The sequence below is a fragment of the Ruegeria sp. CF3 genome (assembly GCF_056537365.1).
On sequence record NZ_JBQFRK010000010.1, the window covers coordinates 1 to 54,984 of the forward strand.

Below are 54,984 nucleotides of genomic sequence, written 5' to 3' on the forward strand. Positions count from 1 at the left end.
TCACCGTCGAGCTGATCGCGCCCATCGCGATGGAAGACGGCCTGCGCTTTGCGATCCGCGAAGGCGGCCGCACCGTCGGCGCCGGCGTCGTCTCGAAAATCATCGAGTAATTCGCGTAAGCGAATATACAAAGAAAGGGCGTCCCTCGGGGCGCCCTTTTTCGTTTTTGCCTAAGCCAACAGTAATGCTAACTTCTTTCGTATTGAGACATTGCAATTAGAAAGAGGTCATAAGATGCACTTTTGGGCGCGTTCAGTTTGTCTTGTCGCAGCGGTTGCTTTCTCATCTACCTCTGCGTCCTCACAACAGATTGCGGATCGGATCTATTTGGGCGGACCAATTGTAACGATGAACGATACGGCTCCGTCCGCCGAAGCTGTCGCAGTCAAAGACGGGCGCATTCTTGCGGTTGGTCCGCTGCCTGACTTGTCGGCGCATCAGGGTGAAGAAACTGAAACCTATGATCTGGAAGGGCGCGCGATGCTTCCGGGTTTCGTTGATAGCCACGGACATGTCGTCATGGGCGGTTTGCAGGCACTGTCAGCTAACCTTCTTGCGCCACCGGACGGAGATGTCATTGATATCGCCAGTCTGCAATCCACACTGACTGACTGGGCCGAAGAGAATGCGCAGGCCGTTGAACAGGTCCAAATGATCATTGGCTTTGGCTACGACAATGCTCAGTTGAAGGAACTCCGCCACCCGACACGACAGGAGTTGGACATGGTGTCTGAGGACTTGCCCGTTGTCATTATTCATCAGTCCGGGCACCTAGGCGTGGCAAACTCGAAAGCGCTGGAGTTGGCAGGTATCACAGCGGCGTCTGACGCACCTCCGGGCGGGGTGATCCAACGCGATGAAGCCGGTGAGCCAAATGGAGTTCTGGAAGAATACGCGTTCTTTTCTGTTCTCGTGCCGATGTTGGGGAATTTGGGTGAAGAAGGTCTTGCTGAATTTGCCCGAGCTGGAACCGAGCTTTGGGCAAAGTTTGGATATACGACTGGACAAGAAGGTCGATCTTCAGGTGAAATCGTCGAAGTTCTTAAGAAAGTTGCCGCCAAAGAAGCTCTTCCAATCGATGTAGTAGCCTTCCCGGATGTTCTTGAGTCGAGGGAGTATATCGGAGCAAACACCTCGGCGGATTATGACAACCGGGTTCGGGTAGGGGGCTGCAAGCTGACAATTGACGGTTCGCCGCAGGGCTTCACGGCTTTGCGGGATCGACCCTACTATGATCCGGTTGGAAACTATGCCGCGGGGTACGCAGGTTATGCCGCCATAACCATGGAACAACTCCAGGACGCTGTGAACTGGTGTTACGAGAATGATTTCCAGATCCTTGTGCATTCCAACGGCGAAGGAGCATCTGACATGCTGATTGCTGCGCTCGAAGAGGCGCAGATCAAGTATGGCGACCCTGACAACCGGCCCGTTCTGGTGCACGGTCAGTTTCTAAGAGAGGATCAGGTTGCCAGTTTTAAGCGCCTTGGTGTGTTTCCGTCGTTATTCCCGATGCATACGTTTTATTGGGGCGATTGGCACCGGGATCATACGGTCGGGCCGATAAACGCAGAAAATATTTCGCCTACAGGATGGCTGCACGAGCGTGGCATGAAGTTCGGCACGCATCACGATGCGCCGGTCGCCTTTCCGAACAGCATGCGTGTTCTCGCCGCGACGGTAACCCGCCGCACACGGTCTGGTGACATTTTGGGTCCCCATCAAAGAGTCGACGTTATGACCGCCTTGAAAGCCATGACAATCTGGCCCGCCTGGCAGCATTTTGAAGAAGACGAGAAGGGGTCTATCGAAGTTGGAAAAGTCGCGGACTTTGTGATTTTGTCGGACGATCCTACTGCCGTCGATCCGGAAACACTGGCGGAGCTTGAAGTGCGTGTAACGATTAAAGGCGACGAGGTGGTCTATGAAGCGGAAGGCGATGTCAGAGAGGGAAATCTGCAATTCTCGCCATTTTCAAATGACCCTGTGATTGCACACCTTTTCATGCACGCGGTCTATCAAGGCATGAAGGTTGAAGCCCCATGGCTTGTTAGGAACTAGCCTGTGGGTTTTGGGAACTGAGACGTCACCGAATTGGTTTTATCCGGCGACAGCTTTGGCTTCACCGTTGAGCTGATCGCGCCGATCGCGATGGAAGACGGTCTGCGCTTCGCGATCCGCGAAGGCGGTCGCACTGTCGGCGCCGGTGTTGTGTCGAAAGTCATCGAGTAATCACGGTAGGTCGGGGTTCAGCCCGGCACATCGGTGAGCCTAAGTAGGCCGCTCCAAAAGGGGCGGCCTTTATTACTTTTAGAGATTGAACACAGTCACTATTGAAACCACAATCTGGCAGTCTCTTTTTTAACCGACCAATCCTTTGAGAGAAGATGATTTGGACATGTCCAAAAAGCCGCGCTTTGCGATGTCAATTTTTTCAAGTTTAGTATTTTGGATTGGAACTTTAGCCCCGAACGTTTTGGTGTCCGCGCCATCCAGTGATGCGCAGGTATATAGCGCCTTAAAAAGCATGGGTTACTCAAACATTCTCATTGAAGGATGTAGTGTTTCGTTTTCGAGAGTGATTGTGCCAACCAAAAGCAACGACTACCTAACCAAGTATGATCGATACGTTAACCTTCGCACACTTGATTTCAGTGATGCGTATGAAATTAGCGTTAGGGAAACTGACAACGGATATCTGCACATCGCCGTGGTGCCTCTTAACAAAAACTATTATCAGCACGAAACTCAAATACTTAACTTCAGAAGTTGGGTAATACGCAATTATCCAAACTCGTATTGGCCATACACTGACACAGGAATTGAAATTCAATCAGCTGCAAAAATTGAAGCCAAATTATGGAACATACTGCCTCAGGTTAAGCTCTTGAATCGATGGACTAAGCATAGTGCGAAGGGTTCATTGACATTACTTCCGCCTGAATTTCGGATGACTTATTTTGAACGCAACAACGTAGTTGAGTTTATGGATGCAATTGTTGAACAAGCAAAATACTATCATTGCTCTAACCTTGATGACGAGGGCGACGCATAGGCAGAGCGTATGTGGGTGAGTCTCTTTCGCTCAGCTAGCAAATCGAGACTTCGTTGATCCGTCTCGTTGAACTCTATTCTGTCAGACTGACGATATCTGATTTCCCCCTTGCCAAATCCCACCAACCCCACTAATACGCGCGAGTTCTCATCAAGAACATCAAGGCGGGATGATTCCCGCCTTTTGGGTTCGAAGAGGGTTGGCGATGCGCGTCTGTCCTCCTCTCAACCTCAACGCCTAAAAAAGGCTGTTAATATGCAAAGCCAAAACATCCGTATTCGGCTGAAGGCATTTGACTATCGCGTTCTGGATGCCAGCACGCAAGAGATCGTCAACACTGCCAAGCGGACCGGCGCGAACGTGCGCGGCCCGATCCCGCTGCCGAACAAGATCGAGAAGTTCACGGTTCTCCGTGGCCCTCACGTTGACAAGAAATCCCGCGACCAGTTCGAGATCCGTACGCACAAGCGTCTCTTGGACATCGTTGATCCGACCCCCCAGACCGTTGACGCGCTGATGAAGCTCGACCTCGCTGCTGGTGTGGACGTCGAGATCAAGCTGCAGTCGTAAGATCGGAGGGTATAGATTATGCGCTCTGGTATTATCGCAAAAAAAGTTGGCATGACCCGCCTGTTCATGGAAGACGGCAAGCAGATCCCTGTGACCGTTCTCCACCTGGACAACCTGCAGGTCGTTGCACAGCGCACCGCTGACAAAGACGGCTACACTGCCGTTCAGCTGGGTGCCGGTGCCGCCAAGGCAAAACGCACCTCGAAGGCCATGCGCGGTCACTACGCCGCTGCAAAGGTCGAGCCCAAGCGTAAGCTGGCCGAGTTCCGCGTCTCCGAAGATGGCCTGATTGATGTGGGCGCCGAGATTTCGGCAGAACACTTCCTGGAAGGTCAGAAAGTTGACGTTTCGGGTACTTCGATCGGTAAAGGCTTTGCCGGTGCGATGAAGCGTTGGAACTTCGGTGGTCTGCGCGCCTCGCACGGTGTTTCGATCAGCCACCGTTCGCACGGTTCGACCGGTCAGTGTCAGGATCCGGGCAAGGTGTTCAAAGGCAAGAAGATGGCCGGTCACATGGGTGCTGCCCGTGTTACCACTCAGAACCTGGAGGTTGTCAAAACCGACGCCGACCGTGGTCTGGTCTTCATCAAAGGCGCCGTTCCCGGACCGAAATCGGGCTGGGTCACTGTCAAGGACGCCGTCAAGAAGAAAGCACCGGAAGGCCTGCCTTTCCCGGCTGCTGTGAAATCGGCTGCAACCGAAGCACCTGCGGAAGAAGCTCCCGCGGAAGGTGGTGAAGCATGAAACTTGATGTAATCAAACTGGACGGCGGCAAGGCCGGCAACATCGAGCTGGATGCAGACCTGTTCGGTCTCGAGCCGCGCGCGGACATCCTGCACCGTGTGGTCCGTTGGCAGCGCAACAACGCGCAAGCTGGCACCCACAAGGTCAAGACCCGCTCGGAAACCAGCTACTCGACCAAGAAGATCTATCGCCAGAAGGGCACCGGTGGCGCACGCCATGGTGACCGTAACGCGCCGATCTTCCGTGGTGGTGGCATCTACAAAGGCCCCGTCGTGCGTTCGCACGGCCACGACCTGCCCAAGAAGTTCCGCAAGCTTGGCCTGCGCCACGCTCTGTCGGCAAAAGCCAAGGCCGGTGAACTGGTTGTGATCGAAAACGCCGAAGCCGAAGGCAAGACCGCCGCTCTGGCCAAACAGGTTGCAAACCTGGGCTGGAAACGTGCTCTGGTCATCGACGGCGCGACCGTGAACGAAGGGTTCCTGAAAGCGTCCAAGAACATCGAAGGCCTGGATATCCTGCCGTCGATGGGCGCAAACGTCTATGACATCCTCAAGCGTGACACCCTGGTGCTCACCAAAGCGGCTGTCGAAGCACTGGAGGCTCGTCTGAAATGAGCGCGAAGGCAGAACACTACGACGTGATCCGCAAGCCGATCATCACTGAAAAGTCGACGATGGCGTCCGAAAACGGCGCGGTTGTCTTTGAAGTGGCGATCGACAGCAACAAGCCGCAAATCAAAGAGGCCGTTGAGGCTCTGTTTGGTGTAAAGGTCAAAGCGGTGAACACTACTGTGACCAAAGGCAAGGTCAAGCGGTTCCGCGGCCAGCTGGGCCGTCGGAAAGACGTCAAAAAAGCATATGTGACCCTGGAAGAGGGTAACACAATCGATGTGAGCACCGGTCTTTGATCCGACGCTTACTGCGACTATTCACGGCCCCGGCGGTTCAACCCGCCGGGGCCGATTTCGTTTCAGACCCTGAAACTGCCCGTGCGCAGGTGTTGGAGAAGATGCGGGCTTTCAGCGCCGAGCCCTATTTTCAGATCGCCGATGAAAAGCTGGGGCTTTTGTCGGTTTTCGACGATCTGAAATACGACCGGGCGGATGTGGACATGATCTCTCCGGCGATGCGCAATCATGTGGTCGATAAGCTTGGTCCGCTGGGGTTTCGCCAGACCTCGGGTACGGTGTTGGAACACGTCGAGGCCGAGATGCGTGTGCACATCCCCAAGTTCCACGCTCTCGGTGCGTCGCCCTTCGACATCACGCGCTATACTGAGAAACGTCCGCAGGATTACTGTCTCCTGACGCCCACACAGGTGGCCTGCCAGTACGTGGATCACTACGTGCTGGACGAAGCGGTGCAGCGGATCGAGGCGTTAATTACGAAGCACCCTATCAACCTGCTCAAACTGGCGGATTATCTGGAAGGGAAACCCAAGCACCGCGCATTTCGCGAGGTTTTGGGTCATATCAAACTCAAGCAACGTATCGCGGTAGAGTCTGAGCCGCTCTGCAGAAGGCGGTCGTTGGGGTAAGAGTTGCGTTGACTCATCAGAAACGCGTCAGAAGCACGTGCAACCCTGGAAGAGAGACCACACATCGATATATCCGGCGGTCCGTGATTGGACGCGTCTTTGGGGAGAGGTAAGTGGCGTGCTCATGGGGGTTGTTCTTACGCGGCGACACAAAAATTTGAGCACTAAACTCTCATATTTTGCACAATTCGCTTGCTATGTCGCGCGGGTAGTCTATCCGGCTTCCAACAAGCAAAAGACATGGCAGGCGCATGACCGAAACCTCTCTCTCGACCCGGGAAAACCCGGATAGAACTGCCGCGCGGGATTGGGTTTCGACGCTTGCCAAATACCGCGAACCTAATCAATGGCGCAGTTCCTTTGAGCTGGGTGTCAGCATTATCCCATTCTTTGTGCTTTGGGCGCTGTCCTGGATGGCATTATCCATCAGCTACTGGCTGGCATTTGCCATTGCGGTCCTGAATGCGGCCTTCCTGCTGCGCCTGTTTGCGATCCAACACGATTGCGGGCACGGGGCGTTCTTCAAGAACCGGACAGTCAGCGACTGGGTTGGACGGGTGATCGGGGTGCTGACCCTTACACCCTATGATGTCTGGCGCCGCACTCATTCTTACCATCACAACAGTTCGGGTAACTTGGACAAGCGGGGAATGGGGGATATCCACACGCTGACAGTGGCTGAGTACCAATCCAAGTCTCCCATGAACCGGTTCTGGTATCGCGTTTACCGCAATCCGGTCACACTGTTCGTACTTGGTCCCGGCTATTTGTTCCTGCTCCAAAACCGTCTGCCCTTGGGTTTAACTGGTAGCGCTCGGTTCTGGGTCAGCGCGATGGGTACCAATATAGCTATTCTGACCGCCCTTTTTGCTGTCTACTACTATGGCGGCTTGATGCCGGTCCTATTGATTTTTCTGCCCTCAACCCTGATTGCGGCAACTGCAGGAGTATGGCTGTTTTATGTTCAGCACCAATTCGAAGAAACGCATTGGGAATCGGACAAGGATTGGCAGTTGCACGAGGCGGCCCTGCACGGAAGCTCGCATTATATTCTGCCGCCGGTGCTACAGTGGTTCAGTGCCAATATCGGCATCCACCACGTGCACCATCTGTACAGCCGCATTCCGTTCTACCGCCTGACCGAAGTGCTGCGCGATCACGACGAGTTGGCAAACAGCAACAGGATGACCATTCGTGAGAGCATTGCCAACGCGCGGTTGCACCTGTGGGACGAAAAACACCGCCGCCTGTTGTCCTTCGCCGAGGTTCGCGCATTGTATCAGTGAGTGGCAAGTTACCTGAGTTCTTCCGGCCGAATAAGTAATACCCACTGATCGCGCGACTTGCGAAATTGAAACCTGGGGCAAATGTTGCGGTGACTTTTTCTTTGGTCTCCATAAGAATCTTGGGCCGCACCCTATAGACACCCATCCCCAACACTGCTACACGCTCCCAATCTTGCGGCCTCGGATTCGTTCCGGGGCCTCTGATATTTGTAACCGGGGACCTTCGGGGCCCTATACCCTTGGCACCTACGGGGGCCTATCACATAGCGGGGAAATCCCTCGCACTTGCTAAACGGAAGACAGAAAGCATGGCACTCAAGTCGTACAAGCCGACGACGCCGGGCCAGCGCGGGCTGGTGCTGATCGACCGTTCGGAGCTTTGGAAAGGACGTCCGGTCAAGTCTCTCACTGAGGGTTTGACCAAATCGGGCGGCCGGAACAACACCGGACGGATCACTTCACGCCGCCGCGGCGGTGGCGCAAAGCGTCTCTACCGGATCGTTGACTTCAAACGGAACAAATTTGATGTCGCGGCAACCGTCGAGCGGATCGAATATGACCCGAACCGGACCGCATTCATCGCACTGGTAAAATACGAAGACGGCGAGCAGGCATATATCCTGGCTCCGCAGCGTCTGGCTGTTGGTGACAAAGTCGTGGCATCCGCCAAGGCCGACATCAAGCCGGGCAACGCAATGCCGTTCTCGGGCATGCCCATTGGTACCATCGTCCACAACATCGAGATGAAGCCTGGCAAAGGCGGTCAGATCGCACGTGCGGCCGGTACTTACGCTCAGTTCGTTGGTCGCGATGGCGGCTACGCTCAGATCCGTCTGAGCTCGGGCGAGCTGCGCATGGTCCGTCAGGAATGCATGGCCACCGTTGGTGCCGTGTCCAACCCCGACAACAGCAACCAAAACCTCGGTAAAGCCGGTCGTATGCGCCACAAGGGCGTTCGTCCGTCGGTTCGTGGTGTTGCAATGAACCCGATCGACCACCCGCACGGTGGTGGTGAAGGTCGTACCTCGGGTGGCCGTACGCCGGTTACTCCGTGGGGTAAGGACACCAAGGGTAAGCGTACCCGCAACAAGAACAAAGCGTCCCAGAAGCTGATCATCCGCTCGCGGCACGCCAAGAAGAAGGGACGTTAATCTATGTCTCGCTCTGTTTGGAAGGGTCCTTTCGTCGATGCTTACGTGCTGAAAAAAGCCGAAGCAGCGCGCGAGTCGGGCCGCAACGAAGTCATCAAGATTTGGTCGCGTCGTTCCACCATTCTGCCCCAGTTCGTGGGTCTGACCTTTGGTGTGTACAACGGCCATAAGCATATCCCCGTCAACGTCTCGGAAGACATGATCGGTCAGAAGTTCGGTGAATACTCGCCGACTCGTACCTATTACGGTCACGCCGCTGACAAAAAAGCGAAGCGGAAGTAAGTCATGGGCAAGGAAAAGAACCCCCGCCGCGTGGCTGAAAACGAAGCAATGGCGAAAACGCGCATGCTCCGTACTAGCCCGCAGAAACTGAACCTGGTTGCGCAGATGATCCGTGGCAAGAAAGTTGAGAAGGCTCTGACTGACCTGACTTTCTCGAACAAGCGTGTCGCGCAGGACGTCAAGAAGTGCCTGCAGTCTGCAATCGCCAACGCCGAGAACAACCACAACCTGGATGTCGACGAACTGATCGTCGCCGAAGCCTGGGTTGGCAAGAACCTGGTCATGAAGCGCGGTCGTCCGCGTGCACGTGGCCGTTTCGGCAAGATCATGAAGCCGTTCTCGGAGATCACCATCAAGGTGCGTCAAGTTGAGGAGCAAGCCTAATGGGACATAAAGTCAATCCGATCGGCATGCGCCTTCAGGTCAACCGCACCTGGGACAGCCGCTGGTACGCCGACACCAAGGACTACGGTGATCTTCTGCTGGAAGACCTCAAGATCCGTGAGTTCATCAACAAAGAGTGCAAGCAGGCCGGTGTTGCCCGTGTGATCATCGAACGTCCGCACAAGAAGTGCCGCGTTACGATCCACACTGCACGTCCCGGTGTCATCATCGGCAAGAAAGGTGCAGACATTGAAGTTCTGCGCAAAAAGCTTGCTCGTATGACCGACAGCGAACTGCACCTGAACATCGTCGAAGTGCGCAAGCCCGAGCTTGACGCGCAGCTGGTTGCCGAGTCCATCGCTCAGCAGCTGGAACGTCGTGTTTCGTTCCGTCGCGCCATGAAGCGCTCGGTTCAGAACGCCATGCGCATGGGCGCCCTGGGTATCCGGGTGAACGTCGCTGGTCGTCTGGGCGGCGCCGAAATCGCACGGACCGAGTGGTACCGCGAAGGCCGCGTGCCTCTGCACACCCTGCGTGCCGACATCGATTACGCACATGCCGAAGCGATGACTCCTTACGGGATCATCGGGATCAAGGTCTGGATCTTCAAAGGTGAGATCATGGAGCACGATCCGCAGGCACGTGACCGTAAAGCACAGGAACTCCAGGACGGCCCTGCACCTCGTGGTGCTGGTGGCGGTCGTCGCTAAGGAGGGAAAGATATGCTTCAACCAAAGCGTACTAAATTCCGCAAGATGCACAAAGGCCGGATCAAGGGGCTCGCCAAAGGCGGTTCCGATCTGAACTTTGGCACCTACGGTCTGAAAGCACTGCAGCCCGAGCGCGTCACCGCGCGTCAGATCGAAGCTGCACGTCGTGCCATGACCCGTCACATGAAACGTCAAGGCCGCGTCTGGATCCGGATCTTCCCGGATACCCCCGTGACCTCGAAGCCAACCGAAGTCCGTATGGGTAAAGGTAAAGGCTCCGTTGACTTCTGGGCAGCGAAGGTAAAGCCCGGTCGTGTGATGTTCGAGATCGATGGCGTCAATGACGACATCGCCCGCGAGGCCCTGCGCCTGGCCGCGATGAAGCTGCCGATCAAGACCCGCGTTGTGGTCCGCGAAGACTGGTAAGCGATTGGGGCTATGGCCTCGCTCGTCACAAGATTTACCCTCGTCGGGAAACCGGCGGGGGTTTTCTTTTGGCTCGGCAGCCCGTGATTTCGTGGGTCCTGAAAAACGTCGACCTCCAGCCACCCCGCCTCTAGGCTAACTTGCAGGAATGGGAGGGCCCTATGGTTCAGCTGCGCAAAAAGATGCTCATTAAGGAAGTCATAACCACCGACCAGTTGGGCCAGCCTTGTGATCCGATCAGTCGGGTTGCAGCGCTGGCGGTGATGCAGAACCCTCTGGCCGGGCACTTCTCGGACGATCTTTCAGAGTTGTTCGAGATCGGCGCCATTCTGGGTTCGGAACTCGCCGCTGAGGCAGTTTCTCAGCTTGATGGGCCGCCGGTTTCGTACGGCAAAGCCGCGATTGTCGGCATGAACGGCGATCTTGAGCAGGGCGGGGCGGTGATCCACCCCAAACTCGGTGCGCCCATGCGCGCTGCGGTGGGCGGAGGTGAGGCGGTGATACCGTCCAACGCCAAGCTGGGCGCGCCGGGTTGCGCGATTGATCTTCCGCTGGGGCACAAGGACAATCCGTGGTCGTTCGATCATTTCGACACGATGACGCTGAACATCCCAGATGCGCCGAAACCGGATGAGATCGTGCTGTGCCTCGCCTATGCCGACGGAGGTCGCCCGATACCACGCTGTGGCAAAGGGCCCATCAAGACCTAAGCGGCTGGTCTTGCCGAGAGGGCTGGGGTATGCCCAGCCCATGGCACAGATTGAATCACTCTTCGTCACCCGTCTCTATCGCGCAAACTTGTCCGAATTCGATCCCAGGATCGACGCGGAGGAATTGGAAAGTTCATGCCTTGTTATTGCTGAAGATGATGAGGCCGGGCAGGACTGGTGTGAAGCGAACGCGTATCCCGGCTACACCAGTTATGCTTCGCTGACCGATTTGCCTTGGCGATTTCCGATATTTGCCGATCTTGTCAAAGTGCTGAATCAGCACGTCGCTGCTTTTGCCAAGGATTTGGAGTTTGATCTGGACGACCGCGCACTGAAGCTTGAGGATCTGTGGATCAATATCCTCCCTGAAGGCGGGATGCATGCCAGCCACCTGCATCCGCACAGCGTCATCTCAGGCACGACTTATGTGTCCATGCCCGAAGGGGCCAGTGCGTTGAAACTGGAAGACCCGCGGTCGGGCCGCATGATGGCCGCACCGACGCGGCTGAAGGGCGGGCGCCGGGAATTGCAGCCTTTCATCTATATGAAGCCGCAGGTAGGTGACATCCTGCTGTGGGAAAGCTGGCTGCGCCACGAAGTGCCGATGAACATGGCCGAGGACGAGCGGATTTCTGTTAGCTTCAACTATAAATGGGAGTGAAGCGTCTTAAAGCGTCAAGGTGAAAGCGCTCCAGTTACTTCGTCGGAGGATACTATGACCAAAACAGCTCTCGTCACAGGCGCGTCATCCGGAATTGGTCGGGAACTGGCACGTTATCATGCGTCGCGAGGCGGCAATCTGATCATCAGTGCGCGACGCGGAGATGCGTTAGATGCCCTCAGATCAGAGCTTGAGGCAGCCCACGATGTTACTGTCACTGCCATTCCGCTTGATCTGGGTGCTGTTGGAGGCGCGGAAAAACTTTATGAGGCCGTCAAGTGCAAAGACCTGACGGTCGACTACCTGATCAACAATGCTGGATTCGGAGGGCATGGGGCTTTTTTGGATCGCCGCCTTTCGGACGATCTGGATATGATCCGGCTGAACGTCGAAGCCCTTGTCTCTCTGTGTCATCTGTTCGGCAGGGATATGATCAGTGGCGGTGGCGGAAAGATACTGAATGTCAGTTCGACTGCGGCGCATATGCCGGGTCCATTGCAGGCGACCTATTTTGCCACCAAGGCCTATGTTTCGAGTTTCAGTCAGGCGCTCGCGGAGGAGCTGAAAGGTAAGGGCGTCACTGTGACGGCGCTGGAGCCGGGCTATGTCGTGACCGAATTTGCTGCTGCTGCAAATCTTGAGGGAACGAAGCTTGTTGCCCAAAAAGGGGCGACCGCTGAGGCCGTGGCCAAAGTCGGCTATGACGCCATGATCGATGGAAAGCTCACGGTGATCAACGATAAGTCGCTCGCGTTTGTGCTGGGTTGGGTCATGCCGCTGCTGCCGCGACGCGCGCGCCTGAAAATGGTTCGGAAAATGCAGGAGAAAGGTGCCTGAGCACTTGGCCGCGTTTGTCGGGATCCAGAAAGGTCGCAGTAGTCATCTGCTGCCCGGTTTCAGAGGGCGGCGGTAATTTGGAAACAGGTAGTTTCATCTGCCCGAACACGGTTTGAAACTTTCCCTTGCCACCCACCCCCCAAACCCTTATACGGCGGCATCCTGCGATCTCCCGGCGTTGTCGGGCGATTCGTATGTCTATCATTCATCCACCAGGTCAAAGGTGACCCTGTAAGGGGGCCTTCTGGTGTTTTGAGCAAAGGAAAAGGCGATGAACGCCCAAGAACTGCGTGACAAGACCCCGGACCAGCTCCGCGAGGAACTGGCCAACCTGAAGAAAGAAAGCTTTAACCTGCGCTTTCAACAGGCAACCGGTCAGCTGGAAAACACAGCCGGCATCAAAGCGGCCCGCCGCAACGCTGCCCGTGTCAAAACCATTCTGAACGAAAAGGCCGCTGCTGCGGCATCCGAGGAGTAATCAGATGCCCAAGCGTATCCTGCAAGGCACCGTGACCAGCGACGCCAACGAACAGACCGTAACCGTATCCGTCGAGCGCCGCTTTACGCATCCGGTTCTGAAGAAAACCATCCGTAAGTCCAAGAAATACAGGGCTCACGATGAAAAGAACGCCTTCAAGGTCGGCGACACCGTACGCATCATCGAATGCGCGCCGAAATCGAAGACGAAACGTTGGGAAGTTCTGGAAGCGTAAGCTTCCGGGATTTTTCCATTTGTCGAAACCCTGGGGGATTTAACGAGACCAGCCCCCACAGGTCGGGAGAAACCACATGATCCAGATGCAGACCAATCTGGATGTCGCTGACAACTCCGGCGCACGCCGAGTTCAGTGCATCAAGGTCCTGGGTGGTTCCAAGCGTAAATACGCCTCCGTCGGCGACATCATTGTCGTCTCGGTGAAGGAAGCCATCCCGCGCGGCCGCGTAAAGAAAGGTGACGTCCGTAAGGCCGTCGTCGTACGCACCGCCAAGGAAGTCCGTCGCGAAGACGGCACCGCGATCCGTTTCGATCGCAACGCCGCCGTCATCCTGAACAACAACAACGAGCCCGTAGGTACCCGTATCTTTGGCCCCGTTGTTCGTGAACTGCGCGGCAAGAACTTCATGAAAATCATCTCGCTGGCTCCGGAGGTGCTGTAATCATGGCTGCTAAACTCCGCAAAGGCGACAAGGTCGTCGTGCTGGCCGGCAAGGACAAGGGCAAAGAGGGAACTATCACCTCGGTTGACCCGAAAGCCGGTAAAGCTGTTGTCGATGGCATCAACATCGCCATCCGCCACACCCGTCAGTCGCAAACCTCGCAAGGTGGTCGCCTGCCTCAGGCAAACCCGATCGAGCTGTCGAACCTGGCACTGCTGGACAAAAACGGCAAAGCAACCCGCGTTGGCTTCCGCATGGAAGGCGACAAGAAAGTGCGCTTCGCCAAGACCACGGGGGACGTGATCGATGCTTGATACCGCAAACTATACCCCGCGTCTGAAAGCTCAGTACGCTGAAACAATCCGTGCCGCTCTGAAAGAAGAGTTCGGCTACAAGAACGACATGCAGCTGCCCAAGCTGGAAAAAATCGTTCTGAACATCGGTTGTGGTGCTGAGGCCGTCAAAGACTCGAAAAAAGCGAAAGCTGCTGTCGAGGATCTGACTGCGATTGCCGGCCAGAAGGCCGTTGCAACCAAGGCGAAGAAGTCGATCGCGGGTTTTCGCGTCCGTGAAGACATGCCGCTGGGTGCGAAAGTGACCCTGCGCGGCGACCGGATGTACGAATTCCTGGATCGTCTGATCACCATCGCGATGCCTCGCGTTCGTGACTTCCGCGGTGTGAAGCCGTCTTTCGATGGTCGTGGCAACTTTGCCATGGGCATGAAAGAGCACATCGTGTTCCCGGAAATCGACTTCGACAAGGTCGACGAGGTCTGGGGCCTGGATATCGTAATTGCCACCACAGCGAAAACCGACGCTGAAGCAAAGGCATTGTTGAAAGCATTCAACATGCCGTTCAACGCGTAAGCGCCGGGAGGATTGAGACATGGCTAAGAAAGCAATGATCGAACGCGAGAAGAAGCGCGAACGCCTGGTGGCCAAATATGCCGCAAAGCGTGCCGAGCTGAAAGAAATCGCGAATGACGAGAGCAAGCCGATGGAAGAGCGTTTCAAAGCGCGTCTGAAACTGGCGAAACTGCCGCGCAACAGCTCGGCTACCCGTCTGCACAACCGTTGTCAGCTGACCGGTCGTCCCCACGCTTACTACCGTAAGCTGAAGGTCAGCCGTATCGCGCTGCGCGAGCTGGGTTCTGCTGGTCAGATCCCCGGCATGGTGAAATCGAGCTGGTAAGGGAGACATAGATATGAATGATCCTATCGGCGATATGCTCACCCGTATCCGCAACGCGCAAATGCGCGGCAAGTCCACCGTTTCCACCCCGGCTTCCAAGCTGCGCGGCTGGGTTCTGGACGTGCTGGCGGACGAAGGTTACATCCGTGGCTACGAAGCGACGACCGGTGAAAACGGTCATCCGGCCATCGAAATCAGCCTGAAATACTACGAAGGCACCCCTGTTATTCGCGAACTCAAGCGGGTTTCCAAGCCTGGCCGTCGCGTCTACATGGGCGTCAATGACATCCCGCAGGTCCGTCAGGGTCTGGGCGTGTCGATTGTCAGCACTCCGAAAGGTGTGATGTCGGACGCAAACGCTCGCTCCAACAATGTTGGCGGCGAAGTGCTCTGCACCGTCTTCTAAGGAGGTCTGCAATGTCTCGTATTGGTAAAAAACCGGTCGAGCTGCCCAGCGGCGTTACCGCCTCTGTGTCGGGTCAGACCATCGAAGTGAAAGGTCCGAAAGGCACTCGTAGCTTCACCGCCACCGACGACGTTACGTTGTCGGTTGAAGACAACGTGGTCAAGATCGATCCCCGTGGCATGTCCAAGCGTGCGCGACAGCAGTGGGGCATGAGCCGCACCATGGTCGCTAATCTTGTTGAAGGCGTAACAAACGGCTTCAAAAAAGAGCTGGAGATCCAGGGTGTTGGTTACCGGGCTCAGATGCAGGGTAATACCCTGAAGCTGAACCTAGGCTACAGCCACGATGTTGATTTCACTGCTCCGGAAGGTGTCACCATCACCGCGCCGAAGCAGACCGAGATCGTTGTGGAAGGTATCGACCAGCAGCAGGTGGGCGAAGTCGCGGCCAAAATCCGCGAATGGCGCCGTCCCGAGCCGTACAAAGGCAAGGGCATCCGCTATAAGGGCGAGTTCATCTTCCGCAAGGAAGGCAAGAAGAAGTAAGGACGCAGACAATGGCAAACAGCAAAAGAACCCTGTTTCTGAAGCGCCGCCTGCGCGTTCGGAACAAACTTCGCAAGGTCAACGCGGGTCGTCCGCGTCTGTCAGTACACCGTTCGAACAAGAACATCTCTGTTCAGCTGATCGACGACGTACGTGGCGTGACCCTGGCCGCAGCCTCGACCCTGGAAAAGGATCTGGGCGTTGTGGGCAAGAACAACGTCGAAGCGGCCACCAAAGTGGGCGCGGCCATCGCCGAGCGTGCCAAAAAGGCGGGCGTCGAAGAGGCCTATTTCGATCGTGGCGGCTTCCTGTTCCACGGCAAGGTGAAGGCTCTGGCCGACGCTGCGCGTGAAGGTGGTCTGAAGATCTAAGACTTGCGGGCGGGTTTCGATCCGCCCCGATGATCCGGGGGCCTCGGCACTAGTCGGGGCTCACTTGGATTGAACAAACGGCGCCGAGAAGCGCCACATGAGAAAAGGGATGCCAAATGGCAGAACGTGAAAACCGTCGGGGCCGTGGCCGCGACCGTGAAGAAGCACCGGAATTTGCAGACCGTCTGGTCGCAATCAACCGCGTGTCGAAAACCGTAAAAGGTGGTAAGCGCTTTGGCTTCGCCGCTCTGGTGGTTGTCGGCGATCAGAAAGGCCGCGTCGGCTTTGGCAAAGGTAAAGCCAAAGAAGTACCTGAGGCCATCCGCAAGGCGACTGAACAAGCCAAGCGTCAGATGATCCGCGTGCAACTGCGCGAAGGTCGTACCCTGCACCACGACATCGAAGGCCGTCACGGCGCCGGTAAAGTGGTTATGCGTACCGCGCCTGAAGGTACCGGTATCATCGCCGGTGGTCCGATGCGTGCTGTGTTCGAAATGCTGGGCGTTAAGGACGTTGTTTCCAAGTCGCTGGGCTCGCAGAACCCGTACAACATGATCCGCGCCACCATCAACGGCCTGCAAAAAGAGCAGAGCCCGCGTTCGGTTGCCGCACGTCGCGGTAAAAAGGTCGCCGACATCCTGCCCAAGCGGGACGAAGCACCGGCTGCCGCCGAAGCAGAAGCGTAAGGAGAGCGAACAATGGCAAAAACCATCGTCGTCAAGCAGATCGGCTCCCCGATCCGCCGCCCCGCCGAACAGCGCGCAACCCTGATCGGCCTGGGCCTGAACAAGATGAACCGCACCCGCGAGCTGGAGGACACTCCTTCGGTCCGCGGCATGGTCAACAAGATCCCGCATCTGGTTGAGATCATCGAAGAGCGCGGCTAAGCGCAGTCTTTTTTTTGAGAATTGAAAGGCCCTCGAAAACTCGGGGGCCTTTTTTCGTGTTTGCGATTATGTTTGTCTGCTGCGAGCCCAACGCAGCTATAAAACATGAGCGCGTTTGCGGTGAAGTGTTACCCCTCCGGAGTGTACCAAATGGGCGAAGTATAAGCCCGTTCTTGTGTGGATGTAGGTACTTCTTCAGGTAGTTCGTCGCCGAACCGAATAGCTTCGTAAACCGTCCATCGCGGCGTGGGAATTTCCAGCACGCGTGCGTAGTAAAAGGCTTTTTGTCCCGGATCAAACTCGGGATCAGACCAGACGGTTATCAATTCCGGCGATCCGATTGAATTCGTGAACGTGCCGGTTTCGACGTCCACGGTATTGCCGACAGGCGGTAGCTTGCCATCGGCACCGATATCCCGATCGCCGGACCAGACGACATCAAAAACCTTTTCTTGTGTCTCACCGGCTTCTGTTAGCCAGCCCTTGACTATCTGAATACGATCCAGATTACCCGAGTACGGATCCTTGAGTGCAGCGACGAGAAAATTCGGCGCAAAGGCATCACCGGGCGCTTCCGGTAGATCTGCCCCCATCGGTACGCCTTTGCCATACCCAATCTCCGCAGGAAGCCGCGATTGAGCATCGTATTCTTCGAAATCCCATCCCCCGAAGAAACGTACCGTGATCCGACTACCCGTTGTACCATATACTTCCTTGCGTTCCATCGCGTCGAAAATAGATGCTCGCGTATTTTCCTTGGCCCAAACCGCCGCATAACCAGAGGCAGCCATCTGCCAGCCCAGAATTCTGGTCGCTTCAAACTCGCCGACAACATGCTGCCAGCGCCCAGGCTCAGGTTCCACGCCTGAGTGCTTACCAAAAAAGTTGTCTTCCTGGGCTGTCGCCAAGGCCGTGTGACTGTCTGTGGATCCCACGACACCGAACTTGTAAGGGTTGGTCCCAAGCTGCGTCTCAAGCTTCAATCCATTTTTTAAAGCCTCGCGAGCATACTCGTACTGCAACATCCAGTCTTCTTTGGGGACAGGGCCAAGGTTTGCGACGTCCCATGTTTCGTAATCTGCAAACTCGTCATTTGGGCTCAGGAACGGGTGGGCCTCGCCGTCGCCTTTGATCTGAGTAATCTCATACAGTGGCTCCCATTTGGCGCGTCTTTCCGCGTAATCTCCTGTGAGCGGTTCGCCGGTATCGGGGTTTGTCTCGACAGGAAACATCAAACCATTGGAAACATTTCCGTTGTGCGCCAATGCAAGGACGCGCCCGCCTGTCGTTTCTTCGTATCTTTCCATCCAATCCCACAGATCTTCAGGATTGAAAGTCTCGGCAGTCGTAAACGGCAACATTTGCCGCGCCCGAATTTTGTCGTCCCTATAGATGACATTACGGTGCAAGTTGTTACCACCCTCTGTCGACGTCCATTCGTAGCCGATAAACGCTGTGAACGATCCCGGTTGATCATAGGCATCTGCAGTTTCCGTAAAGTCATCCCAAACCGACTGTACAAAACGACGGTCCGCAATAGCCTCCGGCAAAGCTTCACCGGTAATTCCGGCGAAAGTTTCGATAACCTCCATTGTCGCTCCAAGGGCCACATTGCCTCCTTGGTTCAACCTGTCGTTCCAATCGCGTAAAGTTGGGTCGCCCATCAAAGTTGCGTTCCCCGCGACGATCTCGTTCATCGCCCCCATCGCGTCTGAATGGTCTGAAACAACGAGCCAATCGAGCGGGCGAGACAACTTCGCCCGTAGGCCATGAGAAGTAGTTACTTCTTCTCCACGTGCAAACCGAAACGCGTCTGAAGGCGAAAGAAGTACACCAAACGCACGCGCGTCAAGTGAGAGCGATGTATGCAAGTGGGTGTCGCCCCAAAGAGGTCTAGTTGGAAAGTCACGTCCCGCATAAGGCGAAAACGCATCTGATGCAGGGGCATGCATGTCGGCCTCCGAGATGGTCATTTCACCAACTTGCCTACCCTCGGTGGTTTCTTGTGCCCACGCAGAGGTAGATGACATACAAAGCCAAATAAATAAGGTCGCACTGAAAGGAATTTTCATGGCTATATTCCCTGCTAATCAGACTATAGCTTATGCGACCATTCTCATATGCTTGCTGTCAACCTCGTTTTTGTTTCCGCGAGGAGCATCTGTGCTTGATTGAATTTGTGTGTAACTACCCGAATCCGTCGCCGCAGCTTAGCCTCGTATACCGCGAAATCAAACAGCGGCTTTGCCTGCTGAGCGGACACTCGGTGCATTCAGAGTAGCAGGTGGACCCTGTATTGCCATTCACAAAACGCATACCGGCTAGACCGAAACACGCGTTGTTAGCGTTATCGTCTGTGCCTATCTCACGCCTGTCCAATGAAGGAACAAATCAAGTGACATCGGGGAATGCGCCCCGACATTCTAAAGGATCAAAGATATGGCACATACAGCTACACTGACACATGGCGGCTTCAATCTGAGCGCCCGTATTGCGAACCTGTTTGAGCGCGTGAAAGAAAACCGCGCCCGGGCGACGGAATATAACCGCACCTATACCGAGCTTCAGCGCCTGACTAACCGCGAACTGGATGATATCGGTATTCGTCGCTGCGATATCGCGGATATCGCGCGCGAACACGCCTACTGTGGGTAACACCCCAACCACTCACCGTTGAAGAGGCGCCTATACGGCGCCTCTTTTGGTATTGGGGATGTGATTGAACAATGCTTGCAACCGAGGCCGCAACGCTGTAGAGCGCTCCGGTGGATTTCCGTCCACAAGAATCAAAATCAAGAAATGCCGTGTTTGGCCCATCACGCTTCGGGGGTCACATCCGGCTTAGGAGAAGCGAAATGAAACTGAACGAATTGCGCGACAATCCCGGCGCCGCACCGAAACGCACCCGCGTTGGCCGTGGCCCCGGTTCCGGCAAAGGTAAAATGGGTGGCCGTGGTATCAAAGGCCAGAAATCCCGTTCGGGTGTGGCCATCAATGGCTACGAAGGCGGCCAGATGCCGCTGTACCAGCGCCTGCCCAAGCGTGGCTTCAACAAGCCGAACCGCAAGGAATTCGCCGTTATCAATCTGGGCCTGATCCAGAAATTCGTCGACGCCGGCAAGCTGGACGCCAAAGCTGCGATCACCGAGGACGCGCTGGTTGCATCCGGTCTGGTCCGTCGCAAGCTGGACGGTATCCGCGTTCTGGCGAAAGGCGAGATCAGCGCCAAAGTGAACCTGGAAGTCACCGGTGCTTCGAAAGCTGCTGTTGAAGCGGTTGAGAAAGCGGGCGGCTCACTTACGGTCACAAAAGCTGCTGCGGCAGAGTAAGCGCTTGTGAGCGGGCCAAGACCCGCTTACATAGACCTCAGAGTTTTCCAAGACGCCGCCCGAGCCGGAAAACGGTTCCGGGCGGTGTTTTCATAAGAGAGACCGATTTATGGTATCAGCAGCAGAACAAATGGCAGCCAACACAAGCTGGGCTGCTTTGGGCAAAGCCACCGATCTGCGCAACCGCATCCTGTTCACGCTGGGTTTGTTGATCGTCTATCGTCTGGGCACCTTCATTCCGGTTCCAGGTATCGACGGGCAAGCCCTGCGTGAGTTCATGGAGCAAGCGGGGCAGGGCATCGGCGGCATGGTTTCGATGTTCACCGGCGGGGCGCTGGGGCGGATGGGTATCTTTGCCCTCGGCATCATGCCCTATATCTCGGCCTCGATCATCGTGCAGCTGCTGACATCGATGGTTCCCGCGCTCGAACAGCTCAAGAAAGAGGGCGAGCAAGGGCGCAAGAAGATCAACCAATACACCCGTTTCGGTACCGTGGCTCTGGCCACCGTTCAGGCTTATGGTCTGGCGGTTTCGTTGGAATCGGGCGATCTTGCGACCGATCCGGGCATGTTCTTCCGTATGTCGACCATGATCACTTTGGTCGGCGGCACCATGTTCCTGATGTGGCTGGGCGAGCAGATCACCGCGCGCGGCATCGGTAACGGTATCTCTCTAATCATCTTCGTTGGCATTATTGCCGAGGTTCCCGCCGCTCTGGCGCAGTTCTTCGCTTCGGGCCGCAGCGGTGCGATCAGCCCCGCCGTGATCGTGGGTGTGATCATCATGGTCATCGCCGTGATCACCTTTGTGGTGTTCATGGAGCGGGCCCTGCGCAAGATCCATATCCAATACCCGCGCCGTCAGGCTGGTATGAAAGTCTACGAAGGCGGCTCCAGCCACCTGCCGGTCAAGGTGAACCCGGCGGGTGTGATCCCTGCGATCTTTGCAAGCTCGCTGCTGTTGCTGCCGGTAACGATCTCGACCTTCTCGTCGGGCGCCACAAATGGCCCGGTGATGTCGTGGCTGCTGGCCAACTTCGGCCCCGGACAGCCGCTTTATCTGCTGTTCTTCGCTTCGATGATCGTGTTCTTCGCCTATTTCTACACGTTCAACGTGTCGTTCAAGCCGGACGATGTGGCGGACAACCTGAAAAAGCAGAACGGTTTTGTACCGGGTATCCGTCCGGGCAAGAAAACCGCCGAGTATCTGGAATACGTGGTCAACCGCGTGCTGGTTCTGGGTTCGGCCTATCTGGCGGCCGTTTGTCTGCTGCCTGAAATCCTGCGGGGCCAGTTTGCTATCCCGTTCTATTTCGGCGGCACCTCGGTTCTGATTATCGTCTCTGTGACCATGGACACGATCCAACAAGTCCAGAGCCACCTGCTGGCGCATCAATACGAAGGGCTGATTGAAAAGTCCCAGCTGCGCGGCAAAGGCAAGAAACGCGGCAGAAAGGGAGCTGCTCGTCGATGAACATCATTCTTCTCGGCCCCCCGGGGGCAGGCAAAGGAACGCAGGCGCGTCACCTGGTTGAAACCCGCGGTATGGTGCAACTCAGCACCGGAGACATGCTGCGCGAGGCGAAAACCTCGGGCACGGAAATGGGCCAGAAGGTTGCTGCGATCATGGACGCGGGCAAGCTGGTCACCGATGAGATCGTGATCGGCTTGATCGAAGAGAAACTGACCACCGAAAAAGGCGCCGGTTTCATCTTTGACGGCTTCCCCCGGACGCTGGCGCAGGCCGACGCGTTGTCGGCTCTGCTGACCAAGCTGGGCCAGTCGCTGCATACGGTGATCGAGATGCGTGTGGACGATGACGCGCTGGTGGACCGGATCACGGCGCGGTCAACCTGCGGCGGATGTGGTGAGGTCTATAACGACAACACCAAGCCGATTCCTGCGGATGGCAAATGCACCAATTGCGGCAAGGAAAATGACTTTGTCCGTCGCGCCGACGACAACGAAGACAGCCTGCGCACGCGGTTGATGGAATACTATAAAAAGACCTCTCCGCTGATTGGTTACTACTACGCCAAAGGCGATCTGCGTCCGGTGAACGGGCTGGCGGATATCAAGGAAGTTACGGCGTCGATTGAAGCTGTTTTGGGGTGATGCAGTCGACGACTGTTCCGGTTCCTGAAGATCTTGAAGAAGCATTCGAAAGATATGGAGAGCTTATAAAGGCGGAAAGCACTACGTTCAGGCAACGAACCTTGCCTGCTATTTGTGTGTTTACGGCTATCTTTATGTTTGGTCCGATACTCGGTTTCTTTCCACCGCTCAAATCGACAATATCGGTTGCCATCTTATTTTCTCTTCCATTCCTTGCTTTTAGATTTTTTGGAGGGAAACTCAGTGCAGAGCGTGAAGAGATACAGTGTAAATTTTCGGATCAAGGCCTCCGGATTTGCCACGATATGTCGCATCGGGTCGATGTGGTGAGGGAATGAAATTCCAACCTCACTTTGTATGGCTTGACGATCCTCTTAAAAGTCTCTACGCACCCCCATCCCTAAAGGGAATCAAGACCGCATGCGGGATTCGTCCCAATTGCCCCGACCACCTCGAATAATACTGGACCCTCTGGCGTCACTGCCACGGTCAAGTGTTGTGAAAAAAGGTTCCGGAGTTACGGAACCGCAACAAAAAGGAAAGTGACACGTGGCACGTATTGCCGGCGTAAACATCCCGACTGCAAAGCGGGTACCAATCGCCCTCACATATATCACCGGTATCGGAAACACCTCGGCCAAAGCGATCTGCGAAGCCGTAGGCATCGAAGCGCACCGTCGCGTCAATGAACTGTCCGACGCCGAAGTTCTGGCCATCCGCGAGCACATCGATGCAAACTTCACCGTCGAAGGTGACCTGCGTCGTGAAGTTCAGATGAACGTCAAGCGCCTGATGGACCTGGGCTGCTATCGCGGTCTGCGTCACCGCCGCAACCTGCCGGTTCGCGGTCAGCGTACCCACACCAATGCTCGTACCCGCAAAGGCCCCGCAAAGGCCATTGCCGGTAAGAAGAAATAAGGGAGGGTCTGACCGATGGCACGTGATAAGACTCGCGTTAAGCGCAAAGAGCGTAAGAACATCGCATCGGGCGTTGCCCATGTGAACTCGACCTTCAACAACACCAAGATCCTGATCTCGGACGTACAGGGCAACGCCATCTCGTGGTCGTCTGCCGGTACCATGGGCTTCAAGGGATCGCGGAAATCGACCCCCTACGCCGCTCAGATGGCTGCAGAAGATGCAGGCAAAAAGGCGCAGGAACATGGCGTCAAGACGCTGGAAGTCGAAGTTCAGGGCCCCGGTTCGGGTCGTGAATCGGCTCTGCGTGCGCTGGCTGCAGTGGGCTTCAACATCACGTCGATCCGCGACGTGACCCCGATCGCTCACAACGGCTGCCGTCCGCCGAAGCGTCGTCGCGTCTAAGCGATTTTGAATTAGGCTGGGGCTGTGTTTTTGCACGGCCCCAGCACGTCATTTTGAACCTCGGGCGTCTGCACCTTGTTGGTCATGGGGCGCGGACAGGAATGGAGGGATTACATGATCCATAAGAATTGGGCAGAATTGATCAAGCCGACCCAGCTTGACGGCAAGCCGGGCAACGATCCCGCACGTCAGGCAACCCTGGTTGCAGAACCGCTGGAACGTGGCTTTGGTCTGACCCTGGGCAACGCGCTGCGTCGCGTTCTGATGAGCTCGCTGCAAGGCGCGGCCATCACCAGCGTTCAGATCGACAACGTCTTGCACGAGTTCAGCTCGGTTGCCGGTGTACGTGAAGACGTCACCGACATCATCCTGAACCTCAAAGGCGTATCCCTGCGCATGGAAGTCGAAGGGCCCAAGCGCCTGTCGATCAATGCCAAAGGCCCCGCAGTTGTCACCGCTGGCGACATCAGCGAAAGCGCTGGCATCGAGGTTCTGAACCGCGATCACGTCATCTGCCACCTGGATGATGGCGCTGACCTGTTCATGGAACTGACCGTCAACACCGGCAAAGGTTACGTTTCGGCTGAGAAGAACAAGCCCGAAGACGCACCCATCGGCCTGATCCCGATCGACGCGATCTATTCGCCGGTCAAAAAGGTTGCCTATGACGTTCAGCCGACCCGTGAAGGTCAGGTTCTGGACTATGACAAGCTGACCCTGAAGATCGACACCGACGGTTCGATCACGCCGGAAGACGCGCTGGCATTTGCCGCACGCATCCTGCAGGATCAGCTGTCAATCTTCGTCAATTTCGACGAGCCGGAATCGGCTGGCCGCCAGGACGAAGACGATGGTCTGGAGTTCAACCCGCTGCTGCTGAAGAAAGTGGACGAGCTAGAACTGTCGGTCCGTTCGGCAAACTGCCTGAAGAACGACAACATCGTTTACATCGGCGATCTGATCCAGAAGACCGAAGCCGAGATGCTGCGCACTCCGAACTTCGGCCGCAAGTCGCTGAACGAGATCAAGGAAGTGCTATCCGGCATGGGTCTGCACCTCGGCATGGATGTCGAGGACTGGCCGCCCGACAACATCGAAGATCTGGCCAAGAAATTCGAAGACGCGTTCTAAGCGCGTCTTCACAAATGCCCGGGCTGCCGGGGACCATATGGGCACTTCCGCCCCAAGGAGAGCCGGTGACACGCATCGCCGGCCAGACAAAGCAAAACGCGAAAGAAGGAACTAGAAAATGCGTCACGCACGTGGTTACCGCCGCCTGAACCGTACTCATGAGCACCGCAAAGCTCTGTTTGCAAACATGGCTGGCTCGCTCATCGAGCATGAGCAAATCAAAACAACTCTGCCCAAGGCAAAAGAACTGCGCCCGATCGTTGAAAAACTGATCACTCTGGGCAAGCGCGGCGACCTGCACGCCCGCCGTCAGGCCGCAGCACAGCTGAAAGAAGACAAAGACGTCGCCAAGCTGTTCGAAGTTCTGGGCCCTCGTTACGCCGAGCGTCAGGGCGGTTATGTCCGTATCCTAAAAGCAGGCTTCCGCTATGGTGACATGGCACCGATGGCGATCATCGAATTCGTTGACCGCGACATCGACGCCAAAGGCGCGGCCGACAAAGCTCGTGTTGCCGCCGAAGAGGCCGCAGACGAAGAATAAGCCTTGGCTATATCTGAGTTTCAGCCCCCGCGTCGCAGACGCGGGGGTTTTCCTTTGCTCTGTGTGAAAATTCAAGTCGGCCAAAATTTAATTGCTTTCGGCTTTCAGAATACCATCCGCTGACGCTCCCGCGGACAAATTGGCGTCAGAGAAATCCTCTGTCTCTGGCAGTTCCAGATGAAGAGACGAGGTGTGATCGATTTCGATCTTTCCCAGGGTCAATGTATAATCAAGTACGTGCCCACCGGTGGTCCGGTCGTCAGAGATGAAATGCAAGTGGTAACCCGGCACGCCAATCCCGACTGCGTAGTCAGGGCAGCGGAACCCGAGAATAGTTCCCTCCACGTTTTCCAATTCAAACTCGGCCTGCGTTTTGACCACTTCCAGCAAAGGTTTGTATGGCCGTTCCTGTTTCAACACGTTTCGATACCTAATGTGTTTGATCAATCCGGTGAAACGAACCGCGTAAAACAGGTTCTTTGCATCGGCGATGTCATCCAAACCCTCCTCGAAATCGGATTTGTTAATCGGAGAATCCAACGCAAGCGAAATCGTCGGTTCAAAGTCAATGACGGCTGCGTATGGTGTCAGCGCGCCGTTATCCGCAATTGTCGCTTTGCCTTCCCCATCCAGGCGATAAGCGACACCATCCAGCACCACCATTTCTCCGTCCAGGGCGTTGAAAGTACCGAGACCGAAATCTCCGTGTTCCAGCAGCTGACTTATGGAAACAGTCCCGTCATAGACGCCCTGCATGACGGCGCTCAGTAGTGAGGCCTGGTAATACACGTGGGCGTGCTCTTCCCGCACAAAGCTCTTATTTTGATGATGAGAGGCAAGGGCCGTTGCAAAGGTCAATTCCCGGTCTCTGTGCATGGTCATTCCCTCTGATTGGATTCAGCGCCAAGTCCAACACATAGCACAACTCCCTGTGAAACTTTTGCAACGCTTTGCGAAGCCATAATGCTCAAGCAGGATATTTGTGCGAATAGCTCAAAAGAAAGCGGTAGGTCCTCGGCATTGTCGAAGGCAGCGGGTTATGTCGCTTGCAATCTTTGCATCGGCCCCGCATATCCGGTTGGCGATATTGCCGGAGGGCCGATGATGCTAAGACTATTGTGTTCCCTAGTATTGCTGATGGGCGCAATACCGGCAGCCGCAGAGACGCAGGTACCAAAAAGCCAGACCGAAATCAGCCTCGGGTTCGCCCCTGTCGTAAAGCAGGCTGCCCCGGCGGTTGTGAACATCTACGCCAAGATTGTGCGCGAAGGGCGGGCAAATCCGCTGTTTTCTGACCCGTTCTTTCAGGACTTCTTTGGCCGTGGATTTGGGACGCCACGCCCCCGTGTGCAGAATTCGCTCGGCTCTGGCGTGATCCTCACTGGTGATGGGTATGTGGTGTCAAACTACCACGTTGTGGGGATGGCATCGGAAATTCAGGTCGTGACTACCGACCGTCGTGAATTCACTGCCGAAGTCGTTCTGGGTGACAAAGAAAGCGATATTGCAATCTTGCGGTTGGAAGAGGCAAACGGTCTGCCGTTCCTGCAGATGCGCGATTCCGATCAGGTTGAAGTAGGAGAGCTGACGCTGGCGATTGGCAACCCCTTCGGCGTTGGCCAAACTGTTTCGTCAGGTATTATTTCAGGGCTGGCGCGCACAGGAACCGCAACCGGAAACGCAAGAGGGTACTTCATTCAAACCGATGCGGCGATCAACCCGGGCAATTCCGGTGGCGCGCTGATCGATGTGAATGGTGATCTGATTGGTATCAATACTTCAATCCTGACCCGCTCGGGCGGGTCGAACGGTATCGGCTTTGCCATTCCGGCCAATTTGGTAGCCGAATTCCTGCGGCAGGCGCAGTCTGGAAACGAAAGCTTCGTAAGTCCTTGGGCAGGAATGGCCGGTCAACACATGAGCGCGGACATAGCCGAGTCTCTGGGTATGGCCATCCCTCTCGGTGTGGTGATTTCTGACTTGCATGAACTGAGTCCGCTGGCAGAAGCGGGTCTGCGGGTCGGTGACGTTGTCACTCATGTCGACGGAGACGAGGTGAATTCTCCGGCCGAGATGAAATTTCGCATGGCTGTTGCCGGAGTAGGTGGAAAGTCGGTCCTGACTCGGCTGCGGGGCGAAGACCGCTCGGATATTGAAGTGGCGCTGATCAAACCGCCTGAAACGCCTGCGGCGGATGAGACTACGCTGGACGAGGATACGGTCATGCCAGGTCTGATCGTTTCGGGCGTAAATCCGGCGGTGATCGTAAAGCTTGGCTTGTCGCTGTCGCAGACCGGCGTCGTGGTGGTTGATCCGAGCCGCTATGGCGGCCGCGCAGGATTGCGTGTGGGCGATGTCGTAAAAGGTATCAACGGAACCAGAACCGAGACACCGGAGGATATCGTTCAGGCCCTGACCGATCCAGGTCGCCGGGTACAGATGGAGATTGAGCGGGGAAGCCGGTTAATCTCATTGCGGTTTCGGTTGTGATCCGTGAGTGATTTGTTCGATACCGGTTCTGCGGAACCAACCGCGTCGCCGCACCGGCCGCTTGCGGATCGCTTGCGCCCACAATCCCTGTCTGAGGTGATCGGGCAAGAGCAGGTTTTGGGACTAGATGCGCCATTGGGGGTGATGCTCGCGTCAGGTAGCCTGTCCAGCCTGATCTTCTGGGGCCCGCCGGGTGTAGGAAAGACAACCATCGCCCGGTTGCTGGCGCAGGAGACCGATCTGCATTTCGTACAGATCAGCGCGATTTTTACCGGTGTGCCGGATCTGAAGAAGGTATTTGAGGCTGCTAAAATCCGTCGTCAGAACGGGCAGGGCACCTTATTATTTGTTGACGAAATCCACCGTTTCAATAAAGCGCAACAGGACGGGTTTCTGCCGCATATGGAGGACGGCACGATCCTCCTGGTTGGCGCGACGACCGAAAACCCTTCCTTCGAGCTAAACGCGGCGGTACTCAGCCGGTCTCAGGTGTTGGTTCTGGAACGCCTTAGCCTTGCTGATCTTGAGCGTTTGACACAACGCGCCGAGAAAGAGCTTGACCGCGCCTTGCCACTAACGTCTGCCGCCCGCGAGGCGCTGCAGGAGATGGCGGATGGCGACGGTCGCGCACTACTGAACCTGATTGAACAGGTAGCTGCTTGGAAAGTGGACGCCGATCTGGACCCGGATGCATTGTCGACGCGCCTGATGCGGCGGGCCGCAAAATACGACAAATCGGGGGATGAGCATTATAATCTGATCTCAGCCCTGCACAAATCGGTGCGTGGATCGGACCCTGACGCGGCGCTGTATTGGTTTGCGCGGATGCTGACCGGCGGCGAAGACCCGCGCTATCTGGCGCGGAGGATCACGCGGATGGCGGTTGAAGATATCGGTTTGGCCGATCCTCAGGCGCAATCGATCTGCCTGCACAGTTGGGAAACCTATGAACGGCTGGGCTCGCCCGAGGGCGAGTTGGCACTGGCGCAGGCGTTGGTGTATCTGGCTCTCGCTCCGAAATCGAACGGGGCCTATGTGGGGTATAAGGCGGCGATGCGGCTGGCCAAGCAATCGGGCAGTGAACCGCCACCCAAACATATCCTGAACGCTCCGACATCGCTGATGAAGGATCAGGGATATGGTGCAGGGTATGCCTATGACCACGATGCCGAAGATGGGTTCTCGGGTCAGAACTATTTCCCGGATGATATGAAGCGCCCGGTTCTCTATCAGCCGATAGAGCGTGGTTTTGAGCGCGAGCTGAAAAAACGGCTGGAATACTTCGCCAAGCTGAGAACGCAACGCAATCAGGGCTAGACTTGACTCTGCACCCGATGCGCGCGACAGACGCGCATGATTTCTAAGGCACTGAAACACGCACAATCCGGGCGGATCAGCCGTGCGGAACAAGGGGCAATGGCATGAGCGGCGTACAGGTGATCACCGTAGCAGAGGACGATGGCGACCAGAGGCTGGATCGTTGGCTGCGCCGCCTGTTTCCTCATGTCAGCCAGGGCCGGATCGAGAAGATGTGCCGCAAGGGTGAACTGCGCGTAGATGGCGGTCGGGTCAAGGCCTCGACGCGGCTAGAGGCCGGGCAGTCTGTGCGCGTGCCGCCGCTGCCAGACGCCGACCATAAGCCCGCTGTCGTAAAGCATCGTGTTTCGGACGCTGACGCAAAGATGATCCAGTCTTGCGTGATTTATAAAGACGATCACGTGCTGGCGCTGAACAAGCCGCATGGCTTGCCAGTTCAGGGTGGCAGCGGTCAAACCCGCCATGTGGACAGCCTGTCCGAAGCGTTGCGCTTTGGGTATGACGAGAACCCGCGCCTTGTGCATCGTTTGGATAAGGACACATCTGGCGTTCTGCTGATGGCCCGTACGCGCGAGGCCGCCAAAGGGCTGACGGCAGCCTTCCGGCACCGAAACACCGAAAAGATCTATTGGGCGCTGGTAGCTGGTGTTCCAACTCCGTACCTGGGCGAAATCAAGACCGGGCTGGTCAAGGCACCGGGGCATGGTAAGCATGGCGAAGGCGAGAAGATGATCGCTGTTCATCCGAGCGAGGTGAACGATACGCCCGGCGCAAAACGCGCGCATACGCTCTATGCAACGCTCTATCGCGTTGCAGGGCGAGCCGCCTGGGTTGCGATGGAGCCGGTGACTGGGCGAACTCATCAGCTGCGTGCGCATATGGCGGCGATCGGTCACCCGATCATTGGCGATGGGAAATATGGCGGCTCGGGGCAGGAAAACCTCGGCGATGGCTGGGGCGCGCAGTTGGGAGGTATCATCAGCAAAAAGCTGCACCTCCACGCCCGCAGCCTGTCCTTTGAACACCCGATGACCCGCAAACCCATCTCGCTTACGGCGCCTTTACCGGATCATATGAAACACAGCTGGGATACGCTGGGCTGGACCGAAGACCTCGCTGCAGATGATCCGTTTGAGGAGTTGCGATGAACGCCCCATTGCGGCTAGTCCTGTTTGATGTGGATGGCACTCTGGTCGATAGTCAGGGTGCCATTGTTTCGGCAATGACCGCCTGTTTTCAGGCGCAGTCACTGCCGGTCCCGGACCGTGACGCCATCCTGTCCATCGTCGGTTTATCTCTGCCCCATGCAATGGCGCGTCTGGCAGCAGATCAGTCCGAGCGGATACAAAGCGCATTGGTTGACGGATATAAGCAGGCCTATCACGCGCAAAGGTTGGAGCAGGGCGCCGCAAGCTCGCCGCTTTATCCCGGTGCGCGCCAAGTGATTGAGGCTCTTCACGCTCAGCCCGAGGTTCTTTTGGGAGTGGCCACAGGCAAATCTCAGCGCGGGCTTGATGCGCTGCTTGAAGGGCATGGGTTGCAGCAGCATTTCATTACTCGTCAGGTTGCAGATCACCACCCGTCCAAGCCGCACCCGTCGATGATAGAAACAGCTTTGGCTGAAACGGGCGTGCCGGCTGCGCAAGCCGTCATGGTGGGCGACACCAGCTTTGACATGGATATGGCCGCAGCCGCGCAGGTTGCCGGGATCGGTGTCAGCTGGGGTTATCACGATCGTCGGGTACTGACGGCTGCGACACATGTGATCGAAACATTCGAAGAATTGCCAGGCGCACTGGCCAAGATCTGGGGCTAAAGAGATGAGCGACTGGAAACCCAAACGCTTCTGGACGACAAGCACGGTCGTTGAGACCGACGTGGGCTATACGGTTGAACTGGATGGTCGACGGGTCAAAACGCCCGCCAAGGCTGCGCTGGACCTGCCTACGCGTGCCATGGCCGAGGCCGTTGCACGGGAATGGGATGCACAGGAAAAGGAAATCGATCCGACCACGATGCCATTCACCCGTTCGGCCAATGCGGCGATCGACAAGGTGCGGCACCAGCATGGTGAGGTTGCCGATATGCTGGCCGATTACGGCGACTCGGATCTGTTGTGTTATCGGGCGATCCATCCCGAAACGTTGCAGCAGCGGCAGTCCGAGGCCTGGGATCCTGCATTGGATTGGGCTGCGGACGTGCTGGGCGCGCGGTTGATCCCGCGTGCAGGGGTGGTGCATCAACCGCAAGCTGCCGAGGTGCTGCACGGCCTGCGTGACCGGGTGCATGGACTGAATGCGTTCCAGCTGGCGGCGTTTCATGACCTCGTCAGCCTGTCGGGATCATTGATTCTTGGTTTCGCGGCAGCCCAGAATTGGCGCAAACCGGACGAGATATGGCGCATTTCTCGACTGGACGAGCTTTGGCAGATCGAACAATGGGGCCACGACGATGAGGCACATGCCGCCGCCGAAGTGAAACGGGCCGCCTTTCTGCACGCAAAGCAGTTCTTTGACCTCTCGTTCTGAGACGGATTCTCGTCAAATCGTGAATTTGTGTCCGATTCTGCCCGAAAAGACCTATCGTTTTCCCTGATCCAGCCCTTGACGTTTGTTGATGAATACGCCCAAACTCGGGCCACTAAAGGGGAGACACCTTTTGGGTAACCTTTCTGGCGCCTATGCGCCGGATCGAACCGTTCCATTCAGGGATGGAAAATCAGGAAGAGGTAAAAATGAAAAAATCCGTAATTTTGGGCGTGGCAACCATTGCCGGCCTGGCTGCTGGCGCGGCTGCAGCGGGTACCGTTGACGACGTGAAAGCCCGCGGCAAGCTGAACTGCGGCGTTGCAACCGGCGTACCCGGCTTTGCCAGCCCCGATGCCAATGGTGAGTGGCAGGGTTTTGACGTGGCCGTATGCCGCGCGGTAGCCGCTGCCGTTCTGGACGACCCAAGCGCCGTTGAGTTCATCCCGACCACCGGTAAAACACGTTTCACCGCGCTGGCTTCGGGCGAGATTGACATGCTGGCCCGTAACACCACGTGGACCTTCAGCCGCGACGTCGACCTGAAGTTCGAATTCGTCGGCATCAACTACTACGATGGTCAGGGCTTCATGGTTCCCAAGGCACTGGGCGTCAGCTCGGCCAAGGAACTGGACGGTGCAACCGTTTGCATCCAGACCGGCACCACAACTGAGCTTAACCTGGCGGATTTCTTCCGCATCAACAACATGAGCTACGAGCCGGTTCCGATCGAAACCAACGCCGAAGCGCAGCAGCAGTATCTGGCTGGTGCCTGTGACGTTTACACTACCGACGCATCGGGTCTGGCTGCTACGCGCGCCACCTTTGAAAACGCAGGCGACCACGTGATCCTGCCCGAAATCATCTCGAAAGAGCCGCTGGGCCCGCTTGTCCGTCATGGCGATCACGAGTGGGGCGATGTGGTCCGCTGGACCCTGAACGCACTGATCGCAGCGGAAGAGCTGGGTGTAACCTCGGCGAACATCGACGAGATGTCCAGCGGTGCCACCGACAACCCAGAGGTAAACCGCCTGTTGGGTACCGAAGGTACGCTGGGTGAGATGCTGGGTCTGGACGCGAACTGGGCACAGCGCGCGATCAAAGTCGGCGGTAACTACGGCGAAGTGTTTGCCAAGAACATCGGCGAGGAAACCCCGATCGGTCTGGCACGCGGCCTGAACGCACAGTGGACCGATGGTGGCCTGCTGTACGCACCGCCTTTCCGCTAAGATCCACGGAAAAGGGCGCGGGGGAACCCGCGCCCTTTTTCCTTCCATAAGAAACACGCCCGGAACGATCTGAGCAGAGGCAAACTCTGCCAACATCCGGGATGCACGGGGATATACATAGGTCATGACGACACTCACTGACCCGCCGAAGGAGCACTTCCGGCTGTCCATGCTCCTTTATGATACGCGGTACCGATCTGCGACCATTCAGGTCATAGCGATGATCGGTTTCATGCTTCTGGCAGCCTGGATTATCAACAACACCATTCAGAACCTTGAAACGCTGGGCAGAACAGTCGGGTTCGACTTTTTTGCCGAACCGGCCAGCTATGACATCAACCAACGCCTGCTGGAATACGACTCGCGCGATACACATCTGCGCGCGGCGTTTATAGGCCTGCTAAACACTCTGGTTGTTGCAGTTCTGGGCTGTATCACAGCAACGATCATCGGTGTCATGGTCGGTGTTTTGCGCCTGTCGAATAACTGGCTGATCGCGCGGATCATGACAGTCTATGTCGAGATGTTCCGTAACGTTCCAGTGCTGCTTTGGATCGTGTTCGCCATGGCGATCCTGATTGAAAGCCTGCCAGCACCGCGCGCCTTCCGAGGTGAAAACCCAGAAGCCACGATGGATCTTTTTGGCACGGTCGCGGTCACAAATCGCGGTGTCTATATCCCCGAGTTTCTGTTCTCGCGCGGATTGGGCGATATCCACCTTTTCGGTACATCAAGCCTGCGCTTTGATGTTTCGCTTGACCTGATCGCCTTCCTGATCGTGTTTGGCGGCAGCATCTTTGCGATGCGCAAGGTTTCGGCCTGGGCCAATTCAACGCAAGAAAAGACTGGCGATCGCCCGACCATCTGGCACATCCAACTGGGCCTTTTGTTCGTGCCATCAGCCATCCTGCTGGGCGTTCTGGGTTTTCACCTGGGCTACCCTGAGCTGAAAGGCTTCAACTTCAGCGGCGGTACCCACCTTCGTAACTCGCTGATTGCCTTGTGGCTGGCCCTGTCGCTGTACACTGCGGCATTCATCGCCGAGATCGTGCGCGCCGGTATTCTGGCCATTTCCAAGGGTCAGACCGAGGCCGCATCCGCACTGGGCCTGCGCCCGGGCCGGACCATGCGTCTGGTGATCTTGCCGCAGGCGTTGCGGGTGATCATCCCGCCAATGATCTCGAACTATCTGAACCTGACCAAGAACTCGTCGCTGGCGATCGCGGTCGGATATATGGACATCACGGGTACGCTGGGTGGCATCACCATGAACCAAACCGGTCGCGAGCTGGAATGCGTTCTGCTGCTGATGCTGGTCTACCTGTCCATCTCGCTGAGCATTTCGGCGGTGATGAACTGGTACAACAACCGTGTCAAACTGGTGGAGCGGTAATATGAGTGATGTTTCATTTGTCCGCACGGAAATGTTGCCGGAACAGGCACCACCCGCCTCCGAGGTCGGTGTACTGGGCTGGATCAAGCATAACCTGTTTTCAAGCTGGCTGAACGCCATCCTGACGATCGTATCGCTGGTCTTCATCTACTATGTGCTCTCCAACATCCTGTCCTGGACGTTCGAATCCGTTTGGAACGCCAATTCCCTGTCGGAATGTCGTGAGATCATGATGGCCACCTGGGGCGATACGCATGGTCATGCCTGCTGGGGTGTGATCAAGGATCGTTGGCTACAGCTGCTATATGGGTTCTATCCGCCGTATCCGGCGCATCCGGATGCCACATGGTCGAACCCGCCTGAAACAGGGGCATGGCCGGCCTATTTCCGTCCGAACCTGACCTTCATCCTGTTGTTGGTTGCTATTGCGCCAGTGTTGTTCACTAAGGTGCCGCGTAAGCTGTTGATTGTAACGGCGGCTTATCCGTTCCTGCTGCCTTGGCTGATGTGGGGTGGGTCGATCTGGGGGCCGCTCATGGTCGCCGCCGGATTTGCCATCGGGTATTTCGCGTACAAGTTTGCGCTTCCGGTTGCCGGGTCTCTTGCCGCGATTATCCTTGCGATTGCGCTGCCCATACTATGGTGGCTGTTTGCTGCCGGTTCCGTGGCTGACGCAATCAATGCAATCATTCCGATCGGTATCGCGCCGGTGGAAAGCCGCGACTTTGGTGGCTTTATGCTAGCGATCCTGTTGGGTGTCGTGGCCATTGGTGTTTCGCTGCCTATCGGTATCGTGCTGGCGCTGGGTCGTCAGTCCGATCTGATGATCGTCAAATACCTGTGCGTGGGCTTTATCGAGTTCATTCGGGGCGTGCCGCTGATTACCCTGCTGTTTGTGGCATCGCTTTTGCTGAACCTGTTCCTGCCGCCGGGCACTAATTTTGACATCATCCTGCGGGTGATGATCATGATGACCCTGTTCTCGGCCGCCTATATGGCCGAGGTGATCCGGGGTGGTCTGGCTGCCCTGCCGCGTGGTCAGTACGAAGGCGCAGACAGTCTGGGCCTGAACTACTGGCAGGCGCAGCGGCTGATCATCATGCCACAGGCGCTGAAAATCTCGATCCCGGGCATCGTGAGCACGTTCATCGGTATCTTCAAGGATACGACTTTGGTCTCGATCATCGGTCTGTTCGACGTGATTGGCCTGACCAACGGCATCCGCGCCGATACCGCCTGGAACGGCGTCTACTGGGAACTGTTTGCCTTTATCGGCGTTCTGTTCTTCGTGGTTTGCTTCTCCATGTCCCGTTATTCCATGTACCTGGAGCGCAAGCTTCAGACTGGCCACCGTTAAGGAGTTCAACACATGTCTGAACTTGCAATTGAACGCGAAATCGACCGCTCCAAAATGCAGGTGAGCGACGAAATCGCCATCGAAATCACCAATATGAACAAGTGGTACGGGGCCTTCCACGTGCTGCGCGATATCAATCTGACCGTCAATCAGGGCGAGCGGATCGTGATCGCGGGGCCGTCGGGGTCGGGCAAGTCTACACTGATCCGCTGCCTGAACGCGCTGGAGGAACACCAGCAGGGCACGATCATTGTGGATGGGACCGAGCTGTCGAATGACCTGAAAAACATCGACAAGATCCGGTCTGAGGTTGGCATGGTGTTCCAGCACTTCAACCTGTTCCCGCACCTGACCATTCTGGAAAACTGCACGCTGGCCCCGATCTGGGTGCGCAAAACGCCCAAGAAAGAGGCCGAAGAGCGCGCGATGCACTTCCTGGAAAAGGTGAAGATCCCTGAGCAGGCCGACAAGTATCCCGGTCAGCTTTCGGGTGGCCAGCAGCAGCGTGTTGCGATTGCCCGCTCGCTCTGCATGATGCCGCGGATCATGTTGTTCGATGAGCCAACCTCGGCGCTGGACCCTGAGATGATCAAAGAGGTGCTCGACACCATGATCGAGCTGGCCGAGGAAGGCATGACCATGCTGTGTGTGACCCACGAGATGGGCTTTGCCCGCCAGGTCGCCAACCGCGTGATCTTTATGGATGCCGGTCAGATTGTGGAGCAGAACGAACCGGAAGAGTTCTTCAACAACCCACAGAGCGAACGGACCAAGTTGTTCCTCAGCCAGATACTGGGACACTAAATTCGGATAAGAAAACCAAGAAGGCGGGGTGTCGACCTCGCCTTTTTCTATTCCAGCAGCTCGCGTGGGATCGTGAAGCCCAGAACCTCACCCTGATGCCATTTGAGCGCATTCCAGTCGGGGATATCGAACCGGATTACAGTCGTTGCACAAGTCGGATAGTCGTAGAATCTCGAATGGTCGGGCTGGTTGCGTACCAGCCGATTTGCAAATGCAGCGATGCCGGGATTATGCCCCAGCATTAGTACGGTATTGCCGGTGGCTGTGGCCAATTCGGCGAACATCTCATCGGGGCCTGTCAGATACAAGGCGGGGGTAAAGCGGATTTCCGGGGTGCTCAGCCCCAACCTGTCCCACGTTTCGCGCGTGCGCTTGGCGCTTGAGCAGTTAACTTCATCCGGTAGCCAGCCATTGCTTTGCAGCCACGCCCCAATCGCGGGGGCCGATTTGCGTCCTCGATTGTTCAACGGGCGGTCGTGATCTTCGGCAAAGGGATCGCCCCAACTGGACTTGGCATGGCGCATTAGGATCAGTGTGCGGGTCATGATCGGTGAAATGCTTTCATGTGATGCGCAGATTGCTCTGGCTGGCGCTCTGCGCCGGCGCTGAGAGGGCAGGCGAGCCGGGCAAGGCAGCCTTTATTCATGCAGCTGTGTCCCGTCTTGGTATCGAGATGATCATGACAGGCTGCTACGTCATAGAAGCTATGGGTGTTCAATGCCCCAACCGGACAGGTTGTTGCACATGGCGCGGGGCATTCTGTGCAAGGTGACGATTGAGACACGGATGGAATTGAAAACTCATCCGCAAAATGCAACGCACCACGGAATGATATCATCATCCCTACCGTATCGTGCACCAGAGCCCCGACCGGACTGCTGAAGGTACGACCGGACTTAAGTGCCCAGTCAATGAAGGGTGCGTATGGTGGGCCGCCGAACGGATAGTAGGCGGTGCCCCTCATGTCCCGCGCAAGCTGGCCGATCACCCGTCTAGACCAGCGATCAACCGGGTCGGGTTGGCCATCCTGCCACTCAGCCGAGGCCTTCAGAGCAGGCCAGAATGCCCCCGCAGCCCCCAGAAGGATTAGGGTTCCGTCATCAAGTTGCTTTGCTTCACTGGGCCTTGGATGAAGTGCACCCATAACTATCAGCCCAACCTGAGTGGCTGCTCGTTCGACATTGGCGTAGGTCATCAGCGGCGGAAGGGCAGAGCCAGGCTCCAGCCCAGTTTTGTTGGTCGATCGTCCTGCCATTCCAATCCCACGCTCATTTGTTCGTGCCCGTCCCGAGGTTGTGCGATGTAAGTCCCCAGCATTCGGTCCCAGATAGACAGTGCAAAGCCATAATTGCTGTCATGCTCTGTTCGGAATACCGAATGATGTACGCGATGCATATCGGGTGTCACAAGAATCCTACGTACAACAGCGTCAACGGCAAGGGGGAGCTTCAAGTTTGAATGATTGAACAACGCTGTGCCATTAAGAAGGATCTCGAACAGGAACACAGCCAGGGCGCTGGCGCCGAGCAGATAGATTAGCCCGATTTTCAGGATCATGGACAACGCGATTTCAACCGGGTGAAAGCGGACTGCGGTAGTGACGTCCATGTCTCGGTCGGAGTGATGCACACGATGTAGCCGCCAAAGGATTGGCACCTTGTGGGTAATCAGATGCTGTAGCCAGATTGCAAAGTCCAGAATCAGCACACACAGAATAAGCTCAACCCACCCTGGCCAGGCGAGCCAATTAAAAACGCCCAATCCATTTTTCCCGGCATCAATGGCAGCGCCAACTGCCAATAAGGGCAACCCAATCGCCATAGTCCTGAGCAACAGTGTGTTCAAAACAGTGATTGATAGATTGGTTAGCCACCGATTTTTTCGCGGACAGGTTCGTAAGCGTTTTGGCGCAATTGTCTCTGCCGCCGCAAACAAAACAAACAGGATCAAAAACACGCTTAGGCGAAATAGGGGCTCGTTCTCCATACATTCACAATCGGGCATGTTAATGCCCGGTGCAAGAAGTTGAAGATCACTATGGCGTTAATCAGGACGGATCAAGGATCCGGCACCGTGTTCCGTAAACAGTTCGAGCAGCACCGCATTGGGCGCGCGCCCGTCCAGAATAACGACCGCCCGAACGCCATTATGCAGCGCGTCCAGCGCAGTTTCGGTTTTTGGAATCATCCCTCCCGCAATAGTGCCTTCACGCGTCATCTCACGAATCTGGCCGGCTTTGAGCTCGGTCACGACATCGCCCGCTGCGTTCTTGACGCCCGCTACATCGGTCAGCAGCAGCAGGCGGTCTGCCTTAAGAGCTGAGGCGATCGCCCCGGCTGCAGTGTCGCCATTCACATTGAAGGTTTCGCCATTCCGACCTGCGCCCAGCGGCGCGATCACAGGGATAACATCATGCGCAAACAGGTCATGCAGGACTTTGGGGTTCATCTCGGACGGTGTGCCGACAAACCCGAGCGAGGCGTCGGTCTGTTCGCACATCATCAAATGGGCATCCTTGCCCGACAGACCCACAGCCATGCCACCCTGCGCATTGATCGCCTGCACGATCCGCTTGTTCACAAGGCCCGACAGGACCATTTCGACCACTTCGACTGTGGCTTTGTCCGTCACGCGTTTACCGCCCACAAACTCGGACTGGATATCCAGTTTGTCGAGCATCGCATTGATCATTGGGCCACCGCCGTGCACGACGACCGGGTTTACGCCAACCTGACGCATAAGCACCACATCGCGCGCAAAGCTTTCCATGGCTTCGTCGCTGCCCATGGCGTGGCCACCTAGCTTGATGACGACAATCGCACCGTCGTATCGCTGCAGATAGGGCAGGGCGCTGTTCAATGTGGCGGCGGTGGCGATCCAATCCCGGTTCATATCTCGTGTCTTCATGGCTGATTGTCCCTCTGGGACCCTGTGTTAGGGCGTTTGGAGGATGGTGCCAAGACCGGATCGCGGAAACAGCCAATCTGAACGGGCCGTACCCGATGGGCGCGACCCGGCTTCCTTAGCTCATGACTTGGATATTGCTGAACAGCGTCACTCCAGATGCGCAATGATCGAACGCAGGGTCGGAATGCCGTCGCCCTTCTCGGATGAGGTCAACACGATCTCGGGGAAGGCCGCAGGATGTTTCGAAAGCGCGGCGCGCACCTGGTCCAGCACTTTTTCCCGGTCTTTTGCTTTGACCTTGTCGGCCTTTGTCAGAACGCATTGAAAGGTCACTGCGCTGGTATCCAGCAGCTTCATGATCTCGGCGTCCACAGGTTTCACCCCATGGCGCGAGTCGATCAGGACGAAGGCACGGCGCAGGGTCTGACGTCCACTCAGATACTGTTTCAGCAGACGTTGCCATTTTTCCACGACCTTCACCGGCGCGTTCGCATACCCGTACCCAGGCAGGTCGACCAAATAGAGTTCAGGCCCTTGCGTGAAAAAGTTGATTTCTTGAGTACGCCCCGGCGTGTTCGAGGCACGTGCTAACCCCTTGGTGCCCGTTAGCGCGTTGATCAAGCTGGATTTACCGACATTCGAACGCCCGGCGAAACATACCTCCAGCCGATCGGGGGCAGGCAGGCCATCCATGGCAACGACGCCTTTGACGAATTCGGATGGCCCGGCAAACAGCTTTCGACCGGTTTCCGTTGCGAATTCATCTGGCGTTTCAGCTAGTGGAAAGGGAAGTGGGGTCATAGAACCTGAACCTCGTCACCGGTGAGAATGGTGCCGCCTTCCAGAACTTCGGCATAAACGCCAAAATCCTGATGATCCCAGCTGCTCAGCGCACCCAGTGTGTCGGCATCCCGCTCACCCGTATCAGGGTTGGCGGCTGTCGCCAAACACCGCGTGATGCGTTCGCGCACATGAAAAACGGCCTCGCCGATCCGGATGTCGCGGCCAATCCAGTCGAGCTCATTCCACAGCGGCAGGCCATCGAACCAGATATTTCCGCGCCAGCGAGCGATAGAAAGATCCCTGCCTAGCTTCTGTTCGACCGCCCGATGCGACGACATGTTGCACAAACTGATCGAAGGAAAATCGCTGTCCGTCATGCCGCGATTAGCGGCGCGGACAATGCGGGCAGACGCAGCGCGATCTGCAGGCATCAGCGGTTTGACCCAGTCCAGAAAGGTATCCTGTTGCACGTCGGGCTCAAAGCTTAGATCGGGGCGATTGGGATGGCTCAGCGTGACCGAGTCGCCTTGCAGCTGCGCCGAGATTGCCATCAACTGAGGGGCCTTCGCGCCTCGGCTGAAATTGGCGCAGGGTGCCCATTCCGATCCATCCGCTTTCGACGCCTCATGTGCAACCGCCCAAACACGATCCCCGGGCATGGTATGCCCGGGGATCATGGTAATGCGATCAAGGCGTTCACGCCCGTGACTTTTGATCGGGTGCCGCCAAATGCTGGTGACCGAACCGCTCATTTGTCGTCCGTCTTTGGCGTTCGTTTGAAGCCTGATTTGATGTTGCCGAATACATCGGGCGTATAGCCCTGGCTCCGCATGATCAGGTATTGCTGGGTAAATGTGATCGTGTTGTTCGCGATCCAGTAGACCACCAAACCGCTGGCAAATCCGCCCAGCATGAACATGAAAACCCATGGCATCCAGGCAAAGATCATCGCCTGTGTTGCATCGGTCGGTGCCGGGTTCAGTTTCTGCTGCAGCCACATCGAGATACCCAGCAGCAGTGGCAGGATACCGATAAAGATCAGCGCCATGAAGCTTTCAGGCTGCGGTGCCGCCCAAGGCAGCCAACCAAAGAAGTTGAAGATTGAGGTCGGATCCGGAGCGCTGAGGTCCTGGAACGGGCCAAACCATGGGGCTTGACGCAGTTCGATGGTGACAAAAATCACCTTGTACAGCGAGAAGAAGATGGGGATCTGCATCAGGATCGGCAAACAGCCTGCGGCCGGGTTAACCTTTTCCTTCTTGTACAGCTCCATCATGCCTTGCTGCATCTTCTGGCGGTCATCCCCTGCGGCCTCTTTCAAGGCCTCCATCTGGGGCTGCAATTCCTTCATCTTGGCCATCGAAACGTAGGATTTGAACGCCAGCGGGAACAGGATCGCCTTGATGATCAGGGTCAGGCCGATGATGGACCAGCCCATGTTGCCGATCAGCAGGTTGATGTTGTGCAGCAGCCAGAAGATCGGCTTGGTCAGGAAGAAGAACCAGCCCCAGTCGATGCTGTCGATGAACTTCTGCACACCTTCGGCCTGGTATTCCCGAATGGCTTCCCATTCCTTGGCACCAGCGAACAGGCGTGTGGTCACTTTAGCAGTCTCACCCGGCGCTACGGTCAGCGTCGGCAGCACCGTTTCGGTTTGATAGATTTTGCGGCGCGAGTCATATTTTGCGGCTGCTTTGAAGGTCGAGCCCGGCTCTGGGATCAGCGTGGTCATCCAGTAGTGATCCGTGAAGCCGATCCAGCCATCTTCCTTGACCTGATAGACCTCGGCCTGCGCCCGTTCGTTCGGGTCGATGTCAAAATCGCGGACATCACCATAGTCAACTTCTGACAGCGTGCCGTCCGCCATGCCGATCACACCCTCATGCAGGATGAAGAAGTTTTTCAGGCCCGGAAGGTCGCCATCTTCACCAATACCGTGGCGTGCAAGAATGCCATAGGGGGCCATGCCCACCTCGGATTGGGTCGCGTTTTCAACCGATTGGGTAACTGTGAACATGTAGTCCTGGTCGACCGCGATGGTGCGGCGGAAAGTCAGGCCATTGCCATTGTCCCAGGCCAGCGTGATGGGGTTGTCTACGCCAAGCGTCTCACCCTCTTCCAATGTCCAGAGCGTGTTGGGGCCCGGGACATCCGCACCTGCAACTCCTGTACCCGGTGCCCAGCCGTAAAGGGCATAATAAGCCGATTCCGAACCAACCGGAGACAGCAGCTCAACAATAGGCGCGCCTTCTTCGATCGAGACTTTATAATCTTTCAGAAACAGCTCATCGATCCGCCCGCCGGACAGGGACAGGCTGCCTTTCAGACGGGGGGTGTCGATGTTGACGCGAGGGGCTTGTTCCTCTGGCAGCGTTTCCTCGGCGGTCGCTGTGGCTTCACCCACGGTGCTGGTCGCGCTGGGTGTTTGCACCTCGTCGCCTTCCAGAGCAGCAATTTCTGCAGCGTCCTGCGTCGTGGTTGATTCCGGCGGTGGGAACAGCACGAACCAGACAAGGATCACCAGAAAGCTGAGCGCGGTTGCAAGGATGAGATTTTTGTTCTGATCGTCCATCGGGGACAGCCACCTTGAGCAGTGAAACACACCCGGTGGGTTCAACAGAGTGCAGCCCCAAAGGTCAAGCGGAATCGCCCATCAAATCGCTCCGGCGCTGGATTTGGCGCACCGTAATTGCAGATTTCATCCCATTTTGCGACCGATCTTGGATGCACCCCTGATCTTGGCACGATGCGCCGCGATCCAATCCAGGGTCTGCTCAAATGGCATTGGCTCTGCAATTCCGAACCCCTGAACGTGGTTACTGCCCAATTGCGCCATCAGCGCGTGCTCGCCGGGCGTTTCCACGCCTTCGGCGAGCGTCTCGAGGTTCAGACGTTCAGCCATGGTCAGAATGGCGCTGACCAGTTGCTGCTGGCTGGGATCCTGATCGGATTTGGTGACAAACGTCCGATCAATTTTAATCCGCGAGACGTCAAACCGCTTGATAGAGGCGATTGAAGCATGTCCGGTGCCAAAGTCATCCAGGTCGATACAACATCCAAGCGCAGCCATGCCGGTTACATTCCGGGTGATCACGTCATCCGGCTTGCGAGAGAACACGGTTTCCAGAATCTCAACCGCCAGCCGATCCGGTGTCAAATCAAACTGATCCAACTCCCATTTCAGGCGGTCGATCAAGCCGGGATTGCGCAACTCATCGGATGAGAAATTGATACCGATCCGGGGCACAACGCATGCTGCAAGATCCCAAGCTTGCATCGCTTTAAAAGCATGGTGACGCATGATTTGGCCTAGCCGCTCCATCAGTTCGGCTTGCTCGGCGAAGGGCAGGAATACCTGCGGGCTGAGAACACCTTTTATTGGATGCTCCCACCTTGCCAAAGCCTCGAACCCTGTGATGTTCCCATTATCCGTTGAAACCTGAGGCTGAAACCAGGGCCGAATCTCTCCATTGTCCAATGCCGCCTCGAACTCTTTTCTCAAATTGGCTCGGACCAGGGATCGCCGACGGGTCGCGGTTGAATAGGCGCGTATGGTCGAGGGACCGCTTCTTTGCGCCTCGGACAGTGCAGCGGTGGCGGCGCCAATCCACTCATCAGCCTCGGCCTGTCGCAGGTCTGAATGCAGGCAAAACCCGATCGAGCAGGATTGGTAAACTCCTGTGCCATTCAACAAAAGCGGCTCTTCGACTGCGCTTTGGATGCGGCCGGACATTTGAATGCAAGCTTCCAGATCAAGATGTGGGGAGGGATGCAGGCCAATGAGAAACCGGTTCTGATCGATCTGCGAAAAGATGTCCTGATTTCGGATGATCGACAGGATACGATCACTGAATTGCTGCTTTACATGAGTGGCGGCAGCCTGACCGTGCAGATCCTGAAGGTCGGCATAGCCGTCCAAAGCAATTGCAATACAGGCGGCATTCTCACCTGATTTGCTGACCGATTCACTCAACGCCTCCAACTCTGATTGAAAAACGTCATAGGGAACCAGGCCGCTGGGGCGCATACCTGAACTGCGGGCTGTATAAGAACGGCTTCCCCAATTTCCGATGACGGCAAAAGCAAGGGGCAAACCCAAAGCCGTGGTAACAAGTGCACGTTCACCGCCCAACCAGAAGGCGGCTAAACACGCCGCGGGAATAAATGCCAGAACCTGCGGTCCGGTGAGAAATATCCGCAGCGTTTCGGAACAACAGTCGACAAAGAGGAATTTCCGCATAGGTTTTAGGGCCTTCAGCTTGGGCTAGGATCGCGCAAGCCAACCGTAGGAAATCAATCTGAGTCAGGCGTTAACGTAACTGGGGAATATCGTCTGAATTTTCGTCTTTTTGAATCGGATCGATCGAAAGATTTGCGAAATCAAACAGTTTTGGGTCCAGAAGATGCGAAGGCCGCGCATTGGTCAATGCCCGAAACATCACTTGCCGCCGGCCGGGGCTGTTCTTTTCCCACTGATCGAGGATCTGCTTGACCTGTTGGCGCTGCAGCCCGTCCTGACTGCCGCACAGATCGCAGGGTATGATGGGATAGTTCATCGCTTTGGCGAATTTCTCGCAATCCGCCTCGGCCACATGGGCCAGCGGGCGATAGACGAACAGATCACCTTCTTCATTCACCAGTTTTGGTGGCATGGTTGCAAGGCGACCGCCATGGAACAGGTTCATGAAAAAGGTTTCAAGGATGTCATCGCGGTGATGGCCAAGCACAACTGCGGAACAGCCTTCCTCGCGCGCGATACGATAGAGGTTGCCACGACGCAGGCGTGAACACAGCGCACAATAGGTGCGGCCCTGCGGAACTTTGTCCATCACAACGGAATAGGTGTCCTGATACTCAATCCGATGTGGCACCCCCATACGGTCTAGGAATTCTGGCAGGACTGTTGCCGGGAACCCCGGTTGCCCCTGATCCAGATTGCAGGCCAGAAGATCCACGGGCAGCAGACCGCGCCATTTCAGTTCGTAGAGCACCGCCAGAAGGGTATAGCTGTCCTTACCGCCCGATAGGCAGACCAACCAGCGGGGTGTTTTACCTTCGGCGGTGCGGTCCACCATGCCGTACTGCTCAATGGCCTCGCGCGTCTGGCGCACGATGCGCTTGCGCAGCTTCTTGAACTCGGTGGTTGAAGGCGCACCGGCAAAAAGCGGATGGATATCGTCGGCTTCATCAAACATGGGCGGGGCCTATCGCAGTTGGGTGAGCCGGGCAAGGGTCAGGGTCGTTCGTCTTCGGGCACAGGGTCATAACCGTCGCCACCCCACGGATGACAGCGCCCGATCCGGCGCGCCGCCAGCCATGCGCCCTTGATGGCGCCGTGTTTTTCAAGCGCTTCCAGCGCATAGGCCGAACAAGTCGGCTGATAGCGGCAGTTGAATCCGACCCAGGGGCTGAAGATCAACCGGTAGGCCCGGACGGGCAGGGCGAGGAGATGGGCAAATATGTTCACTTGCCACCCCCATGAATTTTGCGCAGCGCATAGCGCAAATCGTCTTTCAGCGCATCAAAGGGCCGTGCAGCGGTAACCTCGGCGCGGCCGATCAACACGTAGTCCCAGCCCGCATGCCCATGAATGGTTAATACGGCTCGCGCGGCTTCACGCAGGCGGCGTTTGGCGCGGTTGCGGGCGACGGCATTGCCGACCTTCTTTGAGCAGGTGAACCCGATGCGAATGCCCGCAGCCTCATCAGCGCCACGTTTACGCGCCTGCACCATCATCGATGCAGTGCCTTGCCGTTTGGCCCGCGCGGCTTTCAGAAAGTCCGAGCGATTCTGCAGTACGGTCAATGATTCAGATGCGCAAACGGACGCCGCCGGGGGCATCACCCGCGGCTGGTTATTACCATCCTCAGGGGCCTCCGGCGGCGTCATGTTCATAACCTGAAAGGTCGAGCGGTTTATGCGCTCAGCGACTTGCGGCCGCGTGCGCGACGTGCGTTCAGGATTTTGCGGCCGGCTTTGGTGGCCATGCGCGCGCGGAAACCGTGGCGGCGTTTGCGAACCAGGTTCGAAGGCTGATAGGTGCGTTTCATCGCTCCGTCTCCAATCTATAGCGGTGGGTGCGGCGCGGATTCGCCTGGCCCTAGTGTTCGAAGCCCGTCCTCTACTGGGTAGCGGGGGGTAAGTCAAACCCCTAGGTGGGGGTTTTGGTGCGTTTTGCAACAAATCTGTAATCTGTCCGGGCAAAAGATTTCAAAAACCGGGTTCAGAGCGCGTATCCCTCACATTAAGTGCCATAAACATCAAGGCCCCGTGAGGCCTCTGTTGCAGCGCGCGCGGGCGGCGCATGTTGTGGGCAAGATGAATGAACAAGAACCTGCTACCCAGATGAACGAAACCACCAAGATCCCGCGCAACGGGCTGGCGCGTCATATCCCATTGGCGGTGATTCTCGCCGTTGCCGCCGTGGGGTTCTTTGCGCTGGGCGACTATCTGACCTTTGAAACCCTGCGCGACAATCGCGAGGCCCTGCTGGCCTGGCGCGATTCAAACTACTGGGCGATGGCTGCGGCTTTCGTAGGGATTTACATCATTATTGTTGCCTTCTCGCTGCCTGGTGCTGCGGTCGCTTCGATGACCGGTGGGTTCCTGTTCGGGTTGCTTGCAGGAACGGCTTTTAATGTTTTTGCCGCAACCATAGGCGCTTCGACGATCTTTCTGGCCGCACGCTGGGGTTTGGGTGAATCTCTGACCGCCAAGCTTGAAGCCTCGGAAGGGACGGTCAAGAAACTGAAGGACGGGCTGCGTGAGAATGAAATCTCGGTTTTGTTCCTGCTGCGTCTTGTACCTGTGGTGCCCTTCTTCGTTGCCAATCTGGTGCCCGCATTGGTTGGGGTAAAGTTCCGAAACTTCCTGATTACGACGGCGCTGGGCATCATCCCTGGTGGGATTGTCTATACCTGGATCGGTGTTGGGCTGGGTGGTGTCTTTGATCGCGGCGAAACCCCGGATGTCTCGCTGTTATGGGAACCCTTCGTGATCGGGCCAATTATTGGCTTGTGCGCGCTGGCAGCGCTGCCGATTGTCATCAAATCCCTCCGTGGTCGAAAGGGTTCCTGATCCATGCAAGAGTTGAAAACCGATATCCTGGTGATCGGGGCCGGGTCAGGCGGGTTGTCTGTAGGCGCCGGGGCCAGCCAGATGGGTGCGGATGTCATCCTGCTGGAAGGCCACAAGATGGGTGGGGATTGCCTGAACTTCGGCTGTGTCCCATCCAAAGCTCTGATCGCCAGCGGCAAGGCTGCATATGCTCAGGCCCACGCGTCGGCTTTTGGTGTCGCGGATGTGACGCCACGGGTGGATTATGCAGCCGCCAAAGAACACGTGCAAAACGTCATCGCTCAAATCGAACCCATGGACAGTCAGGAGCGTTTTGAGGGCTTTGGCGTCAAGGTAATCCGGGAGTACGGTCGTTTCATCTCACCCACGCAGGTACAGGCCGGAGATCATCTGATCACCGCCCGTCGCGTCGTGGTGGCCACAGGTTCATCGCCCTTGGTGCCGCCGCTGCCCGGGCTGGATCAAGTGCCGTATTACACCAACGAGACCATATTCGACCTGCGCGATAAGCCCGAGCACCTGCTGATCATCGGCGGAGGTCCCATCGGCATGGAAATGGCGCAGGCGCATATCCGGCTGGGCTGCAAAGTGACCGTGATCGAGGGCCTTAGTGCGCTGGGCAAAGACGACCCTGAAGCTGCAGCCGTCGTGCTGGACAGCCTTCGGACTGAAGGTGTCGAAATCCATGAAAACGCCATGGTGTCCCAGATCCGAGAAAATGCAGGCACCATTGAGGTGGTCACTGAGAATGATGAGGTCTACGCGTGCTCTCATCTGTTGCTGGCCGTCGGACGCAAGGCCAATATCGACCGTCTGAACCTCGGCGCTGCCGGGATCGACAGCACGCGGGCAGGCATCAAGGTGGACGATTCTTTACGCACGAGCAATCGCAAGGTCTATGCCATTGGTGATGTTGCAGGTGGGCTGCAATTTACCCATGTCGCCGGATATCATGCGGGGATCATCATCCGCTCTGCCTTATTTGGGCTTCCGTCGAAAGCGAAGACCGCTCATATCCCATGGGCCACCTATACAGATCCCGAACTGGCACAGGTCGGCCTGACCGAGGCACAAGCCCGTGAACAGCATGGCGACGCGGTGGAGGTTGCCCGGTTCGACTATCACCACAATGACCGCGCAGTTTCCGAGCGCAAGACCAAGGGGTTCATCAAGGTGATGGTCGCAAAGGGCCGACCTGTGGGCGCGACAATCGTCGGATATCAGGCCGGAGAATTGATCAACTTGTGGTCGCTGGCGCTGGCCAATAATCTCAAGATGGGTCAGATCGCAGCGATGGTTTCGCCTTACCCAACGGTCGGAGAGCTTAACAAACGTGTGGCAGGAGCCTATTTCTCTCCAAGGCTGTTTGAGAATCAAATGGTTAAACGAGTGGTCAGGTTCGTCCAACGCTGGATCCCCTGACCCAAGGAGGAGCGTAAATTGAACTCGCTGTCGGGCCGATTTCTGATCCTGACGACGGTCTTCGTCATGTTGGCCGAAGTACTGATCTTTGTGCCCTCGATCGCGCGTTTCCGTGAAGATTTTCTGCTGAACCGGCTGGAACGCGCCCAGATCGCCTCGCTTGCTTTGTTGGCCGACGATATGCTGGCTGATGAGCTTGAAGCGGAATTGCTGTCAAATGCGGGGGTCTATAACGTCGTATTGCGCCGCGACGAGGTGCGTCAGCTCATGCTGTCTTCACCGATCCCGACCCAGATCACCAAGACCTTTGATTTGCGTAATGCCAGCGCTTGGGTGCTGATCCGTGATGCTGTCTCGAGGCTGTTTACCCCCGAAAACGAGGTCATTCGTGTGATCGGCGCGCCGGTCAAAGACGCAGGACTGTTGATCGAGGTGACAATGGACAGTGAGCCCTTGCGCATGGCCATGACGGATTATGGGCTCCGCATCCTTGGGCTGTCCTTTGTGATCTCAATCATAACGGCCTCGTTCCTGTTTCTGGCTGTGCGCGTGGTACTGGTGCGTCCGATCAAAAGCGTTGTTGGCTACATGCAGCGCTATGCCAGCGCACCTGAGGATGCGCGCGGCATCATCTCCCCCAATTCCAAGGTGACCGAACTGCGCGAGGCCGAAGAGGCCCTGCAGATGCTTCAAACCGATCTGACCCAGGCCCTGAAACAACGTGAACGTCTGGCCCAGTTGGGCGGGGCGGTGGCTAAGGTCAGCCACGATCTGCGCAACATTCTGACCTCTGCTCAGCTGTTTACCGATCGAATTGAGGCCAGCAATGACCCCCTGGTGGCGCGAATGGCACCCAAACTTGTCAATTCGATCACGCGGGCGGTTTCCTTGTGCGAAAGCACCTTGGCGTTCGGACGCGCCGAAGAACCAGCCCCAACCCTGACCATGGTGCGCTTGCGGGACGTTACCGCAGATGTTGTCGCCAGCGAACAACTCGCCATTGCCGATGCCTGCGTTGAGATCGTGAACGACGTACCCGAAGATCTTGTTATCCGTGCCGACCCGGAACAGATTTTCAGGGTTGTCATGAATCTTGTGCGCAATGCCCGTCAGGCGCTTTTGGTCTCTGGTAAGGCGGGGCGCGTAACAGTGTCTGCATCTGAGCTTGAAGCCGACTGGTGCATCGAAATCAGCGATACGGGTCCAGGCCTGCCTCCTAAGGCCCGAGAGAATCTGTTTACACCATTTCAGGGTGGTGTTCGCAAAGGCGGCTCGGGACTTGGGCTCGCGATTTCGCAAGAATTGGTGCGGGGTCACGGCGGAGACCTGTTTCTGAAAGACACAGGGCCTGATGGAACCACCTTTGAAATAAGGCTTCCACGCGGCGATATGACTTTTTGAAGTTTTTTTGAAGAATCGACTTGCGCGCCCTTGGCCTCGGGTCTACATACCGCCTCACCAACGCGGACCGATAGCTCAGCTGGATAGAGTACTTGACTACGAATCAAGGGGTCGGGGGTTCGAATCCTCCTCGGTCCGCCACTGGTTTCCCCTAAATTATTGAAAATAAACAACTTTTTCGCACTCGGAATCGAAAATTTAGGGGGGATTCAAACTATCCCGCAACAAATCCCGCAACATTTATTATTGAATGCACTTTGTTTGCATCGGCGCAGGATAGAATCTTGTGCCGTGGTGGTTACCAACGCAAACTCCCGGCATGAGTAATGATGAACAAAAATTTTTCGAACTAAGAAAAGAATCGAAGACATACATTTCAAAGGTCTTCTCTTATAGCGACCGCTCACCTGAAAAACTACGACAGGTGCGAATGGTGATGGAGGGCTCTGATAGGTTACAACTTGGTGAAGTTGAGGGGGCGGCATGTTTACGTCTAACCGGCGAGAAGCGAAAAACGCAGGTAACGGCACTAGTAACCCAAGACGAAAAGCAAGTGCGTCGTATCACATTGCAGAGCTTTCAAACGCGCGCGGGTGATTGGATCCAAGCTTCCGAGAAGAACGAGTTTACTTTCCGACAAGATGAATTCACCCGCCTGCTGTCGTTCTTGAAGCAAATTGAGTTCATTGATCTTTCCAACGAAGACAACTTCCAAATTGAGGACATTTCCACCCAATCAGGTCCGAAAGCGATAATTGACGCTTCTGATCGTGGGTTAGTCGAACGCATCAAGTCATTAAGTAATGACCAGAGAAAATCAGTTGTTCGCGCTTTGCAGGCCGACCTCACAAGTGAGGAGATCAATATCCTATTGGGAAGGCGTCAGGGTGTTGAGGAATTTGAAGCACAGATCGCTTCCGGGAATTGGTCCGAAGCCCACTGGCAAGACTTTTTCGATAAGCATCAATGGGTATTTGGCTACGGCCTTGATTATCGGATCATGCGTCAATTTGATCGTGAAATGACGGTTGGAGGAGGTGGAACAGACAACCAGAACAAACCCGTTGTCGATTTTCTGCTCAACTTCACTGACTATACCGTTTTGGTAGAAATCAAACGGCCAAACACGCGAATTTTCAAATCAGGCAAAGGCGGCAGGGCTGGAACGTGGGAGTTTAGTTCTGAGTTTACCAGTGCTGTTTCTCAAGTCCTTGAGCAAAAAGCCGAGTGGTTGGCCTCAGCTCAAAGTGGCGATCATTACAATAGGACCGGAACGGAAAAACTTGAGGCGCGAACGCGCAACGCAAAAACAATCTTAGTCATCGGATCGCGAGGTGAATTTGATGAAGCGGAAAGCGTGAGAACAGCGCAAATAAAACGCGACACATTTGAACTGTTTCGCCAAGAAAACCGGACGGTGGATATTTTGACTTTCGATGAATTGCTCGAACGCGCCCAGTTCATCACCAAGAGTGTCTAAGGGGTTCATCTGATCCCGCAACAAATCCCGCAACATTTGATACTGGATATTCATGTAATATAATGATTAAAAACAATAATTTATAGATCACCGAAAGATCCTCGGTCCGCCACTTAAACCCTGTGTAAGGCGACACATGGTTCTGCCACCAGCGACAGAACCTTTCCATTTTCGCCTCACTTCCTTCATCCAGCACCCAGACCGATTTCAATGATCCTGACTTCCCTTTTTGGAAAATCAGGGCTGATTTGCAGATCAGACGCCGAAGGCGCCTGTTCCTGCTGATCTGCCGTGTGGCGAACGCGGATGGGGGCGAGGCAATGCTATTCGACAATAGTGGTGCGGCCCGCAGGCGCAGCCGAGGATACGGTATTGTCTAATAGGGTTGCCCGAGGGGGAAGGCAGCGCCTTACCCCTGATGGCCAGAGGCGTCCGGTTTGTCCAATTCCCGCTGGCTCACGAAACAGAATCGGCGGGGCGTCAGTCCTGCCACCTGAAACTTGATAGTTCTTTCTGGTCTTTCCCTCCTTACATTTTTTTGTTTCAGGGATGGATGCCGGATAGCCGTGACCACTACGGGAGGCTCGCCTCTACCGGGACCTGACAACTCTGCTGCGGCATGTTGAAGCTGGCAACCTGAAATAGATCAAAAAGCTCGCCATTCCCTTTTTCAGATTCTCTCATGATGATACTATGGCCTCAAGAAAAAATGAGGTTTTGCATGCGCTTATACAGCATTTCTGTAAGAAACTTTCGCCGCCTCAAGAGCATTGATCTAGATTTCGAAGAAAAGGAGACGGTGTTTGTTGGTCCAAACAACAGTGGAAAAACTTCGGGAACCGCAGTCATGCGGAGCTTCCTTGGAAATCGTGATTCTAAGATACACGACTTCTCGGTAAGCAGTATTTCGGCGATTGATGCTTACTTAAATGGCGATGGGGAAAACTTGCCACCGGTCGAGCTCGATCTGTGGTTCAAAGTTGATCCAGAGGCAGTATCGTTCGGGCGGGTATTCGCTCTTGCCACAACTCTATCGACTGATTTTACTGAAATCGGAATTCGGTGAGCCCTGGCAGTTGATGATGCCAACGAACTCTGGAGGCACTATAATATTGCTTTTCCGGTGGATCAGAACGGTGAACGCAAACGCTCGCTAAGCCATTTTCTGGATTTAGAGGGCAATTTGAAAAAGCACTATAGTGTTCAGTTTTCATCGCTGGAACGTATGGGCGAATTCTACACCTGGCTTAAGGAAACTGAAGAGGACCTGGCGACGGCAGTCCTCAGGGCTTGTGTGCAGGATTTTGTGCGTGAAAACTATCCGCTGCAGACCGGCGCAAAAGTTCTGGGTACGGAAATCTCTCTACGACAGTTGGAACCAAGATAAGCAGGCGGCGGAGAAAGGTTGATGCTCCGCCACACATGCTCATCGGTAAAAGTGGCGGTCTATCGATTGGGGCAACTACGTTAAACTGCTGTACCGCGAGGTAAAGAAACACGACTAGCAGTCGAAGAAATCTTACTGAACGGCTTCAACCAATATGGGAGGCCGTAGGCAAGCTGGGCGCGGATAGTCCCGAGCTTAATCTAAAGGCCTATCTCGATGAGATGTGGAGCGAAGACGAAACAACTACTGTTTCTTTGAGGACTGGAAAGGGTCTGGCTCGACGAGACGAAAAAATTGCGGAAGATCTTGAGGCCCAATTCAAGATGATTGCGGTCGCCTATGCCACTGGAGAATTGGATGAGATCGACCGCGTAGTTAACTACCTAGCGTTCATACGTCGCATGAAAAAGCAGGGTGTTTACGAAATTGGACACTGGAGCGATGAGGACCCAGATGGGTGACGATGTAACTAGAAGGTGGTTCACGTAACACCCGTTCAGCAATGTCCAATGGTTTTTATCTAAGGCCTTCCCTCCGAGAACTCAAAACCTGACACATATGCGGGTCGCGGCGAATGCCTCAAAAGAGCTCTCAGCCGTCGTTGCCCTGCAGGTAGCCCTTCGTTGGCGCGGCACGTCGGTAACAGCCCAAACGCGACATTCGAGTTACATCGTAGTCACCATTTTACGTGCAACCTTTCTATTTCGACGTGGTCGGTAACTCGGAATGGATATACCGCGACATCTGAAACAGCGGAGCAAAGGTCAGAAATAAAGGCAATTATGTGGTTGCATTCATCATCTGCGGGTATGAAACTCATCGTCGCACGGGCATTGTAATTGCCGTTATCCATCATGGCTCTTGGATAAAGATGAGCCTTACCATTATACGCGTATGTCTGGTAACCATCTGCAAGAGATAAAAACATATTATGATCCATTGATGCTTCTTCCTCACTTGTCACGCGAGAAGTGAAAGATTTAATTTCGTCTTTCATTGCGTTGGTGCCTCCTGAAATGTCAGAACAAACCACATAGCTGACTTTATTTTGCCAGTGAGTTTCAATGGGGTCATATAAGCGGTGCAATAATTCCTCCATACGATCCGAAATCGGCCTACTGCATCGCCCCGCCTCTTTGTCCTCCATGATCTGCAAGAGGTGTTTCTCCTGCGCAATTGCGACCTCAGCTGCGCGCCAGCTAGGACGAACCGGAATGGGGGTTTCGGGTCTCTCTAATGTGAGCTCCTTAACTTTTCGAAGCTTTTCCAGAACCTTTGTTATATCTGATCTTTGCAGCGACGACTTAACTTCACCGACTGCTACGATGGTTTCAATAGGGTAAAACCTTCGAAAAGCTGCGTCTTCCACCCTTGGCGTTTCATCTGCGTCAAACAAGACATTATCAACTTGAGTGCTAGTGTCGCCGTTTCTCCCAATAATGAAGCCGGTGCCTGTCTCTATATGCCTCGGAAGAAATGTTTTAAGTAGGTCCTCAAGAAGTCTTTCCCGATACCCCCCATACTCGCTCGAATGAATTGTCTTATTTCCCTCTCCTGACGAAAATGCCTCTTTAACCATTACTTCGTAGTTGTGGCGAAAAGATTTGGCTCTACTTCGAATGAGGGGAAGAAGTCTTGTATTTGCTGGCATTGAATGACCGATTCTCCAAACTGTGCGATCGCTTCTACCAAGCGAGCAGTTTTCGTAAAGTCGTCGATTGGGTCTCAATGCGAACAATCTGGTGTCAGTGGCTGCATTCCAAAGTCGTTGACGTCGGTGGCGACCACGAAGTCCGCGATCCACCGTGCCAGGTCAAGTTGGGATCGCTTTATAACCTGCAGTCCCCTTCGAATGGCGAGCACTTGGGGGTGCCTAGTCTGCACGTGCTGTGAATGGCGGCTTTCCTCAGCGCGTCTTCGGCATTGTCCTGCAACCATGGAGCCATATCCCATAACTTTGCAAGCCCCACTAACTGCGCATCGCTAGCATTGGTGTACCGCGCAGCATCAGTAGCTAAGGGCTCGAGACGGCCGATCTCTGCAATTGGGATCAATGTCTGCT

The 54,984-nt window shown here is 55.9% G+C and carries 66 protein-coding genes, 1 tRNA gene and 1 pseudogene; 53 read left to right on the forward strand and 15 right to left on the reverse strand.

The features are described from left to right. From ACR0KC_RS21430 to rpmD, 29 genes and pseudogenes are all read left to right on the forward strand, one after another. On the forward strand, positions 1-110 hold a 110-nt coding region (locus tag ACR0KC_RS21430), incomplete at its 5' end, for an EF-Tu C-terminal domain-related protein (protein WP_480567056.1). 238 nt (positions 111-348) lie between these two features. Continuing rightward, positions 349-2,061: an amidohydrolase gene (locus tag ACR0KC_RS21435; RefSeq protein WP_480707652.1), complete on the forward strand. Its 1,713-nt coding sequence runs from the start codon at positions 349-351 to the stop codon at positions 2,059-2,061. 27 nt (positions 2,062-2,088) lie between these two features. Continuing rightward, positions 2,089-2,232 (forward strand): annotated as a pseudogene (locus tag ACR0KC_RS21440) (EF-Tu C-terminal domain-related protein); the annotation flags it as partial. A gap of 166 nt (positions 2,233-2,398) precedes the next feature. Then, positions 2,399-3,055, forward strand: a complete 657-nt coding sequence (locus ACR0KC_RS21445; protein ID WP_480707651.1) for a hypothetical protein — start codon at positions 2,399-2,401, stop codon at positions 3,053-3,055. 255 nt (positions 3,056-3,310) lie between these two features. Next, positions 3,311-3,625 (forward strand): 30S ribosomal protein S10, encoded by a 315-nt coding sequence (gene rpsJ, locus ACR0KC_RS21450; protein ID WP_008756422.1) that lies wholly within the window; start codon positions 3,311-3,313, stop codon positions 3,623-3,625. Positions 3,626-3,643: 18 nt separating this feature from the next. Then, positions 3,644-4,369 carry a 50S ribosomal protein L3 gene (gene rplC / locus ACR0KC_RS21455; protein ID WP_170515968.1) on the forward strand — a complete coding sequence of 242 codons (726 nt, stop codon included), beginning with the start codon at positions 3,644-3,646 and terminating at the stop codon, positions 4,367-4,369. After that, positions 4,366-4,983, forward strand: coding sequence for a 50S ribosomal protein L4 (gene rplD / locus ACR0KC_RS21460; protein WP_010437039.1), 618 nt, complete (start codon positions 4,366-4,368; stop codon positions 4,981-4,983). The genes rplC and rplD overlap by 4 nt, the downstream gene beginning before the upstream one ends. Further along, positions 4,980-5,276, forward strand: coding sequence for a 50S ribosomal protein L23 (locus tag ACR0KC_RS21465; RefSeq protein WP_008757532.1), 297 nt, complete (start codon positions 4,980-4,982; stop codon positions 5,274-5,276). The genes rplD and ACR0KC_RS21465 overlap by 4 nt, the downstream gene beginning before the upstream one ends. After that, positions 5,273-5,905: a hypothetical protein gene (locus ACR0KC_RS21470; RefSeq protein WP_170515965.1), complete on the forward strand. Its 633-nt coding sequence runs from the start codon at positions 5,273-5,275 to the stop codon at positions 5,903-5,905. The genes ACR0KC_RS21465 and ACR0KC_RS21470 overlap by 4 nt, the downstream gene beginning before the upstream one ends. A 251-nt stretch (positions 5,906-6,156) precedes the next feature. Further along, entirely contained in the window at positions 6,157-7,191 is a 1,035-nt protein-coding gene (locus tag ACR0KC_RS21475; protein ID WP_480593240.1) for a fatty acid desaturase, read from the forward strand. 308 nt (positions 7,192-7,499) lie between these two features. Then, positions 7,500-8,342 (forward strand): 50S ribosomal protein L2, encoded by an 843-nt coding sequence (gene rplB / locus ACR0KC_RS21480; protein WP_008757664.1) that lies wholly within the window; start codon positions 7,500-7,502, stop codon positions 8,340-8,342. A gap of 3 nt (positions 8,343-8,345) precedes the next feature. Then, positions 8,346-8,624, forward strand: coding sequence for a 30S ribosomal protein S19 (rpsS, locus tag ACR0KC_RS21485; protein ID WP_010437056.1), 279 nt, complete (start codon positions 8,346-8,348; stop codon positions 8,622-8,624). 3 nt (positions 8,625-8,627) lie between these two features. After that, a complete protein-coding gene (gene rplV / locus ACR0KC_RS21490; RefSeq protein WP_039538267.1) occupies positions 8,628-9,008 on the forward strand; it encodes a 50S ribosomal protein L22 in 381 nt (126 codons plus the stop codon). Beyond that, positions 9,008-9,718 carry a 30S ribosomal protein S3 gene (gene rpsC, locus ACR0KC_RS21495; RefSeq protein ID WP_008758042.1) on the forward strand — a complete coding sequence of 237 codons (711 nt, stop codon included), beginning with the start codon at positions 9,008-9,010 and terminating at the stop codon, positions 9,716-9,718. The genes rplV and rpsC overlap by 1 nt, the downstream gene beginning before the upstream one ends. A gap of 12 nt (positions 9,719-9,730) precedes the next feature. Continuing rightward, positions 9,731-10,144 (forward strand): 50S ribosomal protein L16, encoded by a 414-nt coding sequence (rplP, locus tag ACR0KC_RS21500; RefSeq protein WP_039538270.1) that lies wholly within the window; start codon positions 9,731-9,733, stop codon positions 10,142-10,144. 161 nt (positions 10,145-10,305) lie between these two features. Next, positions 10,306-10,854, forward strand: a complete 549-nt coding sequence (locus ACR0KC_RS21505) for an amino acid synthesis family protein (protein ID WP_170424539.1) — start codon at positions 10,306-10,308, stop codon at positions 10,852-10,854. A 40-nt stretch (positions 10,855-10,894) separates the two neighbouring features. Then, positions 10,895-11,515, forward strand: a complete 621-nt coding sequence (locus ACR0KC_RS21510) for a 2OG-Fe(II) oxygenase family protein (protein ID WP_480707649.1) — start codon at positions 10,895-10,897, stop codon at positions 11,513-11,515. A gap of 54 nt (positions 11,516-11,569) precedes the next feature. Continuing rightward, positions 11,570-12,352 carry an SDR family NAD(P)-dependent oxidoreductase gene (locus ACR0KC_RS21515; protein ID WP_480772261.1) on the forward strand — a complete coding sequence of 261 codons (783 nt, stop codon included), beginning with the start codon at positions 11,570-11,572 and terminating at the stop codon, positions 12,350-12,352. A 271-nt stretch (positions 12,353-12,623) separates the two neighbouring features. Continuing rightward, on the forward strand, positions 12,624-12,830 hold the full coding sequence (rpmC, locus tag ACR0KC_RS21520; RefSeq protein ID WP_010437082.1) for a 50S ribosomal protein L29: 207 nt from the start codon (positions 12,624-12,626) through the stop codon (positions 12,828-12,830). 4 nt (positions 12,831-12,834) lie between these two features. Further along, positions 12,835-13,065 carry a 30S ribosomal protein S17 gene (rpsQ, locus tag ACR0KC_RS21525; RefSeq protein WP_068340771.1) on the forward strand — a complete coding sequence of 77 codons (231 nt, stop codon included), beginning with the start codon at positions 12,835-12,837 and terminating at the stop codon, positions 13,063-13,065. Between the two features lie 76 nt (positions 13,066-13,141). Then, positions 13,142-13,510, forward strand: a complete 369-nt coding sequence (gene rplN / locus ACR0KC_RS21530) for a 50S ribosomal protein L14 (protein ID WP_008757934.1) — start codon at positions 13,142-13,144, stop codon at positions 13,508-13,510. A 2-nt stretch (positions 13,511-13,512) separates the two neighbouring features. After that, positions 13,513-13,824 (forward strand): 50S ribosomal protein L24, encoded by a 312-nt coding sequence (rplX, locus tag ACR0KC_RS21535; protein WP_010437096.1) that lies wholly within the window; start codon positions 13,513-13,515, stop codon positions 13,822-13,824. Further along, positions 13,817-14,377 (forward strand): 50S ribosomal protein L5, encoded by a 561-nt coding sequence (gene rplE, locus ACR0KC_RS21540; protein WP_010437097.1) that lies wholly within the window; start codon positions 13,817-13,819, stop codon positions 14,375-14,377. Before rplX ends, rplE begins: the two co-directional genes overlap by 8 nt. Before the next feature lie 19 nt (positions 14,378-14,396). Then, complete coding sequence (gene rpsN / locus ACR0KC_RS21545; protein ID WP_010437098.1) at positions 14,397-14,702, forward strand: 30S ribosomal protein S14; 306 nt, start codon at positions 14,397-14,399, stop codon at positions 14,700-14,702. 13 nt (positions 14,703-14,715) lie between these two features. Then, positions 14,716-15,108, forward strand: coding sequence for a 30S ribosomal protein S8 (rpsH, locus tag ACR0KC_RS21550; RefSeq protein WP_010437099.1), 393 nt, complete (start codon positions 14,716-14,718; stop codon positions 15,106-15,108). Positions 15,109-15,119: 11 nt separating this feature from the next. Further along, complete coding sequence (rplF, locus tag ACR0KC_RS21555; RefSeq protein WP_170392896.1) at positions 15,120-15,653, forward strand: 50S ribosomal protein L6; 534 nt, start codon at positions 15,120-15,122, stop codon at positions 15,651-15,653. A gap of 11 nt (positions 15,654-15,664) precedes the next feature. Then, entirely contained in the window at positions 15,665-16,024 is a 360-nt protein-coding gene (gene rplR, locus ACR0KC_RS21560; protein WP_170392895.1) for a 50S ribosomal protein L18, read from the forward strand. Between the two features lie 116 nt (positions 16,025-16,140). Then, positions 16,141-16,710: a 30S ribosomal protein S5 gene (gene rpsE / locus ACR0KC_RS21565; RefSeq protein WP_155148691.1), complete on the forward strand. Its 570-nt coding sequence runs from the start codon at positions 16,141-16,143 to the stop codon at positions 16,708-16,710. 12 nt (positions 16,711-16,722) lie between these two features. Next, a complete protein-coding gene (gene rpmD, locus ACR0KC_RS21570; protein WP_039538297.1) occupies positions 16,723-16,911 on the forward strand; it encodes a 50S ribosomal protein L30 in 189 nt (62 codons plus the stop codon). A 128-nt stretch (positions 16,912-17,039) separates the two neighbouring features. Here the strand turns inward: rpmD and ACR0KC_RS21575 are convergent, their stop codons facing one another. Beyond that, a complete protein-coding gene (locus ACR0KC_RS21575) occupies positions 17,040-18,863 on the reverse strand; it encodes a DUF3604 domain-containing protein (protein WP_480707647.1) in 1,824 nt (607 codons plus the stop codon). Positions 18,864-19,350: 487 nt separating this feature from the next. Between ACR0KC_RS21575 and ACR0KC_RS21580 the strand changes: the two genes are divergently transcribed. The 8 genes from ACR0KC_RS21580 (at position 19,351) to rplQ (ending at position 25,350) form a co-directional block, all read left to right on the forward strand. Next, the gene (locus tag ACR0KC_RS21580; RefSeq protein ID WP_170609974.1) at positions 19,351-19,566 is read left to right on the forward strand and encodes a DUF1127 domain-containing protein; all 216 of its coding nucleotides are present in this window, start codon (positions 19,351-19,353) and stop codon (positions 19,564-19,566) included. 200 nt (positions 19,567-19,766) lie between these two features. After that, a complete protein-coding gene (rplO, locus tag ACR0KC_RS21585) occupies positions 19,767-20,240 on the forward strand; it encodes a 50S ribosomal protein L15 (protein ID WP_039538304.1) in 474 nt (157 codons plus the stop codon). Positions 20,241-20,349: 109 nt separating this feature from the next. Further along, entirely contained in the window at positions 20,350-21,714 is a 1,365-nt protein-coding gene (secY, locus tag ACR0KC_RS21590; RefSeq protein ID WP_170392890.1) for a preprotein translocase subunit SecY, read from the forward strand. After that, positions 21,711-22,355, forward strand: a complete 645-nt coding sequence (locus tag ACR0KC_RS21595) for an adenylate kinase (protein WP_170424551.1) — start codon at positions 21,711-21,713, stop codon at positions 22,353-22,355. Before secY ends, ACR0KC_RS21595 begins: the two co-directional genes overlap by 4 nt. Positions 22,356-22,904: 549 nt before the next feature. Beyond that, complete coding sequence (gene rpsM, locus ACR0KC_RS21600) at positions 22,905-23,273, forward strand: 30S ribosomal protein S13 (protein WP_008757392.1); 369 nt, start codon at positions 22,905-22,907, stop codon at positions 23,271-23,273. A gap of 15 nt (positions 23,274-23,288) precedes the next feature. Beyond that, positions 23,289-23,678 (forward strand): 30S ribosomal protein S11, encoded by a 390-nt coding sequence (gene rpsK / locus ACR0KC_RS21605; protein ID WP_008757289.1) that lies wholly within the window; start codon positions 23,289-23,291, stop codon positions 23,676-23,678. Positions 23,679-23,792: 114 nt separating this feature from the next. Then, positions 23,793-24,809: a DNA-directed RNA polymerase subunit alpha gene (locus ACR0KC_RS21610; RefSeq protein ID WP_010437127.1), complete on the forward strand. Its 1,017-nt coding sequence runs from the start codon at positions 23,793-23,795 to the stop codon at positions 24,807-24,809. Positions 24,810-24,927: 118 nt separating this feature from the next. Further along, the gene (rplQ, locus tag ACR0KC_RS21615) at positions 24,928-25,350 is read left to right on the forward strand and encodes a 50S ribosomal protein L17 (RefSeq protein WP_170392888.1); all 423 of its coding nucleotides are present in this window, start codon (positions 24,928-24,930) and stop codon (positions 25,348-25,350) included. Between the two features lie 87 nt (positions 25,351-25,437). Here rplQ and budA read toward each other — a convergent pair whose 3' ends face one another. Beyond that, positions 25,438-26,232, reverse strand: a complete 795-nt coding sequence (budA, locus tag ACR0KC_RS21620) for an acetolactate decarboxylase (protein WP_480791485.1) — start codon at positions 26,230-26,232, stop codon at positions 25,438-25,440. A gap of 222 nt (positions 26,233-26,454) precedes the next feature. Between budA and ACR0KC_RS21625 the strand changes: the two genes are divergently transcribed. The 9 genes from ACR0KC_RS21625 to ACR0KC_RS21665 all read left to right on the forward strand — a co-directional run bounded on the left by ACR0KC_RS21625 (position 26,455) and on the right by ACR0KC_RS21665 (position 36,465). Beyond that, positions 26,455-27,840 carry a trypsin-like peptidase domain-containing protein gene (locus ACR0KC_RS21625; protein WP_170516040.1) on the forward strand — a complete coding sequence of 462 codons (1,386 nt, stop codon included), beginning with the start codon at positions 26,455-26,457 and terminating at the stop codon, positions 27,838-27,840. Between the two features lie 3 nt (positions 27,841-27,843). Beyond that, complete coding sequence (locus ACR0KC_RS21630; RefSeq protein ID WP_480707644.1) at positions 27,844-29,157, forward strand: replication-associated recombination protein A; 1,314 nt, start codon at positions 27,844-27,846, stop codon at positions 29,155-29,157. Between the two features lie 104 nt (positions 29,158-29,261). Next, positions 29,262-30,305: an RluA family pseudouridine synthase gene (locus tag ACR0KC_RS21635; protein WP_480772259.1), complete on the forward strand. Its 1,044-nt coding sequence runs from the start codon at positions 29,262-29,264 to the stop codon at positions 30,303-30,305. Beyond that, positions 30,302-30,973, forward strand: a complete 672-nt coding sequence (locus ACR0KC_RS21640; RefSeq protein ID WP_170392884.1) for an HAD-IA family hydrolase — start codon at positions 30,302-30,304, stop codon at positions 30,971-30,973. The genes ACR0KC_RS21635 and ACR0KC_RS21640 overlap by 4 nt, the downstream gene beginning before the upstream one ends. A 4-nt stretch (positions 30,974-30,977) precedes the next feature. Continuing rightward, positions 30,978-31,685, forward strand: coding sequence for an ATP12 family chaperone protein (locus ACR0KC_RS21645; RefSeq protein ID WP_480772258.1), 708 nt, complete (start codon positions 30,978-30,980; stop codon positions 31,683-31,685). A gap of 206 nt (positions 31,686-31,891) precedes the next feature. Then, a complete protein-coding gene (locus ACR0KC_RS21650) occupies positions 31,892-32,911 on the forward strand; it encodes an amino acid ABC transporter substrate-binding protein (RefSeq protein WP_170392882.1) in 1,020 nt (339 codons plus the stop codon). Between the two features lie 124 nt (positions 32,912-33,035). Beyond that, on the forward strand, positions 33,036-34,304 hold the full coding sequence (locus tag ACR0KC_RS21655; RefSeq protein ID WP_170392881.1) for an ABC transporter permease subunit: 1,269 nt from the start codon (positions 33,036-33,038) through the stop codon (positions 34,302-34,304). Between the two features lies 1 nt (position 34,305). After that, a complete protein-coding gene (locus tag ACR0KC_RS21660; RefSeq protein ID WP_170392880.1) occupies positions 34,306-35,661 on the forward strand; it encodes an amino acid ABC transporter permease in 1,356 nt (451 codons plus the stop codon). A 12-nt stretch (positions 35,662-35,673) separates the two neighbouring features. Then, positions 35,674-36,465: an amino acid ABC transporter ATP-binding protein gene (locus ACR0KC_RS21665; RefSeq protein WP_304621965.1), complete on the forward strand. Its 792-nt coding sequence runs from the start codon at positions 35,674-35,676 to the stop codon at positions 36,463-36,465. Positions 36,466-36,512: 47 nt separating this feature from the next. Here ACR0KC_RS21665 and ACR0KC_RS21670 read toward each other — a convergent pair whose 3' ends face one another. The 12 genes from ACR0KC_RS21670 to rpmH all read right to left on the reverse strand — a co-directional run bounded on the left by ACR0KC_RS21670 (position 36,513) and on the right by rpmH (position 46,205). Beyond that, positions 36,513-37,010 carry a SixA phosphatase family protein gene (locus ACR0KC_RS21670; protein ID WP_480772257.1) on the reverse strand — a complete coding sequence of 166 codons (498 nt, stop codon included), beginning with the start codon at positions 37,008-37,010 and terminating at the stop codon, positions 36,513-36,515. Beyond that, entirely contained in the window at positions 37,007-37,660 is a 654-nt protein-coding gene (locus tag ACR0KC_RS21675) for a ferredoxin (RefSeq protein WP_480772263.1), read from the reverse strand. Before ACR0KC_RS21675 ends, ACR0KC_RS21670 begins: the two co-directional genes overlap by 4 nt. Next, positions 37,660-38,451: a sterol desaturase family protein gene (locus ACR0KC_RS21680; RefSeq protein ID WP_480772262.1), complete on the reverse strand. Its 792-nt coding sequence runs from the start codon at positions 38,449-38,451 to the stop codon at positions 37,660-37,662. Before ACR0KC_RS21680 ends, ACR0KC_RS21675 begins: the two co-directional genes overlap by 1 nt. Before the next feature lie 57 nt (positions 38,452-38,508). Next, complete coding sequence (argB, locus tag ACR0KC_RS21685; RefSeq protein ID WP_170508738.1) at positions 38,509-39,372, reverse strand: acetylglutamate kinase; 864 nt, start codon at positions 39,370-39,372, stop codon at positions 38,509-38,511. A 147-nt stretch (positions 39,373-39,519) separates the two neighbouring features. Then, on the reverse strand, positions 39,520-40,173 hold the full coding sequence (gene yihA, locus ACR0KC_RS21690) for a ribosome biogenesis GTP-binding protein YihA/YsxC (RefSeq protein ID WP_170402761.1): 654 nt from the start codon (positions 40,171-40,173) through the stop codon (positions 39,520-39,522). Continuing rightward, complete coding sequence (locus ACR0KC_RS21695) at positions 40,170-40,907, reverse strand: MOSC domain-containing protein (RefSeq protein WP_480772256.1); 738 nt, start codon at positions 40,905-40,907, stop codon at positions 40,170-40,172. The genes yihA and ACR0KC_RS21695 overlap by 4 nt, the downstream gene beginning before the upstream one ends. After that, a complete protein-coding gene (gene yidC, locus ACR0KC_RS21700; protein ID WP_170392873.1) occupies positions 40,904-42,727 on the reverse strand; it encodes a membrane protein insertase YidC in 1,824 nt (607 codons plus the stop codon). The genes ACR0KC_RS21695 and yidC overlap by 4 nt, the downstream gene beginning before the upstream one ends. A gap of 126 nt (positions 42,728-42,853) precedes the next feature. Then, positions 42,854-44,395 (reverse strand): putative bifunctional diguanylate cyclase/phosphodiesterase, encoded by a 1,542-nt coding sequence (locus ACR0KC_RS21705; protein ID WP_480707639.1) that lies wholly within the window; start codon positions 44,393-44,395, stop codon positions 42,854-42,856. A gap of 70 nt (positions 44,396-44,465) precedes the next feature. Beyond that, positions 44,466-45,350, reverse strand: coding sequence for a tRNA 2-thiocytidine(32) synthetase TtcA (ttcA, locus tag ACR0KC_RS21710; protein ID WP_170402750.1), 885 nt, complete (start codon positions 45,348-45,350; stop codon positions 44,466-44,468). Between the two features lie 38 nt (positions 45,351-45,388). Next, positions 45,389-45,622: a membrane protein insertion efficiency factor YidD gene (gene yidD, locus ACR0KC_RS21715; protein WP_223117082.1), complete on the reverse strand. Its 234-nt coding sequence runs from the start codon at positions 45,620-45,622 to the stop codon at positions 45,389-45,391. Continuing rightward, positions 45,619-46,044, reverse strand: a complete 426-nt coding sequence (gene rnpA / locus ACR0KC_RS21720) for a ribonuclease P protein component (protein ID WP_223117081.1) — start codon at positions 46,042-46,044, stop codon at positions 45,619-45,621. Before rnpA ends, yidD begins: the two co-directional genes overlap by 4 nt. Before the next feature lie 26 nt (positions 46,045-46,070). Then, positions 46,071-46,205, reverse strand: a complete 135-nt coding sequence (rpmH, locus tag ACR0KC_RS21725; RefSeq protein ID WP_005980833.1) for a 50S ribosomal protein L34 — start codon at positions 46,203-46,205, stop codon at positions 46,071-46,073. A 295-nt stretch (positions 46,206-46,500) separates the two neighbouring features. Here rpmH and ACR0KC_RS21730 point away from each other — a divergent pair, with 295 nt between their 5' ends. The 7 genes from ACR0KC_RS21730 to ACR0KC_RS21760 all read left to right on the forward strand — a co-directional run bounded on the left by ACR0KC_RS21730 (position 46,501) and on the right by ACR0KC_RS21760 (position 52,922). Then, on the forward strand, positions 46,501-47,232 hold the full coding sequence (locus tag ACR0KC_RS21730; protein ID WP_170392949.1) for a TVP38/TMEM64 family protein: 732 nt from the start codon (positions 46,501-46,503) through the stop codon (positions 47,230-47,232). 3 nt (positions 47,233-47,235) lie between these two features. Then, positions 47,236-48,654, forward strand: coding sequence for a dihydrolipoyl dehydrogenase family protein (locus tag ACR0KC_RS21735; RefSeq protein WP_480707638.1), 1,419 nt, complete (start codon positions 47,236-47,238; stop codon positions 48,652-48,654). 18 nt (positions 48,655-48,672) lie between these two features. Next, positions 48,673-50,055 carry a sensor histidine kinase gene (locus ACR0KC_RS21740; protein ID WP_480562667.1) on the forward strand — a complete coding sequence of 461 codons (1,383 nt, stop codon included), beginning with the start codon at positions 48,673-48,675 and terminating at the stop codon, positions 50,053-50,055. 64 nt (positions 50,056-50,119) lie between these two features. Beyond that, a tRNA-Arg gene (locus ACR0KC_RS21745) sits at positions 50,120-50,196 on the forward strand. Between the two features lie 145 nt (positions 50,197-50,341). Next, complete coding sequence (locus ACR0KC_RS21750) at positions 50,342-51,535, forward strand: Shedu immune nuclease family protein (RefSeq protein ID WP_480772233.1); 1,194 nt, start codon at positions 50,342-50,344, stop codon at positions 51,533-51,535. A gap of 721 nt (positions 51,536-52,256) precedes the next feature. Next, the gene (locus ACR0KC_RS21755; RefSeq protein ID WP_480707637.1) at positions 52,257-52,601 is read left to right on the forward strand and encodes an AAA family ATPase; all 345 of its coding nucleotides are present in this window, start codon (positions 52,257-52,259) and stop codon (positions 52,599-52,601) included. A 117-nt stretch (positions 52,602-52,718) separates the two neighbouring features. After that, positions 52,719-52,922: a hypothetical protein gene (locus tag ACR0KC_RS21760; protein ID WP_480772232.1), complete on the forward strand. Its 204-nt coding sequence runs from the start codon at positions 52,719-52,721 to the stop codon at positions 52,920-52,922. Between the two features lie 676 nt (positions 52,923-53,598). Here ACR0KC_RS21760 and ACR0KC_RS21765 read toward each other — a convergent pair. Further along, positions 53,599-54,573: a DUF6602 domain-containing protein gene (locus ACR0KC_RS21765; protein WP_480772230.1), complete on the reverse strand. Its 975-nt coding sequence runs from the start codon at positions 54,571-54,573 to the stop codon at positions 53,599-53,601. Between the last annotated feature and the right edge of the window lie 411 nt (positions 54,574-54,984).

Bases quoted from the DNA above. Each gene is read 5' to 3' on its own strand.
- ACR0KC_RS21435 (WP_480707652.1), top strand. From the start codon at position 349: ATGAACGATACGGCTCCGTCCGCCGAAGCTGTCGCAGTCAAAGACGGG.
- ACR0KC_RS21445 (WP_480707651.1), top strand. From the start codon at position 2,399: ATGTCCAAAAAGCCGCGCTTTGCGATGTCAATTTTTTCAAGTTTAGTA.
- rpsJ (WP_008756422.1), top strand. From the start codon at position 3,311: ATGCAAAGCCAAAACATCCGTATTCGGCTGAAGGCATTTGACTATCGC.
- rplC (WP_170515968.1), top strand. From the start codon at position 3,644: ATGCGCTCTGGTATTATCGCAAAAAAAGTTGGCATGACCCGCCTGTTC.
- rplD (WP_010437039.1), top strand. From the start codon at position 4,366: ATGAAACTTGATGTAATCAAACTGGACGGCGGCAAGGCCGGCAACATC.
- ACR0KC_RS21465 (WP_008757532.1), top strand. From the start codon at position 4,980: ATGAGCGCGAAGGCAGAACACTACGACGTGATCCGCAAGCCGATCATC.
- ACR0KC_RS21475 (WP_480593240.1), top strand. From the start codon at position 6,157: ATGACCGAAACCTCTCTCTCGACCCGGGAAAACCCGGATAGAACTGCC.
- rplB (WP_008757664.1), top strand. From the start codon at position 7,500: ATGGCACTCAAGTCGTACAAGCCGACGACGCCGGGCCAGCGCGGGCTG.
- rpsS (WP_010437056.1), top strand. From the start codon at position 8,346: ATGTCTCGCTCTGTTTGGAAGGGTCCTTTCGTCGATGCTTACGTGCTG.
- rplV (WP_039538267.1), top strand. From the start codon at position 8,628: ATGGGCAAGGAAAAGAACCCCCGCCGCGTGGCTGAAAACGAAGCAATG.
- rpsC (WP_008758042.1), top strand. From the start codon at position 9,008: ATGGGACATAAAGTCAATCCGATCGGCATGCGCCTTCAGGTCAACCGC.
- rplP (WP_039538270.1), top strand. From the start codon at position 9,731: ATGCTTCAACCAAAGCGTACTAAATTCCGCAAGATGCACAAAGGCCGG.
- ACR0KC_RS21505 (WP_170424539.1), top strand. From the start codon at position 10,306: ATGGTTCAGCTGCGCAAAAAGATGCTCATTAAGGAAGTCATAACCACC.
- ACR0KC_RS21510 (WP_480707649.1), top strand. From the start codon at position 10,895: ATGGCACAGATTGAATCACTCTTCGTCACCCGTCTCTATCGCGCAAAC.
- ACR0KC_RS21515 (WP_480772261.1), top strand. From the start codon at position 11,570: ATGACCAAAACAGCTCTCGTCACAGGCGCGTCATCCGGAATTGGTCGG.
- rpmC (WP_010437082.1), top strand. From the start codon at position 12,624: ATGAACGCCCAAGAACTGCGTGACAAGACCCCGGACCAGCTCCGCGAG.
- rpsQ (WP_068340771.1), top strand. From the start codon at position 12,835: ATGCCCAAGCGTATCCTGCAAGGCACCGTGACCAGCGACGCCAACGAA.
- rplN (WP_008757934.1), top strand. From the start codon at position 13,142: ATGATCCAGATGCAGACCAATCTGGATGTCGCTGACAACTCCGGCGCA.
- rplX (WP_010437096.1), top strand. From the start codon at position 13,513: ATGGCTGCTAAACTCCGCAAAGGCGACAAGGTCGTCGTGCTGGCCGGC.
- rplE (WP_010437097.1), top strand. From the start codon at position 13,817: ATGCTTGATACCGCAAACTATACCCCGCGTCTGAAAGCTCAGTACGCT.
- rpsN (WP_010437098.1), top strand. From the start codon at position 14,397: ATGGCTAAGAAAGCAATGATCGAACGCGAGAAGAAGCGCGAACGCCTG.
- rpsH (WP_010437099.1), top strand. From the start codon at position 14,716: ATGAATGATCCTATCGGCGATATGCTCACCCGTATCCGCAACGCGCAA.
- rplF (WP_170392896.1), top strand. From the start codon at position 15,120: ATGTCTCGTATTGGTAAAAAACCGGTCGAGCTGCCCAGCGGCGTTACC.
- rplR (WP_170392895.1), top strand. From the start codon at position 15,665: ATGGCAAACAGCAAAAGAACCCTGTTTCTGAAGCGCCGCCTGCGCGTT.
- rpsE (WP_155148691.1), top strand. From the start codon at position 16,141: ATGGCAGAACGTGAAAACCGTCGGGGCCGTGGCCGCGACCGTGAAGAA.
- rpmD (WP_039538297.1), top strand. From the start codon at position 16,723: ATGGCAAAAACCATCGTCGTCAAGCAGATCGGCTCCCCGATCCGCCGC.
- ACR0KC_RS21575 (WP_480707647.1), bottom strand. From the start codon at position 18,863: ATGCATGCCCCTGCATCAGATGCGTTTTCGCCTTATGCGGGACGTGAC.
- ACR0KC_RS21580 (WP_170609974.1), top strand. From the start codon at position 19,351: ATGGCACATACAGCTACACTGACACATGGCGGCTTCAATCTGAGCGCC.
- rplO (WP_039538304.1), top strand. From the start codon at position 19,767: ATGAAACTGAACGAATTGCGCGACAATCCCGGCGCCGCACCGAAACGC.
- secY (WP_170392890.1), top strand. From the start codon at position 20,350: ATGGTATCAGCAGCAGAACAAATGGCAGCCAACACAAGCTGGGCTGCT.
- ACR0KC_RS21595 (WP_170424551.1), top strand. From the start codon at position 21,711: ATGAACATCATTCTTCTCGGCCCCCCGGGGGCAGGCAAAGGAACGCAG.
- rpsK (WP_008757289.1), top strand. From the start codon at position 23,289: ATGGCACGTGATAAGACTCGCGTTAAGCGCAAAGAGCGTAAGAACATC.
- ACR0KC_RS21610 (WP_010437127.1), top strand. From the start codon at position 23,793: ATGATCCATAAGAATTGGGCAGAATTGATCAAGCCGACCCAGCTTGAC.
- rplQ (WP_170392888.1), top strand. From the start codon at position 24,928: ATGCGTCACGCACGTGGTTACCGCCGCCTGAACCGTACTCATGAGCAC.
- budA (WP_480791485.1), bottom strand. From the start codon at position 26,232: ATGACCATGCACAGAGACCGGGAATTGACCTTTGCAACGGCCCTTGCC.
- ACR0KC_RS21625 (WP_170516040.1), top strand. From the start codon at position 26,455: ATGCTAAGACTATTGTGTTCCCTAGTATTGCTGATGGGCGCAATACCG.
- ACR0KC_RS21635 (WP_480772259.1), top strand. From the start codon at position 29,262: ATGAGCGGCGTACAGGTGATCACCGTAGCAGAGGACGATGGCGACCAG.
- ACR0KC_RS21640 (WP_170392884.1), top strand. From the start codon at position 30,302: ATGAACGCCCCATTGCGGCTAGTCCTGTTTGATGTGGATGGCACTCTG.
- ACR0KC_RS21645 (WP_480772258.1), top strand. From the start codon at position 30,978: ATGAGCGACTGGAAACCCAAACGCTTCTGGACGACAAGCACGGTCGTT.
- ACR0KC_RS21650 (WP_170392882.1), top strand. From the start codon at position 31,892: ATGAAAAAATCCGTAATTTTGGGCGTGGCAACCATTGCCGGCCTGGCT.
- ACR0KC_RS21655 (WP_170392881.1), top strand. From the start codon at position 33,036: ATGACGACACTCACTGACCCGCCGAAGGAGCACTTCCGGCTGTCCATG.
- ACR0KC_RS21660 (WP_170392880.1), top strand. From the start codon at position 34,306: ATGAGTGATGTTTCATTTGTCCGCACGGAAATGTTGCCGGAACAGGCA.
- ACR0KC_RS21665 (WP_304621965.1), top strand. From the start codon at position 35,674: ATGTCTGAACTTGCAATTGAACGCGAAATCGACCGCTCCAAAATGCAG.
- ACR0KC_RS21670 (WP_480772257.1), bottom strand. From the start codon at position 37,010: ATGACCCGCACACTGATCCTAATGCGCCATGCCAAGTCCAGTTGGGGC.
- ACR0KC_RS21675 (WP_480772263.1), bottom strand. From the start codon at position 37,660: ATGACCTACGCCAATGTCGAACGAGCAGCCACTCAGGTTGGGCTGATA.
- ACR0KC_RS21680 (WP_480772262.1), bottom strand. From the start codon at position 38,451: ATGGAGAACGAGCCCCTATTTCGCCTAAGCGTGTTTTTGATCCTGTTT.
- argB (WP_170508738.1), bottom strand. From the start codon at position 39,372: ATGAAGACACGAGATATGAACCGGGATTGGATCGCCACCGCCGCCACA.
- yihA (WP_170402761.1), bottom strand. From the start codon at position 40,173: ATGACCCCACTTCCCTTTCCACTAGCTGAAACGCCAGATGAATTCGCA.
- ACR0KC_RS21695 (WP_480772256.1), bottom strand. From the start codon at position 40,907: ATGAGCGGTTCGGTCACCAGCATTTGGCGGCACCCGATCAAAAGTCAC.
- yidC (WP_170392873.1), bottom strand. From the start codon at position 42,727: ATGGACGATCAGAACAAAAATCTCATCCTTGCAACCGCGCTCAGCTTT.
- ACR0KC_RS21705 (WP_480707639.1), bottom strand. From the start codon at position 44,395: ATGCGGAAATTCCTCTTTGTCGACTGTTGTTCCGAAACGCTGCGGATA.
- ttcA (WP_170402750.1), bottom strand. From the start codon at position 45,350: ATGTTTGATGAAGCCGACGATATCCATCCGCTTTTTGCCGGTGCGCCT.
- rnpA (WP_223117081.1), bottom strand. From the start codon at position 46,044: ATGACGCCGCCGGAGGCCCCTGAGGATGGTAATAACCAGCCGCGGGTG.
- rpmH (WP_005980833.1), bottom strand. From the start codon at position 46,205: ATGAAACGCACCTATCAGCCTTCGAACCTGGTTCGCAAACGCCGCCAC.
- ACR0KC_RS21730 (WP_170392949.1), top strand. From the start codon at position 46,501: ATGAACGAAACCACCAAGATCCCGCGCAACGGGCTGGCGCGTCATATC.
- ACR0KC_RS21735 (WP_480707638.1), top strand. From the start codon at position 47,236: ATGCAAGAGTTGAAAACCGATATCCTGGTGATCGGGGCCGGGTCAGGC.
- ACR0KC_RS21755 (WP_480707637.1), top strand. From the start codon at position 52,257: ATGCGCTTATACAGCATTTCTGTAAGAAACTTTCGCCGCCTCAAGAGC.
- ACR0KC_RS21765 (WP_480772230.1), bottom strand. From the start codon at position 54,573: ATGCCAGCAAATACAAGACTTCTTCCCCTCATTCGAAGTAGAGCCAAA.